Here is a 52,572-nt window from a genome sequence, read left to right on the forward strand (position 1 = left end):
AACCAAACAGAAGCAAGCTTCCATTCGGTCCGCTCGACTTGCATGTATTAGGCACGCCGCCAGCGTTCGTCCTGAGCCAGGATCAAACTCTCCATCGAAAGTTTTATTCCATACTCATTATCAACTACTCGTCAAATCGACGAGGACGCTTCGTTTTGTTCAGTTTTCAAAGAACATTTACTTCCACATCGCTCAAGGCGACTTTTTCAATATATCATGTTTTGATTATTTTCGTCAATATATTTTTTTGTTTTTTTGTGTGGTTCGAAGTGACGATTTTTAATTTATCATACTTACAAACAGAAATCAACTATTTTTTACGGCCAATTAATGGCTAACTCCAAAAGTTGTGTAATCTCAAATGACATGACATAAAAGGGTGCACCATTACTTTTGGGCACCCTCTATTTTTTAAAGTTATTTATTACGCATTTGCGGGAATAGTAGTACGTCGCGAATCGATGGAGAGTTTGTTAACAACATAACAAGCCGGTCAATACCGATCCCTAAACCACCGGTTGGCGGCATACCGTATTCTAATGCTTCAATGAAATCTTCATCCATCTCATGTGCTTCGTCATTTCCTTGCTCACGTTCTTTTAATTGCGCCTCAAAACGCTCTCTTTGGTCAATTGGATCGTTCAATTCCGTAAAGGCATTCGCATGCTCACGCCCAACGATAAACAATTCAAAGCGGTCTGTAAAGCGCGGATCTTCCGGATTTTTCTTTGCCAACGGTGAAATTTCAACTGGATGACCGTAAATAAATGTCGGCTGGATAAGTTTGTCTTCGACTTTTTGTTCGAAAAATTCGTTCACAATATGGCCAAATGTCATATGCGGCGCAACTTCTACCCCGTGTTCTTTCGCCAATGCACGAGCTTCTTCGTCACTCATTTGTTCCCAGAAGTCGACCCCTACATACTCGTTAATCGCATCAACCATATGAAGCCGTTTCCACCGCGGCATCAAGTCCACTTCGTGCTCTCCGTATTGGATTTTCGTTGTCCCTAACACCTCTTGAGCAATATGAGCGATCATATTTTCTGTGAGATTCATAATATCTTGATAATCTGCGTATGCCTCATATAGCTCAAGCATCGTGAATTCTGGATTATGGCGCGTAGAAATTCCTTCATTACGGAATACACGGCCAATTTCATATACTTTCTCCAATCCGCCGACAATAAGACGTTTTAAGTGTAATTCGATCGCAATGCGCATGTATAGTGGAATATCTAATGCATTATGATGTGTAATAAACGGGCGTGCTGCCGCTCCTCCAGCAATGGAATGCATCATCGGCGTTTCTACTTCCAAATATCCGTGATTGTCTAAATAACGGCGCATCGATTGGATAATTAAGCTTCGTGTAATAAATGTATTTTTGCTTTCCGGATTCATAATTAAATCTAAATAGCGTTGACGATAACGTTGTTCAACATCTTTTAATCCGTGATATTTTTCTGGAAGAGGACGCAACGCCTTTGTTAAAAGCTCATAGGAAGAGACTTTAACGGACAATTCGCCTACTTTCGTTTTAAAGACCGTACCATGGACACCGATAATATCTCCTAAATCGGAAGTATCAAACAGCTCGTATTGTTCTTCACCGACATCGTCTTTCCGAACATAAATTTGAATTTGCCCTGTTAAATCTTGAATATGGGCAAACCCTGCTTTCCCTTTGCCGCGCTTTGTCATGATGCGGCCAGCAATCGCTACTTGAATTTGCTTTTCTTCCAATTCTTCTTTTGATAACTCTCCATACAAATTAAAGAGCTCTTGCGCTTTATGTGTGCGCTCAAAGCGCTTCCCAAATGGGTCGATGCCTTTTTGTCTTAGTTTGTCTAGTTTTTCTCTGCGAACGCGTAACTGGTCATTTAATTCTTCGTGACTCATAAAATCCACTCCGTTTTCAAATTTTATTAAAAATACTGCCAGCAAAGGCTGGCAGTGAAATAACCATTACATTTACTTCTTTAAAATTACACAGCCTGCGCGTTTTGTTTTGCTTCTACTTCTTCTACAAAGTTCATTAAAAGTGAAACAAGCTCTTCGCGAGTATTGCATTCGTTGATCGCATTGCGCACTTTTGCGTTTCCGCGGATGCCTTTTAAATACCAAGCAGCGTGCTTTCGCATTTCTTTGACCGCAATATGCTCATTTTTCAAAGCAATTAAACGGTCAAGATGCAAAATACAGACATCAATTTTTTCCCGAACAGAAGGCTCCGGAATCAATTCGCCTGTTTCTAAATAGCGAACCGTCCGGTAAATCATCCACGGATTGCCGAGAGCGGCACGGCCAATCATCACACCGTCTACCCCTGTTTCCTCGAGCATTCTCTTTGCATCTTGAGGCGTTTGGACATCTCCATTTCCGATGACCGGGATCTTAACGGCTTCTTTGACTTGTTTAATAACGTTCCAGTCCGCTTTTCCTTCATACATTTGCGCTCTTGTTCTCCCATGGACGGCAACTGCCTTGCCACCCGCACGTTCGACTGCTTGAGCATTTTCGACAGCATAAATATGATGCTCATCCCATCCGATCCGCATTTTTACTGTTACAGGCTTTTCTACTGCATCAACAACCGCGCTAACGACATCGTAAATTTTGTTTGGGTCCAGCAGCCATTTTGCGCCGGCATCACATTTTGTGATTTTCGGAACAGGGCAGCCCATATTAATATCGATAATATCTGCGTTCGTATTTTTATCGACAAATCGCGCCGCTTCAACGAGCGTTCCCTTCTCGCCACCAAAAATTTGCAAGCTTAACGGTTTCTCGCGTTCATCGATATAAAGCATATCTAACGTTTTCTCGTTGTTAAATAAAATTCCCTTGTCACTGACCATTTCTGCGCAAACAAGGCCAGCCCCGAACTCTTTAACAGTCAAGCGAAACGCCGAGTTACATACTCCAGCCATCGGGGCAAGAACAACGCGATTTTTGATTTCAACATTACCAATTTTAAACATCCCCTAACCTCCTTTCTTCACCCGGCGGACAAAGTTCGTCCACTGTTACGTTTAAACACTTTGCTGCCATTTGCAAAAACTGTTCCGTTGGCAACCGATTGCCGCGCTCAATTTCCCCTAAAATGGATACCGATACACCCAAATCTTTCGCAAATCGCTCTTGTGTGTATCCTTTTAATTTTCGAAAAGCGCGAATACGTCTCCCCCACTTTTCTGTTTCCATAGGCGTACCCCTTCTTTGTCCGGTAGTTCATCTATTATTAACGCTATACTGCGTTTCATAGTTGGAATGCGTATATCCGCATTAAGTTCAAACAACGGAACTAATACAAACGCTCTCTCTGTCATTCGTGGATGCGGAATGGTCAGTCGTTCTGTTTCAATATTTTCATGATTATATAATAAAATGTCAAGGTCTAACGTGCGCGGTCCCCATCGTATTCCCCTTTTTCTTCCAAGTTGATGCTCAATTTTTTGCGTCACTTCTAGCAAAGCAAAAGGAGAAAGGGAGGTCCTGATGTGAACGACCATGTTTAAAAATTTATTTTGCTGAACGTAACCGACAGGGGCTGTTTCGTAAATTGAAGACGTTCCGACGACCAAAATTTCCTCATGCTCCGCTAATTTTTTAACTGCCTCGCGCAAATATTGCAGGCGATCGCCGATGTTAGAGCCGAGCGCCATATATACATGATTATCCATTTAACGACCCCTTACTATCTCTACTGCTACAGATTGATAATGCCCTTTGATCGGCGGATTTGGTTTGCTCACTTTCACTGTACATTGCACAACCATTGAGAAAGAAGATAAAATACGATGAGCGATTTGTTCAGCAATCGCTTCAATCAGTGCAAATCGTTTTTCTTCCACAATTTCTCGACAAATTTCGTATAACACGGCATAATTGATTGTATCGTCTAAACAATCGCTTTCTCCTGCTTTTTTCAAGTCTGTTTCAACGATCAAATCCACACAGAAACGTTGCCCAAGTATATGCTCTTCCGGAAGCACTCCGTGATATCCGTAAAACTCCATCCCGTTCACATAAATTTTATCGATGGTCACCGCCCCCTTTACCGAGCATCGCATCCATCATCTTTGCCATTCTGGCCATCGGTAGCACATCATGGACACGAACGATATGAGTCCCTTTTGCAATGCCAAGACAAACGGTCGCTCCTGTTCCTTCCACCCGTTCGTTGACAGGTAAATCGAGAACGTGACCAATAAACGATTTTCGAGATGTCCCTAATAATAGTGGATAGCCTAATTTCACAAACTCGTCTAAATGCCGCATCACCTTTAAATTATGCTCAGCAGTTTTCGCAAAACCGATCCCGGGATCTAAAATAATCTTTTCATCTTTGACCCCTGCTTTTTTCACGATCTCCACACTTTCTAGCAAATCCGAGATCATATCGCGAATTAAATCTTCATAATGAAGGTGATGGCGGTTGTGCATTAAAATAATCGGAACGTTGTAACGAGCCGCTACTTTCGCCATTTTCGAATCCGCTTTTGCTCCCCATACATCGTTGATAATATGGGCACCTGCTTCAATGGCTTGTTTCGCTACTTCCGCCTTATACGTGTCAATGGAAATAGGGACATTCACTTCCGCTGACACTGCTTTTACAACTGGGATCACTCGCCGCAATTCTTCTTCTAGCGATACTTTTTCACCACCCGGCCGCGTCGACTCTCCCCCAATATCAATCACATCCGCTCCTTCTGCTACCAATCTTTTCGCGTGCTCAATGGCACGTTCGACCGCTTGAAATTGCCCACCGTCTGAAAAAGAATCGGGAGTGACATTTAAAATCCCCATAATGATCGTTTTTTGTTCTATATCGAGTGTATAAGGTCCACATTGAATTGCCGTTACCATAGCGTGATATCGGTCCTTTCTATAAGTTCAAGCTCATGCCTTGTCCATAAACTAGACGTGAAACGTTGATAATGTTTCTGTAAAAGTTGTGTCACCAGTCCTCGTTGTCCCGGATAGAGGCGATCGTGGATCTGAGAAACCGGCACAATTTCTTGAATCGAATTTGTTAAAAACACTTCCTCTGCTTTTTCTAATTCATCTAAAGAGTATAACCCTTCCTCATAACGAACTTGCAATACAGAAAGAATGGCAAGCACAAATTGGCGCGTAATCCCATTTAACGCTCCTGTTTCCAAAGCAGGCGTATACACAATGCCGTTTTTTACCCAGAAAATGTTGGATACAATTCCCTCTACAATGACTCCTTTTTCATTTAGGAAAATTCCTTCGATCCGGGGATCACTGCCGATCTCGCGTTTTCCGAGTATATTGTTTAAATAATGATGGGATTTCAGCCGTTTTTCTCCTTCCGGGCTATTTCGTTTCGTCTTTAAAATTGTACAAACCTTTTCCCCTGAGGAAAGCAGAGGAAGAGGCTTCATATATACAATGACCGTTGGAGCAGTATACGGATCTGTTTGCAATCCAATATCGCCAATCCCAGCTGACACATTCAAACGCACATACGCATCTTTCAATTGATTAACTTTTAGCAACTGATCAACAATAGCCATCACTTCATGGCGGTGAAGCGTTAAGCCAATGTTCATGTCCTTCAAACTGTCGTTGAGCCGTTCAAGGTGATCGTCTAATAAAAACGGATGGCCGTTATAGGTGCGAAACGTTTCAAATGCGCCGAGCCCGTACATATAACCGTGATCAAACGGGGAAATGCGCGCCTCTTCTTTTCGAACAATCTCACCGTTTATATATACATACATCGATTATCGAACCCTTTTATACGTTTGAATAAAATTTTTCAATAGTTCCATTCCATGGGCTGTCATAATCGATTCCGGATGAAACTGCACGCCTTCCACCGGAAGCGTTTTATGACGGATGGCCATAATTTCATCGTCTTCTGTCCATGCAGAAATTTCCAAACAATTAGGCAACGTTTCTTTTTTTACAATTAATGAATGATAACGGGTAGCTGTAAATGGAGTAGGGATGCCGGAAAAAATCGTTTTTCCGTCGTGGAAAATTTGCGATGTTTTTCCGTGCATTAACTTTTGCGCGCGAACGACTTCGCCCCCAAACACTTGCGCAATGGATTGATGACCTAGGCAAACGCCAAAAATCGGAATTTTCCCCGCAAAATATTCGATCGCTGACAAGCTGATTCCCGCTTCATTCGGACTGCACGGCCCCGGTGAAATCATCAAAAAATCTGGGCGGAGCGCTTCTATTTCTTCAATCGTTACTTCGTCGTTTCGCTTAACGATCAGCTCTTCGCCTAACTCCCCTAAATATTGCACTAAGTTGTACGTAAACGAATCGTAGTTATCAATCATTAAGATCATCTCTCTCACCTCATCATCAATGGTTACTCTGCTTCACTCATATCTTTTGCTTTCCACAGGGCGATCGCTTTTTTTAAACACTCTTTATATTCGTATTCCGGGCGTGAGTCGATCACAATTCCTGCTCCGGCTTGCACATGCGCCAATCCGTCTTTGGCGATCATCGTCCGAATGGCAATATTCAACTCCATATCTCCGTTAAAGCCAATCCAACCGATCGATCCTGTATAAATGCTGCGTCTTACAGGTTCCAATTCCTCGATAATCTCCATTGTACGCACTTTTGGCGCGCCGGTAATCGTCCCGCCAGGAAACACCGCTTGAATGACATCAAAAGCGTCCTTCCCGTTTTCCAGCTCACCTGATACGTGTGACACAATGTGCATCACATGAGAATACGCTTCAATGGTCATCCACTCATCTACTTTTACTGTACCATATTTGCATACTCTTCCTAAATCATTTCGTTCTAAATCGACAAGCATAAGATGTTCGGCCCGCTCTTTTTCATTCGCGAGCAACTCATTGGCAATTTTTCGATCTTCTTCCGCCGTTTTTCCGCGCGAACGCGTCCCGGCAATCGGCCTTGTGCTCACGTACGGTCCTCGTTTCTTCACGAGCAATTCTGGCGAACCACTCACTACTTGAAAGTCCGGGAAGTGAAGGTATGCCATATACGGAGAAGGGTTTAATAGACGCAGCTTTTCATAAATGTGAAAAGGGTGTGTACGTAACGGTTTTGACTGCCTTACCGATAAGTTTACTTGAAATACGTCGCCTTGGGCGATGTATTGCCGAACCTTTTCGACCGCCTCCATAAACTCTGTTTCCGTCATCGAAACGGATTCATGCTCCGTCGTCGGAATAAACGGCATTGGTTCAATTTCTTCGTTCTTCCTTAACCATAGCGATTCATAGAAAGAGAGGCGTTTTTCTGCTTCTTCCTGTTCCCCTTCCGCATAATGAATCATCAAATGCAATGTCTCTTCTTCATGATCATAAACGAAGACATCATCAAAAATAAAAAAATATAAATCAGGAAGTTCAAGGTCATCTTTTGCCTTTGAAGGTAACCGTTCAATGTAACGGGCACAATCATAGCTAATATAGCCGATCGCCCCGCCTTGAAAATCTGGACCGTCGTAGCAAGACTCCGATCGCCATTGTGCAAACCATTGCTTCATTAAACGCAACGGATTTCCTTGCAACCGGGTTTCTTCGCCTTTATAGCGAATCGACAGCTCCTGTCCCTTCCCTTTCACGATTCCGGCCGGGCGCATTCCGATGATGCTATAACGTCCCGCACGGCCGCTTTCTAACAAAACGTGGTACGGCTCGTTTTGGATGAGCGATTTATATTGTTTAAACCAATCTCGCTGATGATAAGAAACTTTCCGTCCTAATATTTTCCGCAGTCCCATAAGCGGCGGTTACACTCCTTCCTTTGTTGCCACATACAAACACACACTTGTTTTTGCATCTATCGAAAAAGTTTGTGTCCAAACTTAGTTATACATCACCTATTGTACTATAAAAAAATTTCGACAGGGAATACTCCCTGCCGAAATGTTGCTTTCCTTATTCTTCGAATTGATACAAAGCCGTGCTTAAATAGCGTTCGCCGTTACTTGGAATAATCGCCAATACTTTTTTTCCTTTTCCAAGCTGCTTCGCTACTTTTAATGCTGCGTGAATAGCCGCACCAGATGAAATCCCGCCTAAAATTCCTTCTTCCCGCGCAGCGCGACGGGCCGCTGCAAACGCTTCTTCCGTTTTGACGGTAATGACTTCATCGTAAATTTCCGTGTTTAAAATGTCCGGTACAAACCCTGCACCAATTCCTTGAATTTTATGCGGGCCTGGTTTTCCGCCTGATAACACTGGCGAATCAGCTGGTTCGACGGCATAAATTTTAATATTTGGATATGCTTCGCGAAGCACTTCTCCAGCTCCGGTAATTGTTCCACCTGTGCCGATTCCAGCGACAAACGCATCTAATTGATCACCCATTTGCTCGACAATTTCTTTTCCCGTCGTTAAACGGTGAATTTCTGGGTTTGCTTCGTTTTTAAATTGTTGCGGCATAAAGTATCCATGCTCGCTTGCAAGTTCTTCCGCTTTGCCAATTGCCCCGCGCATCCCTTCGCTTCCCGGAGTTAAGACTAATTCTGCACCATAAGCGCGCAATAAATTACGGCGCTCTAAACTCATTGTATCCGGCATAACAAGAATGGCTTTATACCCTTTAGCTGCGGCTACCATCGCCAACCCGATTCCTGTATTGCCGCTCGTTGGCTCAATAATCGTATCGCCCGGTTTCAATTTTCCTTCCTTTTCAGCCGCTTCAATCATCGCAAGTGCAATGCGATCTTTGACGCTGCTTCCTGGATTCATAAATTCTAATTTCACATATACATCTGCGCTGTCTTCATCAACAATGCGATTTAATTTAACTGCTGGAGTATCCCCAATTAATTCAGTAATGGAATTTACTGCACGTGCCATTTTATCCACCCCTAATCCCGAGTAATTTTATCGAATTTGTTTAAAATTTATCAGCTATTTTATCAATTGTCAATTATTTAATTTTTTAATTTTTTTTGACGGTCACTCCGCAAGCCGCTTAAGTTTTTCTAAATCTTCTCTCGTAAAGTGGTACGTTTCGTTGCAAAAATGACACGATGCTTCTGCATATCCTTCTTTCTCAATGATGTCTTGAATTTCTTTCGGCCCTAAACTAATGATCGCATCCGCAATCCGCTCACGCGAACAGCGACATACAAAAGCAACCGGAAGCGTTTCAAGAATTTTGACATTTCCTTTTCCGAGTAACTCTTCTAAAATTTCTTCAGGCATTAACCCTTTTTCAATCATTTTTGAAACCGGAGGAATGGACTTCAGCCGTTGTTCGATTTCATCAATCGTTTTTTCTTCTGTATCAGGCATAAGCTGAAGAATAAATCCTCCAGCGGCGAGAATCGTGCCGTCACGATTAACTAAAACTCCTACTCCGACAGATGAAGGAATTTGCTCAGATGAAACAAAATAGTACGTAAAATCTTCCCCGAGTTCTCCGGATACGAGCGGGACTTGCCCTGTAAAAAAGTCGCGCAGCCCTAAATCTTTCACCACCGTTAGCATGCCGTTTGTCCCGACAGCTCGCGCGACATCTAATTTGCCATGCTGGTTTAATTCAAAATGTACTTGAGGATTCGTCACATATCCTCTTACTTCACCTTTGGCATTACTGTCAACAAGAATGGCACCAATCGGGCCGCCCCCTTCAATTTTAATTGTCAGTTTGCTGTCGCCTTTTAGCATCGCACCCATCATGACACCGGCTGTCATCGCTCGGCCAAGGGCAGCCGATGCAGTCGGCCATGTTTGGTGGCGGCGCTGCGCTTCGCCGACCGTCTCTGTTGTTCGTACAGCATATGCCCTTACTTGACCGTCATACGCTAACGCTTTTACTAAGTAGTCAGACATATTCGCTCACCTTTTCCTATTTTTTGTCTACATTTTTCATATAAAGAAGATGTAATCCTTTTAACGTTAAAAATGGATCGACAATATCAATGACGTTTGATTCGTGTGCAATGAGAGAAGCTAATCCTCCTGTTGCAATCACTTTAGGCGGAATCGTGCTTTTTTCTTTCATTCGCGATACGATTCCTTCGACTTGTCCGACATATCCGTACAATATGCCTGCCTGCATCGCACTTACCGTATTTTTCCCGATAATATCATCCGGACGAGCAATTTCAATGCGCGGCAATTTAGCTGCCCGTGAATATAGCGCTTCGGTCGAAATCGTAATTCCCGGCGCAATCGCTCCCCCCATATATTGTTTATGTTCGTTAATGTAACAATACGTCGTTGCTGTGCCAAAATCGACAATAATAAGCGGGCTTCCGTACAAATGAATGCCTGCAACAGCATTGACAATGCGGTCCGCCCCTACTTCTTTCGGATTATCATATTTAATATTCAGTCCGGTCTTAATCCCAGGTCCGACAATCAATGGCTTAATGTGAAAGTATTTAACGCACATCCGTTCAAGCGCAAACATAATCGGCGGCACAACCGAGGAGATAATGATGCCGTCGATATCGGAAAAGTCAAGGCCAACATGATTGAGAAGCGCTTTAATCGTCATGCCGTATTCATCTTCCGTTTTCCCGCGGCTCGTTTCAATGCGCCAATGATGCTTTAATTCATCGCCTTCATATACCCCTAAAACCGTATTCGTATTGCCGACATCTAACACAAAAATCATCGCTTCATCCCCACTTCTCACAAATTCTTGCTTTTCTCATCATACCATAAGAGTTGCTTTCAACGGTAAAAAAAGATGCCCCTGTAAAAGAGACATCTTATTCTTCTTTCTTTGTGTGGATATTTACTTTTACGTCATCCTGCTTCTCATGATTTCCGTTGCGATTTGGCAAAGTTCCATGTTCGAATAAATGTTTAATTTGCTCTGCATCCAACGTTTCTACTTCTAGCAACGTTTGAGCAATCAGTTCTAATTTGTCGCGATTTTCCGTTAAAATGCGTTTTGCCTTTTCATAACATTCTTTAATGATTCGTTGAATTTCTAAGTCGATCTCGTAAGCGATTTGGTCGCTGTAGTTTTGTTCATTATGCAAATCACGCCCTAAAAACACTTGACCGTGAGACTGGCCAAACTGCATCGGGCCAAGCTTATCGCTCATTCCAAATTCCGTTACCATTCGACGTGCGATGTTCGTTGCACGCTGGAAGTCGTTATGCGCCCCTGTGCTGACTTCATTAAATACGATTTCTTCGGCAACACGACCGCCTAACAAACCAGCAATTTTGTCTAACAGCTCCGGTTTTGTCATAAAATAGCGGTCTTCTTTCGGCAACATCACCGCATAACCGCCCGCTTGACCGCGCGGAACGATCGTCACTTTATGAACCATTTCCGCATCCGCCAGCATCATGCCGATCACCGTATGGCCGGCCTCATGGTACGCGACAATGCGGCGCTCTTTTTCCGAGATGACGCGACTCTTTTTCGCTGGTCCAGCGATGACACGGTCTGTCGCCTCATCAATGTCGCTCATATCAATTTTCTTTTTGTTTTGCCGTGCTGCGACAAGAGCCGCCTCGTTAAGCAAGTTTTCTAAATCTGCTCCAGAGAATCCTGGCGTACGCATCGCAATCGCTTTTAAATCGACCGACTCATCCAACGGTTTATTGCGAGCATGTACCCGAAGTACCGCCTCACGTCCCTTCACGTCTGGACGGTCCACCGTAATTTGACGGTCAAAGCGGCCCGGGCGCAACAATGCAGGGTCTAAAATATCCGGGCGGTTCGTTGCGGCGATAATAATGATGCCTTCATTGCCGCTAAATCCGTCCATTTCCACAAGCAATTGGTTAAGCGTTTGCTCGCGCTCGTCATGACCGCCGCCAAGTCCGGCGCCGCGCTGACGGCCGACAGCGTCAATTTCGTCGATAAAAATGATACAAGGCGCATTCTTTTTCGCTGTTTCAAACAAATCGCGGACGCGCGACGCACCGACACCAACGAACATTTCAACGAAATCCGAACCGCTGATGGAGAAAAACGGTACTCCCGCTTCCCCTGCTACCGCACGTGCTAATAATGTTTTCCCTGTACCAGGAGGTCCGACGAGAAGAACTCCTTTTGGAATGCGGGCACCAAGTTCCACAAATTTTCTTGGGTCTTTTAAAAATTCCACGATTTCAACAAGTTCTTGTTTTTCTTCATCCGCTCCTGCAACGTCGCGAAAGCGAACTTTTTTCTTATCTTCGTTGTAAAGTCTTGCGCGGCTTTTTCCGAAATTCATCACCCGGCTACCGCCGCCTTGCGCTTGATTAAGCAAGAAGAAAAACAAAATGAAAATAATGACAAACGGAATGATGGAAGTGAAGAATGTTACCCAACCGCTCGTTTCGTCTGCCGGCATCACTTCCACTTTCGTCCGTTTCGCGGCCGCATCAATCCGGTTTAAAATCGGATCGCTGTTCATCACATACGTCGAAAAATATTGCCCTTCGGCATATGTTTTCAACTGTCCTCTAATTTCATATACACCGCGTTCCGGTTTCATCGAAAACGATTTGACATCACCGTTTTCAAGGTGAGCGATAAAAGCATCATATGTCATCGGCTCAGTCCGTTGGTTGCTTCCGTTAAAGAAGCTAACAACTCCAATGACAACAAGAAAAATCAATAAATAAAAGATCGTATTACGGAAGATCCGATTCATTTCTTGCCTCCTCCCATATGAAACACACTATAGTCAATAGTATCATAGAAAATCATTCCAATACAACCAATTCACCGCACGGACTGATCGCTTATTTGCTATATATTTCTGGCTTCAACACGCCGATATAAGGAAGGTTTCGATATTTTTCACAATAGTCTAATCCATACCCTACAACAAACTCATCCGGAACAACAAACCCTACATAATTCGCTTCGATATTTGCTTTGCGCCCGGAAGGTTTATCTAAAAGCGTCACAATTTTAATCGACTTTGCTTTTCGGTAGCGAAACAAATCCACTAAATAGCTTAACGTTAAGCCGCTGTCGATAATGTCTTCAACAATTAAAATGTCGCGACCTTCGACAGAAGTGTTTAAATCTTTTAAAATTTTCACTTCTCCTGATGATACGGTCGCATTTCCGTAACTAGATACATCCATAAAATCCATTTCCAAATATGTATCAATATGTTTCAACAGATCGGCCATAAAAAGCATCGCCCCTTTTAATACGCCGACAGCTAGTGGAAAGCGACCTTCATACTCTTCTGTAAGAAGTTTTCCTAATTCTTTTACTTTTTCTTGTATTTGTTCTTGCGTCACTAAAATTTTTTGAATATCTTCATTCATCCCCATTTTCTTTTCCTCCTAGATGTTCATTGCTCTTTATAGTGTAATACAAGATAGCGTGTTTTTGTAACATCAGTTGCTTCAAAAACAGATTTTTTTAGCTTCGGAAGCCATAAAATCCTTCCTTTCCCATCCTCAACCACCGGCCAGCTTTCTCGATCGTACATCGGGATTTTCTTTTCAATAAAAATTTCCTTGATTTTTTTTGTCCCGTTCGTCCCTTTTAATGTCATTCGATCGCCGGCACGTCTCGTTCGCACACGTAATGGAAACGCAATTGCTTCAGGATCAAGGATCAAAACATCATTTCCTTTCGCTTCTTTCGGATAGTGTTCCCGAAATTCGCTAATGATTGCATAGCCGTTTGGAAGATACAACGTTGACGGGATATGCAAATCAAATATATAAGCATCCGTTTTTTTCTCTTGAAATGTAAAATGGCAAACATCGTAAGAACGAATGATTTTTAAGCCCTTTGGAAAATCTAACCTACCTGAAGGGTGGTTATGGTTTAAAAAAGTTAATACATTGCTTATATGTATTGAGGACAAAGAAGAAGGAATCCCGCCATAGAGATAGTTCAATATTAGTTGAATCCCTCTTCTTTGTAAAGGCTTTGGCATCGTTTGAAACGGCTGAATTTGCAATATAATTTCATCAAATCGCTTTTCCACCACCTTATTCATCGCCTCATTCGTTAATTTCTCTAAAAATATCTCATCTTCGAGCAAGGTTTCGCTATAATGCTGAAATCGCTCATGAACGCGCGGATTTTCCTTTTTTAAAAAAGGAAGCAATACGTGGCGAAATCGATTTCTTGTATAATCATCTTTTTCATTGCTTGCATCATAGCGCGGCTCGAGGCCGTGTTCGTTGCAATAAACCTCAATATCATTACGGCTGACGCATAAAAACGGCCGAATGATATATCCAAAATGAAACGGCCGTTTAACCGGAATACCCGCATATCCTTTTCCGCTACTTCCACGAACAAGCCTCATTAAAACCGTTTCAATTTGATCATCCCCGTGATGCGCTAACGCGACATAAGAAGCAAAATATTTTTCCATTACTTCCCGAAAAAAGCGATAACGGCATTCGCGGGCCGCTTCTTGAGCTCCCATCTTCGTTTGGCGTTGAAAAGAAGCGACGTCGATTTGTTTGGCTTCACATATAATACTGAGTTCATCGCAAAAATGTTTCACAAAATTCATATCTTCTTCCGACTGTTTGCCACGAAGCATATGATCGACATGGGCAGCAACCAGTTTTATATTCCATTCATGTTGAATCGTATAAAAAAAATGCAACAAGGCAAGAGAATCCGGTCCGCCTGATACGCCAACAATGACGGTCGAATTCGGCGTAAGCAGCTGATGTTTTTCGATAAATGATCGAACGGTCGAAAGCATACGGCAAAAACCTCTTTACGATCGATTTTCTACACTATTAATCGTATCATTAATAAAGCATTTTCTCAAAAAAGAAGGTTTGTTATTTTAAAGAACTTGTCCATATAAATACAATACATACACAAATAATAGTGTAACAACAATTAATGTCGTTTCTATGATTCCGCTTCTTTTTTTCGTCTTCCGATGATTTTGTTTTTTCGTTGGTGAATGGTTTTCTTTTTGCAGCAGGTCATCATAATGAATCGCGGCAACTAAGTCTCGCTTCATTTCCATCGCTTGCTTATACTTACCGTCAATCGCCTTTATCAATACGTTGCGATATTTTCGCAATGTAGCATCTGCCTGAATTATCATCAATAACTGCTGGCGGGCATTTTCTTTCCGTTCAAATTTTACCTGATAGTAAGCGTGGATCATCATCATCGCAACCGCAAATAAATCGTAAGCAGGATCTGCTTTCCGCGAGCCTAATCCCCAGTATCCCCGATCGTAAAATTCGGTAAACTCTTTAATGGCCCGCCCTTGCAACGTCGTTCCTCCGACATCAAGAAGACGAACCGTTGGCGGCATTCCGGCCACTAATAAATTTTCTGGTTTTAAATCTCCGAACACCCATCCCTCTTGATGAAGTTTATCTAATGCCGATAATAGTTGGAGCATTAAAATAACAATCCATTCTTTCCCTCTCTTTTTAACGAATGTAAAAAATTCCTCTCCTTCTATATATTCCATGATATAAAAAGGGATAAGCCGATTCGTATAAGGATCGAACCAATCATCCACATCTAGCAAAGAAGGTCCAAGGGCAACTCCCTGGACCTTGGAAAAGCGTTTTAATACATTTACCTCTGATGCAATGGATGTACTATTGTCGCTTAACTTAATGGCTACAAGCCCTTTCATGCTTTCGGCTAAGTAAACGACGCCATTTGCTCCGTTGCCGAGCGTTTTCACAATTTTATAAGCATGTTTATGCCATTTCCCGACGATCACCGTTCCGATCGGAAGCTTACATAGATGATTCTTCAAAGTATGATTCATCACTGGCAATCAAGCTCCTTAACGAACGTTTTTTATTAAAATAGCTAACCGCTTCGCGCAACGCAGGTCCTGTTGGCGTAAGCCCTCCCGATGTAAGTTTAGGAAACACGGACGACAGCTGCTCTAGCTTCGGTGTCCAATCAAGCACTTTTTCTACATCTCCGCGTTTCCCCGGAAATACAAAAACAGAAAATTGATTGTCGCCAATTCGGGCATTTAAGCTTAGCGATAAGTCAAAAAGCGCTTCTTTGACGGTCGGAAGCTTTGTTTTCATGCTTCCACTCGTGTCGATTAATATTAAAACCTCCAATTCGACTGTTTCTCCCAATTCGTCGACAATTTCCATCACTTCGCCGCGTTTTTCCGGCGGCAAATCTTCCAATGATACGTTGGAGCCTAAAATTTGTTTTAACTCTTTATTAACAACGCCCTGCAATGTTTGCGTCATCGCTTTGCGCGTCACCATTTGCACCGTTTGTGATAGCTGCTTTGCGTAAACCACTTGGCTTATACCGCCTCCCGCCATTGCGATGCCTTCAACTTCACGCAATCCGTTTTCATCCATCATATCTTGGTCGAGTACGCCGATGACATTAATCGTAATTCCCTGTTCTTTAGCTAGAGCAGCCATGGCGATTGGATCTTCGCCGTGATTTGAACAACCGTCTGTAATTAATAAAATTTGCCGTAACGTTCCTTTTCGCACCTTCCATTCTCCTCCTCAACTGATGTATTACCATCATCGCCGGAATGAAAGGATTTTATACTTTTTATTGTGCCTTTTTTGCATACATATACGCAGGGATGGTAGCCCATTTTGGCGTGTTATGCTTAATTTGCGCTACAACGACAGTCATATCGTCTTCAATTTTTCCAGAACTTGCACGAATCACCTCTTCCATAATTAAATCAGCGACTTCTTGTGGGTTATTCGTTTGTAGTTCTTTAATTTTTCGTTTCATCCATACTTCATGATTTTCTACATGAGAAGGTCCTTCAAACACACCGTCGCTCATCATAATGAGCAAATCTCCGGCCTTTAATTGCTCGTTCACCATTTCGAATTCGATTTCTTTAATAATCCCTATTGGCAAATTGCCCGATTCAATTTTCATCACGTTATTTCCACGTTTAATAAAACTAGGACTCGAACCGATTTTCAAAAATTTTGTAAAAGCGTTTTGCAAGTCGATCATCGCTAAATCTAATGTTGAAAAAATTTCATCAGTTGTTCGCAAAGAAAGGATTGAATTAATCGACTTAATCGCTACCGTTTCATCGATGCCTGTTTGTAAAATTTTTTGCAATAGACGCAACGTTTCATTGCTTTCGTTATGCGCTCTTTCTCCGTTTCCCATGCCATCGCTAATGGCGATCGCATATTTTCCTGTTCCGAGTTCAATCATCGAATAACTATCCCCTGATACAAATCCTCCTCCTTTTGCCGCAAAAGCTACACCGGTTTCAACGACGAACGCTTTCATTGAACCGAACGCCACGCAGCAATATCCATTTGGATATACTGCACATTCCTCCCTTTTGACAACGATCGTTTCGCCTAAAATATCGGAAAGCATCGGGGCAATTAACTTTTCGCACTCCCCGCGCCCTTCGCAATACGGAATGCTCATTTCAATATCAATATTACCTTTTTCTAAACTATAAATATCGACATGGCCAATTTCGATCCCGAAGTCTTGTAAAGCACGGAAAATTTGCTCTTCTTGCAAATAATGATTTTCTCGTTCACGCTGAATTTCTTTCGCAAAGTCTTCCATCACTTGCGAAACACCCATCAATTGTTCGGCAACAAGCTTTCGGCTTTCATGAATTTGTTTTCGCAATTTTTTATTAGCTTGATAATTGGCGACATCTTTTTCCATGATGGAGATGACTTTCTTCCCCTTGACGCAATACCGATTCCATTCGCGCAACAATTGATGGTTTTGCAAAAGCTTCCCTGCATCGACCTCTACCATCATCTGTTTCATATACTCGTAAGTTGTATCAAACTGATGCGACCAGCACTGTTCTTTTTTAAAGCAAGTCTGGCACGTTTTTTCCGTAATATCGCTGAGGAAGTAGTCGATCTCTTTTTCATCGCATTTATAGTTAGAAGAAAATCGATCATTTGAAAAACTGTTGGCTAATGCCTGAAAAACGCGGGAAAATTGGGACACTCGCTGAGCGGTCACATCGCGAATTTTTCGCACATATTGTTGTTGCTCGTTCGTATATTCAACCGTTCCTGGAATATATTTTGCCACTGTTTCTGTCCATGAACGAGGGGTCAGCAAAAACAATGCTGCTGCTAAACAAGACTCGATCATTGTTGGGATTGCATCTGTTTTTCCATTTCCATATAGCCCGATTAGTAAAGTAGCGATTAACAACCCGAAAGCGGCTCCTATTTTCTTTCCTTCTTTTAATAGTCCTCCTAAAAGACCTGCAAACGCTAATAAGCTCATTTGATACAAATTATCGACGTTCGCTAAGCTTAAAATTAACCCTGTCACTACCCCTACTGTCGAACCGACAGTCGTTCCAGCTACAAAAGCAAATACTAACACGAGATAGCGCGACAAAATATGTTCCACTGATAATTGAGATATTTCCCAGCCGATCGTGCCTGTTAACATCGAAGCAAGCAAAATCACAAGTGACACCATTTCTTCGGCCCGCAATGATTGCTTATGTTTTTGCACAGTTAAAAGAGGAATGCTTTGCAGAAAAATGAGGGTGAGAACAAAGCCAAGCCCCGCTTCAATCAAGGTCATTACGCTTTCATACATCGTCGGTGTCCCAGAGAAAAAATATACAATCGCTAATTTTGTGGAAAGCGATAGACAAAATACAACAAAAGGAGCCACTTTTAGCAAATCATCAAAAAATTTTTTTACAAACTGATTTAGCAGCAAGAAGCTAAACATTGCTGCAAAAACGAACAACGCTGTTTCAAACGATATCGTCAGCGATCCTGCGACTAAAGCAATAAAAGCCAATCCGGCCTTATCACGACGCATTGCATAAACAGATACGAAAAACGGCAATGCAAATGGGAGCAGTTTCGATAAAATGAGAGCTCGTCCAAGCAAAAAGCCGATCGCTAATAACATAAATCCCTTATGAATAAACAAATGTGCGAACCTTACTTTTACATGCCTCATCCAGCGCGAGAAAACAGCTTGCGTTTCATTTAATCGCACCTCCGAAATTTGACTCACGATGCGTCTTTCAATTCTTTCCATTTCCGATCCACTCCTTTACTTTTCTATTAACCCTATTATATAGTTCGAATTATCAGAAATTTGTCAAAACAGGAAAGCGATATAAAAAAGTGTTCGACGGATTTCACACTAATCTGTCATAGCCATACAAAATTAAGTTCACTTCGTAAAAGGGAAACAAGGAGAGTAAATCATTGCATAAAATGAAAAAGGGATGTTTCCAGTTAGGAAACATCCTTTTTTAGTGACCCGTACGGGATTCGAACCCGTGTTACCGCCGTGAAAGGGCGGTGTCTTAACCACTTGACCAACGGGCCTTATTAATTATATAGCGGCGGAGGGAATCGAACCCCCGACCTCACGGGTATGAACCGTACGCTCTAGCCAGCTGAGCTACGCCGCCACGCAACGACAATTAGTATATTAATAGTGATTCGCCTTTTTGTCAATATTTTTTGCTCAGACTTTTTGGTTTTTGGTCGATCGATCGCTCCATATCAATCCACAAAATATTCCGAACAGAAAAAGCATCCAACCAATGGATGCTTTTATGCCTTAACTCTTCTCTTACTTATCGTTCAGCAGCAAGTTATCCGCGTCTCGCGCCACGACCTCCCCGTTTCGATTCAGTATGACGTTTAAGAGATGCTAAACGGTCTTCGCTTTCTTTTAAAAAGCGGCTAATTTTTTGTTCAAAGCTTTCTTTTATGGCACGATCGTTTACTTTCGCACGCGGACGCTGTGAAGGCTGTGATTCTTTTGCTTTTTTAATGGATAAGCCAATTTTTCCATCTTTTTCAACATTAATGACCCGCACGTCGACAACATCTCCGACTTTAAGATGATCATGAATGTCTTTGACATAGTTATCGGCTACTTCGCTAATATGCACTAAACCTGTCACGCCTTCTGGCAGCTCCACAAATGCTCCGAATTTTGTAATTCCCGTTACTTTGCCTTGTAACTTGCTGCCTACTTCAATCGACATAAAAAAAGTGCTCCTCCTTAAAAAAATAAAAATCGTTTTCTTTATTATAACGAATGTAAAAAACGAGTGTCAATAAGCCCGACGCCTATGTCGCTAGCAAGTCGGCGATTATTTTTCCGGAACAGTAAAAATAATCTCTCCTTGTTTCGACAAAAAATATTTTTTCCGTGCTAATTCAGCGATATAGTCATCATCGTGCAATTTTTTTATCTCCTCCTCCAATCGTTTTTGCTGTTTTTCTAATGATTCTAACCGCTGTTCCAGTTTCCTTTGATCGCGCATTTTCGCTTCGATGTTCACGGATTGAGAGTGGAGAACGTATAGAAATGCAGCTGATAGCGCCATCAGCAGAACGCTTAAAAAAGTAAAGCGAACCATGACGATGCGCCGTCTTTTCCCAGCTTTCTTTTCTTTTTGTTCAAGCGCCGAAACATACGAAGATTGAAGCTTCGTTACGTTATTTTTATGCAAAGCACTCATTGTGCATACCTCCACTCTTACTTTCGAAATTTCGAACTCCATCTTATGATCATATTCTTCCCTTTTCGTATAACTCCTGCCAGTTGATGAAAAATTTTTGCAAAGGGTTTTCGCCATTTTAGCGGAACGATCATCCAAATCCATTTCCCTAACGTGCAAATAGGCTTCAACAATAAGACGACGCAGCGATAGAGCGTTTTAAGAATCAATACTACAATTTTACATAAAAGTAACAACGTTAGTAGCAGCAAACGAAAAAGCCAGCGAATCGGCTGAATGATCACATAATAACATGTCCTGACAATAAAGCGGTATAACGCCGTAAAAAAGCGAATAGTCAACTCTAGTAGCTTTAAGTACGTGCTGCGAAATAAGCTTTGATAAGCAGCATAGCCACATAAAATTGCTAAAAAAATGTAAAATCGTAACTCTCCCTCGTTAATGAGCAGCAGCACATAAAAAATTATCAAACTTTGGAGAAGCCAAAACAAAATATCGTTGACAAACACAATAAGACGAGCCCGCTTCGACCGTTGTAAAAAGCGGCCGTACGTGTCTAGCGCGGCACCGACCCAACTCCCCATTCCAATCATCGCAAGCATCGTTTGAAGCTGAGTCGTTAAACTCATTTGAACAACTTGCTAAAGAATCCTTTAGCTTTCTCCTGATGATGGTCATCTAAATAGGCAAGGTCAAAAATTTTTCCCTTAATGGAAACGATTCCTTTATCAACATCTAAGTTTTTCATTTGCAAATTTTGCCCGCGGATCGATAAAAACCCCATCACCGTTTCGAGTAAAAATTCTTCGCTATCAAAACTTTCTACTTGCTTGACTCCTGTAATATCTAAAAGACGTCTTCCCCGCATAATGACATCATGCTCTTGGGCCGATCCTTTATTGTTTACGTCATAATGTTGACTCATTATCCCATCCCTCGCATTCATCTCACGGTTTGTACTATATATATGAATGCGAGGGGCATTTTAGAACAAGCTATAGCGATTCGTTTTCGGATACTTCAACGCGCTCTTCTTTTATGATTTCATAAAGTTGGGACGCGTCTTCTTTTTTCGTTGTTTCTTTTAAATCTGTAATTTTGACAGTAACTTTTTTCTGTCCAAACTGAATCGCCACTTCATCGCCTACTTTCACCGTAGAGCTTGCTTTTGCTGTCACGCCATTGATGGCAATACGTCCTTGGTCTGCTACTTCTTTCGCTAACGTCCGGCGTTTAATCAAGCGCGACACTTTTAAAAATTTATCAAGCCGCATAAACAAATACCCCCTACAATCCTTTTTCTTTTGCCTCTTCCCACCATTGATCGAGCTGCTTGAGCGATAGCGACTCCATGCGCAAGCCGTTCTTTTTCACTTGTTCTTCGATGTAAGAAAAACGGCGGTAAAATTTCATATTGGTAGCATGTAGCGCTTCCTCAGGATTGATTTTGTAATAACGTGCGATGTTAACAAGAGCAAACAATACATCACCGAACTCTTCCATCCTTTTTTCAAACTCATGGTCATTTTTCGAAACTTCGCGCTTAAATTCTTTTATTTCCTCTTCTACTTTATCCCACATCTGCTTTACTTCATCCCAGTCAAAACCGACTTTAGCAGCTTTCTCTTGAAATTCATATGCCTTTAATAAATTCGGTAAACTTTTCGTTACTTCATCAAGCAGCGACGAAGCGCGGTCTTGTTTTTCTTTTTCTTTGATGCGTTGCCAATTTTGTACTACTTCGTCTGCATTTTGTACCGTCACATCTCCGAATACGTGCGGATGACGGCGAATCATTTTTTCCGTAATTCCCTTGATGACATCATGGATGGAAAACATTCCTTCATCCTCGCCAATTTGTGCATGCAGCATCACTTGTAACAGCACATCGCCAAGCTCTTCAATCATGCCGTCATCATTTTGTTCATCAATTGCGTCAAAAAGTTCATACGTTTCTTCAAGCAAATATTTTTTCAATGATTCGTGCGTTTGTTTGCGATCCCATGGACAGCCGTTTGGTCCCCGCAATGTCGCAATCACGCGGCGCAATGTTTCAAAACGATGATACAGCATGGCCTCGTCCTTCACAGGCGGCACATAGACGCTTGTTAAGTTATTGAGTGTCGTGACGCGGTCAAGTTCGTACAAAGGAATTTCCACCACTTTTTCTTCTGCACTTCCTGCAGCCGTCACGACATACACCGGATAATCGTCAGGCAGCTGCTCCATCAATGCCAGCTTTACTTCCGAAGCAATAAACGAATCGTACACTTGGCAAAAAACAACATGATGCGTTAATTGCCATTCATCTTCACGGAACGATGTTGCATCAATGAGTTGAAACCCTTCGATAGGGTCAATTCGCAAAGCCGTAAACAACGCATCTAAAAAACTTTGCCCGCCTTCAATGACCACTCGGCATTGCTTTTTCTGCTCGGCTTCTAATAAAAGCTGTACCGTTTTTTCCGCTACGAGAGGATGACCCGGAACTGCATAAAAGACGTTACCCGTTTGTACATATTCCAACAGCACACGGACGATGGCTTCATACACTTCTTCAAACGTTTCATGCTTTTCATAAAGGTCATCAAATGAAGTAAATGAAACCCCTTCTTCCGTTAACGCATTGACAACGGGATGTTCCTTTGTACGCAAAAAAAGAGGCGAAGCCGTTTTTAATCGACGATAAACACCTAGCGGCAATTGGTTAATATCTCCCGCACCTAAGCCGAGAATAAAAATCGTATTCATTGTTCATCACCTATTTTAGAAAGAAGTATACGCAATTTTTCTCCAAATGGAAACAAAGTAACTTCTTGTTGAGAAAAAAGTTTTCCTTTTAACACCATTATAATATAAACACTTCCACCAAGCAGCACTCCAACTAAAGCTTGTCCAGCCGCTCCAAAACGGCTGTCCCCCCACGGCTCTGTCACCCACATGTATAGCTTTAGCGTCACAACCATCATCAATGCCGCTCTAATGAGAGAATATACATATTTTTTTCTCATAAACCGAACGCCCGTCTTTTTTTGCAGCATGAAATACAAAAATAACGACATCACCATATACGAGAGCAAAGTAGCAACCGCTGCTCCAGTAGTCTCAAACATGCGAACAAGCCATAGATTACACAACCATTTACAAACAACGGCGATCGCTACCCCGGTAACTGTTATCCACTCATATCCGATTCCTTGTAAGAGCGCTGAAGTCGTAAGAGCAATCGTTGTAAAAAAAATCGACAGCGCTAAAATCGTTAACTGTAAAGAGCCCGCATCGTTTTCGAATAACATGACATTCGTCGGGCGAATCAAAGACGCTAAACCGAACGAAGCGCCAACGCCAACAACGATTCCAACACGAAGCGATAAATCGGTTTTTTCCAAAATAAACGCTTTATCTCCTCGCTTTTTCGCTCCTGCAATAAGCGGCACGAGCGTTAATGAAAACGAAGTGGCAACAACCGTTCCTAGTTGAATGAGCGGCTGTCCACGGTCGTACATCCCTTTTAACGTTTTGGCCATTTGTTGCTCGATTCCGCTTTTCATTAACAACGACAATAACGACATCGCATCGACAAGCTGCGTAAGCGTAAGAACCATATTGGCAATACAAATCGTCAATCCTTGAACAAACAGATAACGGACAATTTTTTTGGTACTGATCATGGCTTTTGTATACGGTTCTTTTTTCTTTCTTCTCAACCAATAAGCGATTAAAACGAAAAGAGCAGCAAAACCTCCTGTCAGTGAACCAAAAATCGCTCCTGCTCCAGCTTCATAAAGCGTACGTCCGCTTTTAATAAGGATATAGGAAGAGCCTATAATCGTAACGACCCTTACAAACTGTTCCGCGACTTGCGAAACAGCGGTCGGCACCATGTTGTTTTGCCCTTGAAAATAGCCGCGCAATGTTGAAAGAAACGGAAGCAACAAAAAAGAAAACGAAATGATCTGAATAAGCGGGGTCAGCTTTTCATCCCCCATCCATTCGGCAATATAGGCTCCTCCTATATATAACGCACTAAAGCAAAGAAGGCCGATCCCAATTAAAAACCATAACGAAACTTGCAAAATATATGTAATTCCTTGTTCATCTTTTTCTTCGATTCGTTCCGCCACCAATTTAGAAATGACGACTGGATAGCCGTATGTCGCTAAAGCAACGACAATACCGTAAATCGGATATACTTGCTGATAAATATAAAAACCGACATCGCCGACAATGTTTTGATACGGTATGCGATAAAAAGCGCTCAGCACTTTCGTAATGAAAGCAGCGATGGCTAATATGGCTGTCCCGCGCCATATTTTCAACGTTCGCGACTCACCATTAAGAGTCATCGTGTTTCACCTTCCATATTATCAAAACTAACCTTTGCCATTATACCGCAAAAGAAAAAGGCAGCATAGAAGCTACCTTTTAAAAAAAACATATAGACAATTTCATCATAACTTGTTCAACCATATCCAATTGGAAAACATCGCCCCTTAGTCAAAACACGCGGGCGGCCTTTAAGCAAAATAGACCGCTGACGCTTTTCTCTTACTGGCTAGCTCTCTTCTGCTAAACCAGCCTTCGTCGAAGCGGCAAGCGCTTCTCGTCGGAAGAACATTTGGCTTCGAGAGCTGTTCTCGCCGCTGACGCTTTTCTTATTGCTCCATTTGTCGCGCTAAAAAGCTGGCAGCCGTTTCTACTGCTTTATGCTCTACTTCACCAATCGTTTTCTCTTTTGATAAAATGACAACCGCTCCAATTGGATCGCCATTTGCCACAATCGGTCCAATCGTATACGATTTCAATCGTTCTGTATGTCCATCAACCATTTCCACTTCGCTTTCTTCTATGCGAAGCACCGGTTGACGCTCTTCCATCACTTTTTCCACTAAGGAGCTGACGCTTTTATTGAGAAATTCTTTTTTCGAAACACCTGCAACAGCAATAAACGTATCGCGGTCGCAAATTAATACTGGATGCCCTAAACTATCGAACAAAGCTTCGGCATACTCTTTCGCAAAATCACTAAGCTCACTAATTGGCGAATATTTTTTTAAAATGACTTCACCGTCACGATCAACAAATATTTCGAGCGGATCGCCTTCTCGGATGCGCAACGTTCTCCGAATTTCTTTTGGAATGACAACCCTTCCTAAATCATCAATTCGACGAACAATACCAGTTGCTTTCATCTATTGATGCCTCACTTTCATCTAATAATTGAAGAATACACCGATGAATTCTCGTTGAAGAATCCACCATTGTTGAGATTAGTATCCTTCACAATGCAACTTCTATACGTGATGAAAGTGATTTTTTCAATTTTAGATAAAATTCCCCAACATTCATCATCGACATTTTTTTTTAAACATAAACGTCATATGGTTATGCTGTTACAGATTTTTCATTTTTTTTATGCGTCAGTTCTTTTAGCGTTTCATATAAAATGACGAGCCATTCTTGCGGCTTCATTCCTTTTACATAGAGCACGATTTTTAATTTAGCTCCTTCCATACCGAAACCAAATACGCGGCCGTAGCGGTCGCCGATTTGCGATAAACGTTGAATTTGTACTTCCTTCGAAGCTTGTTCGGTAAACAATAAATCGATTTGTTGCTTATGCTGCTTAATCGATTCCACTCCGTTTTGTTTCGCATATACTTTCATCTCGGCAATTTGGAACAGATAATCGACTTCATCCGGATATTCACCGAAACGATCGAGCATTTCCTCGCGAAGTTCTTCGAGTTCTTCCAATGTGCTAATTGCTTTGAAGCGTTTGTACATATCAATTTTTTGCAGACCGTCGGAAATATACGTATCCGGAATGTACGCATCAACTTCAATATCGATTTCCACTTCCATCGGCTTTTCTTCTTGATGAATACCTCTTCGTTTTTCAATCGCTTCTTTTAACATTTGCGAATACAAATCAAAACCAACGGAGTCGATAAATCCGTGCTGTTCCGCTCCTAATATATTACCTGCCCCACGAATCGATAAGTCGCGCATCGCGATTTTAAATCCAGAGCCAAGCTCTGTAAACTCTTTAATCGCTTGCAATCGTTTTTCTGCAACTTCATTTAATACTTTATCCTTTCGATACGTAAAATACGCATAAGCGACGCGATTTGATCGCCCGACACGCCCTCTTAATTGGTATAGCTGGGAAAGGCCCATGCGATCGGCATCGTACACAATCAACGTATTCACATTCGGAATATCGACGCCTGTCTCGATGAGCGTCGTTGTCACGAGCACATCGTATTGTCCTTCTAAAAACGCCAGCATGACAGACTCCAATTCGTTCTCTGTCATTCTTCCGTGGGCATATGTGACGCGCGCATCGGGCACAAGCATCGAGATTTCTTCCGCTTTTACATCGATATCTTCAATGCGGTTATAAATAACAAACACTTGTCCATCTCGCGCAAGTTCCCGCTCAATCGCCTCGCGAACCAATTCTGGCGTATATTCCATGACATACGTTTGCACAGGAAAACGATTTTCCGGCGGTGTCTCAATGATCGATAAATCGCGCACGCCAATCATCGACATATGCAACGTTCTTGGAATCGGTGTTGCCGTTAATGTTAACACATCGATGTTCGCTTTAAGCTGCTTAATTTTTTCTTTATGGCTCACACCAAACCGCTGTTCTTCGTCGATAATCAGCAAACCTAAGTCTTTAAACGTGACGTCTTTCGATAATAATCGGTGCGTGCCGATTACCATGTCGATGGTGCCAGCTTTCAACCCTTTAATCGTTTCCGCCTGCTGTTTTTTCGTGCGGAAACGGTTGAGCAAACCAACATGAATCGGATATCCTTGAAAACGTTCACGGACGGTTTCATAATGTTGTTGCGCCAAGATCGTCGTCGGCACTAAAAACGCGACTTGCTTTCCATCCATAATTGCTTTAAAAGCGGCACGAAGCGCTACTTCCGTTTTTCCGTATCCGACATCGCCGCACAAAAGACGGTCCATCGGTTTTTCGCTTTCCATGTCGCGCTTGATTTCTTCAATGGAACGAAGCTGATCTTCCGTTTCTTGATAAGGAAACGCCGCTTCAAATTCGCGCTGCATTTCCGTATCCGGAGAAAACGCATATCCTTTACTTGCTTCACGCTCCGCATAAAGTTTAATTAAATCTTCGGCAATATCTTGGACGGATGATTCCACTTTTTTCTTGACCTTTTTCCATTCTGTCCCGCCAAGTTTGTAAATTTTCGGCTCTTTTCCTTCCGAACCAACGTATTTTTGCACTTGATCAATTTGATCGACTGGAACGTATAACGTATCGCTTCCTTGATACTGAATATGGATATAGTCTTTATGAATCCCGTTAATTTCTAACGTTTCAATGCCTAAATATTTGCCGATTCCGTGGTTGACGTGTACGACATAATCGCCTACTTGCAATTCTGAATAACTTTTAATCCGTTCCGCGTTCGACAATTTTTGCCTGCGGATCGTTTTTTTCACACGCTTTTTAAATAATTCTTCTTCCGTAACGACCGCTAGTTTCTGCATCGGCAATTCAAAGCCAGTGTTTAAATCTCCTTGAACGAGCTGGCATTTGCCGTGCATGAGCGGCTCCCCTTCAGGCAACGGGGCAACATCGATTTCATAATCTTCTAAAACGGACTGTAGTTTTTTCATTCGTTCCGCGTTCGGGGCTAAAAAAACCACCGCATACTTCGCCTTTTTCCAACGCTCCAATTCCGTATTTAACAAAGGCATTTGTCCGTGGAAATTTTGCATTTGTTTGCAAGAAATACTCACAATATTTTGCGGATGCGTGTGCGGAACATGACGCAAAAACAATGATAAATAAACGCGCGGTTTCTTGCACGTTTGCAACAAGTCTGAAAAAGTGTGGGAAATCGGGATGCCATGAATCATTTTCCCTTCCGACAGTAAGCTTGTATACCATTCCGCCTCTTCTTTATCCAAATTTTCCGACATTTCGTAAAGCCGGCTTACTTCATCCAAAAACAGCAATCCGTTTTCCGGCATATAGTCTAGCAAACTAGCAGGTTCATCATAAAAAAGAGCGGAATATTTATACTGCTGCTCGATTTCTTGCCCTTGTCTTAAGCGCTCTAGTTCAAATGAAATGTGTTCAAGCAATAATTGTTTTGCCTTCTCGTCTTTTAATGTTTTTACACTTTCCGCAAGCCCTTTTTCTATCCGTTCAATGCCTCGTTGCCATGCTTCCCCGTACACAAGCATTTCATCGGCAGGTCCGATCAAAACTCGCTTCACTTCTTCCCGCGAACGCTGGTCATCGATAGTAAACGTTCGAATCGATTCTACTTCCGTATCAAACAGCTCGATTCGATAAGGGAGCTCCGCTGTTAATGGATAAATATCGATAATGCCGCCGCGAATGCTAAATTCTCCTGGAGTCGATACGGCCGGAGTACGCTTATATCCCATTTGCACAAGGCGGTTTTTATAAACGTCAATATCGAATTCTTTTCCTGTTTCAATCGTCAATAAATTTTCTTTCCATAATGACTTCGGAGGCAATAAGCGGCGTATCCCTGCAACCGGAGCGATGACGATTCCCTTTTTTTGTTTTGTCCAGTAGTTCATCACTTCCAGCCGTTGAGCTTTTAATTCAGGGCTAGCGATCGCCATTTCTGCGGCAATCATTTCATTGACGGGATACAGAAACACTTCTTCTGCGCCTAATAATTGTATAAGATCATCATATATTTTTTGCGCTTGAAACAAATTATGAGCAACGACAAGAAGCGGCCTGCCGGTTTCTTTATAAATGGACGATAAAAATACGGACCGCGCTGAGCCGGATAACCCGGTAACAAGCTGCTCTTTTAGTCCTGCCTCAATTCCTTTTATAATGGATTGGACATCTTGATTTTCTACAAAATAATGATGCAATGCACGCACCTAATTCCCCTCCTCTCATGGCGATAAATACAAAAATGCTTTGGTACGCCCAAAGCTCCCCTATTGTATAAATTTTTCGTATTGATACAATTCTGGATTTCTTTCAAGCGCTTCGTGACAATCTTCGCAAATCGTTTTCACATGAATCTCTCCATTTGGAAGATAAGAAATCATAGCTAAGCGTTCTTTTTCCGTTAAATGATGAAATCCTAACTGTTCGCTATATAACGGAACGCGATCAATCATCCCCACTTTTACTCCGCAATGCCGGCAATAATAATGCAATGCCATGTCCTCAACCTCCTAATGGTCTTTCACATATGCTTATTTTTTACCATTTAGGAGGAATTTATTCATGAATTATACTCGTTCATCACTTGTAAAAATGGAGACGTAACGAATTTTTCACAAGCATCTGTCGCACGCATAATGGCTTGTTGGATATCATGTTCTTCTTCTTTCGTAAATCTTCCTAATACATAATCCGTTACTTTTTGTCCGTTTTGCGGACGCCCAATGCCGAGGCGAATTCGCTTAAATTGATCGGTATCCAAGTGCTGAATGAGCGATTTTATTCCGTTATGGCCGCCGGCGCTTCCTTTCATGCGCAAACGGATTTTTCCAACAGGAAGATCTAAATCATCGTAAATGACAACTACATCATCTATATCAATCTTATAATAATCGATGAGCGGGCGCACACATTCCCCTGATAAATTCATATATGTTAAAGGTTTACATAATATAACTTTTTCTCCGGAAATTATGTGAGATGCAAAAAGTCCATTAAACTTTGCTTGATTGTACGAAAGATTCCATCGTTTTGCAAGTTCGTCGATGACCATAAACCCGACATTATGTCTCGTTTGTTCATATTCTTTTCCTGGGTTTCCTAGGCCGACAAATAGTTTCAACGGTTTGTCTCCTCTCTATTTTCATACTGGAACAGCGTTCAATTCGTTTTAAACGAATCGGCAAAAATCAGGTGTGTTGATTAACCAATAAAAAACAGGTGACATCGCTCTATTCCTAGCTTTTCTGCCGTAGTCGGCTAAGCTCAGCTTGCCGACTGGGCATGCTGTACGCATGCTCTCCTCGAACAATGAACGCTTTGCGGGCAAATGACATTTGCCCGCCGGCATTCTTGTTCGAGGGCAGAGGCAGAAAAGCTTGTGTTCAGCAATATGATTCTGTGTTTTTTAGTAAAATAATGGATAATCAACATTCGTGGGCAAAAATTTAATAAATCGTGTACAAAAGACGTAACCAAATGGCGGTTACGTCTATCTTCATGTCTCTCGGGTTGTTTCTCTGCCTTCTTCAGATTCAGGACGTCCAAGTTGTTGCTGTTCACCGCTATGAATTTCTTCTTCTTGCTTCGGTGGCAAAATCGAGGCGATCACTTCCGTCGGTTCATGGTTGATTTCGTATTTCCCGCCAGTGTTGAGATCACCGACCGTAAACGTGTCACCGACTTGCAGATGGGAAATATCCACTTCAATGGAAGGCGGAATATTGGCCGGCAATGCGCGAATCGACAGCTGATGCAACGACTGTTGCAATACGCCACCATCTTTGACGCCGGCTGCCTCCCCGATTAAATGAACGTTCACATCAATATCCACTTCTGTTGACATATCCACCGCTTGAAAATCGACATGAATAATTTCGCTGCGAATCGGATCTTTTTGAATATCGCGAAGCAGCGCCGAATGACTTTCCCCGTTTACTTTGAGCGTAATCAAACTATTGCGTCCTGCTTCACGAATCGTTTTAATAAAATGAGCGGCATCTACAAAAATCGCCTTATTTTTCACATTTTTCCCATAAAGCACACCCGGAATATTCCCTTGCAATCGAATGTCTCGAAGAGAGGAGTGCTTCTCTTCTGTTCGTTCTTTTGCTTCTAACACAGCCATGAATGATCATCCTCCTGTTTTAGAATCTACGGATTACTTTGTCCTAAAACAAGAAGATTTAAACATCGTCGATTAATCAAATAAAGCACTAATGGATTGTTTTTCATAAACACGAATAATCGCTTCCGCAATCAAAGGAGCCACTGATAACTCTACAATTTTATCAATTTTCTTCTCTTCTGGAAGCGCAATGGAGTTCGTTATAACCAATTCTTTAATTTTAGAATTTTGAATCCGTTCAATCGCTGGCCCTGATAAAACCGGATGTGTACAACATGCATACACCTCAGCTGCTCCGTTTTCCACTAACGCATTAGCCGCCAATGTAATCGTTCCTGCTGTATCGATAATATCATCAATTAGAATAGCAGTTTTTCCTTCTACTTGTCCAACGATGTTCATCACTTCTGCGACGTTTGGCTTCGGACGACGTTTATCAATAATCGCAATTGGAGCTTTTAAACGATCCGCTAGTCTCCGCGTACGTGTCACTCCGCCATGATCCGGAGATACGATCACAATATCTTGAAGGTTTTTGTTTTTAAAATAATCTGCTAAAATTGGCACACCCATTAAATGGTCGATTGGAATATCAAAAAATCCTTGAATTTGCGGTGCATGTAAGTCAAGGGTGATCACACGGGAAGCACCCGCTGTTTCTAAAAGATTAGCTACTAATTTTGCGGTGATCGGTTCGCGAGAGCGCGCTTTGCGATCTTGTCGAGCATAGCCGTAATAAGGCATAACGATATTAATCGTTTTCGCAGAGGCACGCTTCAACGCATCAATCATAATCAAAAGTTCCATTAAATGCTCGTTCACAGGATCGCTTGTCGATTGAATGACAAATACATCCCCACCACGAATGCTCTCTTCAATATTAATTTGAATTTCCCCATCGCTAAATCGAGATACCGAACATTTTCCTAGCTGCACACCAATAACTTGGGCGATTTCTTCCGCTAATTTGATATTAGAATTCAATGCAAACAACTTCAAACTCGAATCAACATACTGAGACATGATAAACCTCCATTAGGATTTTTTCTTAGCGTTAAGGCGATCGACATAATTTTCTTTATTCACTTGACGGGCGCGGGCAATCGATAAAGCATTCCCGGGAACATCATCGGTAATCGTAGAACCTGCTGCTACATAGGCACCTTTTCCAATCGTCACAGGGGCGATTAAATTCGCATTGCAACCGATAAATGCACCATCTTCAATTTTTGTTAAATACTTATGTTTTCCGTCATAATTTACCGTAATCGAACCGCAGCCTAAATTCACGTCTGCTCCTACTTCTGCATCGCCGATGTAGCTTAAATGCGACGCTTTGCTTCCTTTTCCGAACGTTGATTTTTTTATTTCCACAAAGTTTCCGATCCGAACTTCATCATCAATTTTTGAAGATGGCCGAATATGAGCAAATGGTCCGATCGTTACATTATGGCCAATTTCGCTATCGTGGGCAACTGAATGCCGAATCGTTGTACCGTTTCCAATCGAGCAGTTTTTAATTTCCGAATGAGGGCCGATGATGCATTCTTCACCGATTACCGTTTTCCCTTCAATAACGGTGCCAGGATAGATCACGGTGTCACGTCCAATTTCTGCTTCTGGTGATATATACGTATGCTCCGGATCGATAATCGTCACACCATTTATCATATGTTGACGGTTAATTCGTTCGCGCATCATTTTTTCGGCTTGCGAAAGAGCGACGCGATCATTCACTCCGATTGTTTCTTCAAATGAAGGAGCTTGGTAGGCAGAAACGATTTCCCCTTTAGCCTTTAAAATTTCAATTACATCTGTTAAGTAATATTCTTTTTGGGCGTTATCATTTGATACTTTTGTAAGCGCTTCAAACAAAGATTGATTATCGAAGCAATATGTTCCCGTATTAACTTCCTTGATCGCCCGTTCCTCTTCTGTTGCATCTTTATGTTCGACAATTTTTTCTACATGCCCATTATTATTTCGAATGATGCGTCCATATCCGGTAGGGTTTTCTGCGATGGCTGTTAAAATAGTAGCTTTGGCGCAAGTAGCAAGATGGTGTTCTAACAACGCTTTCATCGTTTCAGCAGTGATAAGCGGGGTATCTCCACAAACGACAAGCGTCAATCCTTCTTTATCTTGCAAATAAGGAGCAGCTTGCATTACCGCATGAGCCGTTCCTAACTGTTCCTCTTGGAGAGCAAATTCGCTTTTATCACCAATTTGCGCTTTTACTTGTTCTGCGCCAAATCCAACAACTGTAATCAGCTTTTCAAGACGAAGCTGCGACACTTGATCTACTACATGCTGAACCATTGGCTTGCCGCAAACAGGATGCAACACTTTATATAGTTTCGACTTCATTCGTGTTCCCTGTCCCGCTGCCAATATTACCGCATATCGTTTTACCATAAACAAGGCCTCCAATTACCTTTTTATCCATATTGAATATATCTCAATTAGCTATGTATTTCAAGGAAACATTCTGTTTTACCAAAAAAATCAAAAAAGCCTGTCCGATCGGAACAGGCTTTTTCTATTTAGGAAGCACCGGCTTCTTCAAGTTCTTCTTCAAGTTCACCTAAACGGTGATACTCGGCTAATACGGCCTCTTGAATTTTCCCGCGGGTTGTGGAATTGATTGGATGCGCAATGTCACGAAATTCCCCGTCAGGAGTACGCTTGCTTGGCATAGCGACAAACAAGCCGTTATTGCCGTCGATTACGCGGATATCATGTACGACGAATTCATTGTCCAACGTAATAGAGGCAATCGCTCTCATGCGTCCTTCGGTATTCACGCGGCGTAATCTTACGTCAGTTACTTCCATTCTGCTCACCACCTTTTCCCTATATCAGAACTTGGTTAATTTTATTCCACATTTCTCCCGTATCTCCTTCTTTTTTCTCTAAATTTTTTTATAAAAAATAGCTAAAATGACCTGTTTTTGTCAAAATATCAAAAGAAAGCGGGGAAATAAAGGTGGGGAACGTCTCATCGCATCAGGCGTGTTGATTAACCATTAAAAACCGGTTGACCTCGCTCTATTCCTAGCTTTTCTGCCGTAGTCGGCTAAGCTCAGCTTACCGGACTGGGCATGCTGTACGCATGCCCTCCTCGAACAATGAACGCTTTGCGGGCAAATGACATTTACCCGCCGGCGTTCTTGTTCGAACGAAGAGGCAGAAAAGCTTGTGTTCAGCTATATAATTCTGTGTTTTTAGTAAAATAATGGATAATCAATACTTGTGTCATCCCTTGAATTATTTGACTAACGCAACGACTTCGATTTCAACGAGCGCATCTTTCGGCAATTTAGCAACTGCTACACAAGAGCGCGCTGGTTTATGTTCGCTAAAATATTGTCCGTACACTTCGTTCATTGCCGCAAAATCATCCATACTTTTTAAAAACACAGTCGTTTTAACAACCGTGTCAAGCGATGCGCCTGCCGCTTCAAGAACGGCTTGTAAATTTTTAAATACTTGATGTGTTTGCTCTTTCACATCCCCTTGAACCATTTCTCCTTCCGGCGTTAAAGCAATTTGTCCAGAGCTGTAAAACATGTTGTTGACAATCATCCCTTGAGAATAAGGTCCAATAGCCTGTGGTGCTTTTGTTGTTTCTACTTTTTTCATCACTTGCAATCTCCTTTCATTTGCTCGATAAAGTTCATATAGTTTCCTTCTTTTACGGTAATTTGTTTCTCTTTTATATTAACAGAAGAGAGCTTCACTAAGGAAATATATTCATCGACAAGACGTTCGCTCGGTTCTTCTGATTCAACGAAAACGCCAATGCCAGCTAATTGGGCGTTGAATTCGTTCAGCAAGCTAATCATCCCATTAATCGTTCCACCCGCTTTCATAAAATCGTCAACGATCAAAACGTTCGTCCCTTCTGCTAAACTGCGCTTCGCCAATACCATCGTTTGAATGCGTCTCGAAGAACCTGAAACATAGTTAATGCTCACCATCGATCCTTCTGTTACTTTATTATCATGGCGTACGATGACAACGGGTACGTTTAAGAAATGAGCGACGGCATAAGCTAACGGAATTCCTTTTGTTGCGATCGTCATAACAACATCAATTGTTCGATCTGCAAAAAGGGAGGCGTATAATCGTCCAATTTTGTTCACGATCCGGGGATCGCCGAGAATATCCGTCATATATAAATACCCGCCCGGCAATAATCGATCTGGATTAGCTAACTGTTCACGTAAATAACCGACCGTCGCTTTTGCTTCATCAGCAGAAATTTTAGGAATGTATTGAACACCGCCCGCCGCGCCTGAAATCGTTTTTAACGTTCCGATTCCTTGTTGCTCGAACGTTTGCTTAATAATGGCTAAGTCTTCGCTAATCGAAGACTTGGCCGATTGATAACGTTCCGCAAAAAACGTAAGCGGCACTAACTGGTGCGGATGTTCTAGGAGATAGTGCGTCATATCCACTAAGCGGCTGCTGCGCCTTAATTTCATAAATCCACCTCCCGAAAACCGAATATTTTAAGGTAAATATAACATTAATATACGTGTTTAATCAAGGAAATTCCGTTCCCCTAACAACCGTACTGCGAACACTTGGTCGCAAAACCCGCGCAATCCATTATAAATTCGCTGCAAGCGCGAATCATATTGAACTAAGCCGAAAACCGTCGGTCCGCTCCCGCTCATTAATACCGCATCCGCCCCAAAACGCTTCATTTGCTCTTTAATATGCGCTACTTCGGGATACATCTTCAACGTCACATCTTCCAATACATTCCCAACAAGCGAGCAAATTCTCTCATAATCCCGATCTTTAATGGCTTGTGCCATTCCATCGACATCAGGATGCGTAACCGCATTGAGATTTAAGTTCCGATACACTTCCGCCGTGGAAACTCCGATCGTCGGTTTCGCTAAAATCACCCAACACGGCGGCGGAGCCGGGATATGTTCAATTTTGTCTCCGCGCCCTGTGGCAATGGCTGTTCCTCCATAGACACAAAAAGAAACATCCGATCCAATTTTCGCACCAAGTTCAGCTAACTCATCTAAAGTAAGCCCTAACTTCCAAAGTTTGTTTAAGCCTCGCAACGTGGCAGCGGCATCACTGCTCCCCCCTGCTAATCCGGCGGCTACGGGAATTGTTTTCGCAATGGATATCGCTACTCCTTTACGAATCCCGAACGTTTCCTTCAACAATTTCGCTGCTTGATATGCCAAATTGCGATGATCGTCCGGAACAAACCGGTTATGTGACACAATTTGGATCGTATCACTTACAAGCGAGGCTAACTCGATCCGGTCAGCCAGATCAATCGTCGTCATCACCATTTTGACTTCGTGATACCCATCTGGCCGCTTATGTAATACGTCTAATGACAAATTGATTTTTGCCGGAGCCTTTACCAATAGTCTCAAACTTTCCACCTACTTTAACGACTTCAAAGCTTATACGAACATTTTACCACAAAACACCGCCGATCATTATGCAATATTTCAATATCCATATTATATGAAAAACGGAGAGGATCGAATTTCATTGCTTTCTTAATTTCTTGTCAAACGAAAAACCGAAGCTATAAAGCTTCGGCTGTCGCGGTTCTCCTTTTTCGCTTCCTTGAGTTACTTCGTTTTTTCAGCTAAATGCTGTTCAGCTTTTTGTATCGCCAATTTCACCATATTTCCCGCATCTTTAGCGCGAATGGCGCCCCAGCCTTCTTTTTGAACAACATCGTAAAAGCCTAATTCTTTTGCTAATTCCTCTTTAAAACGTTGCGACATTATTCCTCGGCGTCGACCCAAACGTAAGCAGCTCCTTTCAAACACCGCGACAATTTTATTATTTTAAAACAAAGGCATCTTTATGTTAAAAAACAAAATAAAAAGCAGCAAACAAATGTCTACTGCCTGCCCATTACCATATGATCGTCGTCTAAAAACGTTAATTTGACCGTTTCCGTTAGTACATCGGCATAGCTATAAGATACGCGCTCAAACGCATTTTCCGTTTGATCGAGCGCAATGACAAACACAGATGGATACGTTTCCGCTAAGACCCCACAACGTTCGATCGTTTTTCTTCTCCCGCCATTTGCTTTTAATGTCAAGCGTTTGCCGATATTGGAATCTAATGCCTTTTTAATATCGGATAAAGTTTTTGCCATTCGCTCTCCACCTCACTGTTTATAATTATAACAAATTGTAACGGAAAAATCAAAATAAAGATTATACCAACGCTTTTTTATTTGTGTCAATGTGTATTTTTCTACATTTTTCTCATTTCCATATATAGTGTATACTCCGGCATGAAAAATTATGTATAAAATAGAAAAGATCGCCCGACTATCTTTCGTCGTAGCAACCTTCCTAATCAGTTCCTTGAATTAAACGAAATGGCATTCCTGTGCGCAGCACCCCTTTTGTTTCCACGCCTCCAAGCCCTTTTTCACCTGTTAACGTATTGCGTAGCACATCCCAAACATGGACCGTTTCAATAAAAGGAGTAAAACTAATCCGCGACACAATATAAACTGGGTCAAGAGCATGAATATTTACACGAGCAGGAGAGCTTGCAAAGTTTGCACCAGAGCGAATGAGCGACTCAAAATGCGATTGACAAGCCCCCGCAAAAATGACAAGCTGATCGAGGTGAGGAATTTTTTTTCGCGCCTCTTTCACCGTTTGTACAAAATATTTCGAATGACGATATGCTTTTAAATCCGTTATTTTCCCTTTCGATTTCGAATAAGAATCATGGCCTGTAATAACTAAAATATCAGGACGAATTTGTTCAAGAAGTCCGCCTACTTTTTCCGGCATTTCTTTTTCATCGCAATACACTCCGTAAACAGGAACGCCGATTCGTTCGTATAAATCTAAACATTTTCTCAAATATAATGGGTCACCATCCAAATGAAGGACGCGCCCAGGAATTTGAAAAAAATCTTTGTCTGCTTGATACCCTCCCGTCGCTCGATATTCCGTCTTTTGTTTTAACAAATGGTAATCTTGACGAAACAATTTAAACGATTGCTCGATTAATTCTTTTTCCTTTTCTTCTCGAAGCTGCCGCTCTCTTTCATCCACGATCAGCAAGTCATCAAACGGAGCATCGGCCATTAACCGTACATCCTCCCCGTAAAGAATCGCCTCCTTTTCCCCGTTTTTCTCTTTAATATCGACTACACGAAACAATAAATCACATTCGTATGACTTCCTTGCTACTATATGTCCGACTTTAATCTCCATCATTTGTTCCCTCCAAAATCAACACGATTTATTAAGTACAATATGCATGCGCACAAAAGAAGTGAAGAAAAAAGAAAAAGACCTAAAAACTAGGCCTTTTCGTTAAATACGTCCATTAACCGGTTGCTCAGTGCAGCAAATTCCGCAAGCGTCAACGTCTCCCCTCGCCGCCGCGGGTCAAGCTGAAGCTCCGCTAATACGCGCTCGATCGTTTCTTTTCGTTGCTTGCCATTTGGCAATTGGCTCGTTAAATTATTTAAAATCGTTTTGCGACGCTGGCTAAAACTTGCCCGCACGACTTGAAAGAAAAACGATTCATCGACCACATCAGCGGCTGGTTTTTCCCGCTTCGTCAACCGAATCACAGCCGAATCGACATTCGGTTGCGGCATAAAAACGGTTCGCGGAACGGTCATGACTGTTTCCGCCTCAGTATAATATTGAATCGCAATCGATAAAGAGCCGTAATCTTTCGTACCCGGCTGTGCCGAAATGCGATCCGCCACTTCTTTCTGCAACATCACTACGATGCCGCGAATCGGCAAATGATCTTCCAACAGTTTCATAATAATCGGTGTCGTGACGTAATACGGCAAATTGGCTACAACCATTATATCGCTTACTTCCGGCAATTCCTTATCAATAACACGTTGAATGTCGGCTTTCAACACATCTTGATGAATAATCCGAACGTTCGCATACGGGGAAAGAGTGTCTGCTAAAATAGGCAAAAGACGCTGATCAATTTCAAACGCCACTACCTTTTTGGCACGGCGGGCCAGCTGCTCGGTGAGCGCACCGATGCCGGGACCGATTTCGATGACGCCAGTATCATTGGAAAGCTCGGCAAAATCGACAATTCGCCGCAAAATGTTTGTATCAATTAAAAAATTTTGACCTAAACTTTTTTTAAATGAAAACCCATATTTCTCTAAAATTTCTCTTGTCCGCCCCGGTGTTGCAATATCTTTAGTCATTTCCTTTCTCCTCCTGAAGCACTTGCTGCAACGCATCATGAAAAGCTGCTTTCGAAATGCGAAACATTTGTAACCGCTTATGCAGCTGTTTGCCATTTGTATAACCGATTTTCAACAGTTGACCTAACCGTTGTCGCCGCGCTTTCGCTAAGGCACCACCGATCAAGCCAGCCGCGATCAAATCATCTAACGTAATCTCCTCTTTCCACTCGGTTACTTCTTCGTATACGTGCTCAAGCGCTTGACGAATCGCTTCAACCGAAGCATACTCCACCCCGACGCCTTTTCCTTTTTTGGAAAGGGCCAACTGTTTCGGCAAAAACGCATGTTTGCAACCAGGGACATGTTCGGCGATCGTTTTCCGAATTTTTTCTCCTGGAAAATCAGGGTCCGTCAAAATAATGACGCCTCGCGTTTCTTTCGCAAGCTTAATCCGTTCAATCGTTTCTTCGTTAATCGCCGACCCGTTTGTTTCAATCGTATCGGCTTCTACTGCCCTCTGGACGGCAACTGTATCATCTTTTCCTTCCACCACAATGATTTCTTTAATTTTCAAAGCCACTGTACAGAAAACTCTGTACTTCCTCCCTTCCTCTAATAACAAGCTAATATTTTTTTATCGTTCCCATAAAACAGATGAAACTTTTTTCCCCTTTTTTCGTCTAATAAAGTAGAAAATCACCTTTCATTATAACGAAAAAACAGAGGGCAAAAAATCCCTCTGTGCTTTACCTTATTGTATAATTCTAACTTTCACACGTCTTGCTCCCCAGCGAAAAGCTGCTGATTTTTCCGGGAAGAACACATCGATTTCATAGCCGTTAATTCCGGAACCTGTATCCGCTGCAACCGCATAGCCATAACCTTCTACATACACTTTCGAACCGAGCGGAATAATGCGCGGATCAACCGCGATTACTTTAAGATGCGGGTTAGAACGTAAATTAATACCCGTGCTCGTTCTGCCGGAACATCCGCCGCAATACGCTGTATATGCCGTAGCGGTTACATAAATCTCCCGTGATGCTTGCGAAGAGCCACGTGATGTGATATATCTTTCTTTTGTTCCAACTGCTATAATACGGTCTTTGCTTTGCTTCACCGTTTCTGTTTTGATTAATGTTCGCGATACTTCTTTTCCGTTTTCTAACACAACTTCATATTGCTTCGATACAAGCCCTTTTTCACCAGGACTAATCACCCGTTTTTCTCCTTTAAGCAACCGATCATCCTTGCGAGTGACGACTGCAAAATTTACTGGTTCTTCCACTACATCGGTGACTTTTTGAACTTTAATAACTTTTACGACCATATTTTCTTTTATTTTTTCATGTAGCGATGGTTCTACACGGTCGAGTTCATTCAACATGATGTTGTGCTGCTTTAAAAAGTCAGCGACAGTAGTCGAAGTTGCCCACACTTGTTGTTGTTTACCGCCGACATTCAATTGAATCGGAAATGCTTTTTCCAGAGAAATGTTCATGCCTTTTTGAACGTTGGCATCAAGTGATGGAAGCACTTGGTCATACGGCCCTACGGCGATGTTTTGGGCGGCAAATAGTTCTCTCACGTTTTTAGCAGTCGTCCATACTTCTTTTCGTTTTCCGTTCACCGTCAATGTAACCCGCTTGCTCGCTTTCCAAACAATATGTAGATCATCCGTAACAACGGCATTGATCGAAGGATACACATAATCTTCCGGTCGAGGATAGATATGCTGTTCCTCTAACAATTCTTTCACCGTTTTAGCGTGCGTACGAATTTCTTGTTTTTCTCCGTTTTTTATGAGCGTTACATGCTCTTTCGTTGCCTCATACCCTGCAAATCCTGTTGTAGCCGACAACGCTATTAAACTGCTAGCCGTTACCGTTAAATTCCTCCTGAACGAACTAGAAAACAAACTCCTCATGTTGGTTAACACGGTCTAAAACTCCTCCTTCTTTCGCCTATATTCTCCTCCCTCTCACCTTTACACGTAAGCATACTCTATTATGCAAAAAATAACGTTGAAAGGAAAGGAAGACTTGTCGACACATCTATCCTATGCACCGTTCTAAATTTGTAGAACTTTTTTTTATTCGCTTATATTTAGACAAGTCTCCCGAAAAAACGACACGTTTTATTAGCAATTGATGCCGAATAATTTTTTTGCGTTCTCACATGTTTTCATCGCTACTTCTTCAAATGAGACCCCTTTTAGTTCTGCAATTGCCTCGGCCACATATTTTACATAACTTGGTTCGTTCCGTTTGCCTCGGAAAGGATGGGGAGTTAAATAAGGGCAATCCGTTTCAATCAATAAATGTTCGAGCGGAATTTCTTTCGCAACTTCTTTCGGTTTTTTCGCATTTTTAAACGTCACAGGTCCGCCAAACGAAAGATAAAAATTCATGTCTATACATTGCTTCGCTACTTCGACGCTGCCGGTAAAGCAATGCATAATTCCGCCGACTTCTTTCGCATTTTCTTCTTTTAAAATTTCTAAAATATCCGCTGTTGCTTCACGGTTATGTATAATGATCGGCAGTTTAACCTTTTTTGCTAAAGCAATTTGTTTTCGAAATACTTGTTTTTGCACATCTTTTGGCGATTTATCCCAATAATAATCTAATCCCATTTCTCCGAGCGCCACAACTTTCGGATGTGCTGCTAGCTGTTCAATCATTTGCAAATCTTCATGTGTCATATCAATCGCATCGACAGGATGCCAGCCAACCGCTGCGTAAATAAAGTCATATTGTTCCGTCAGTTCGATTGCCCGCAAAATCGTTGGTCGGTCAAATCCAACGACCACAATATAGGATACTCCCTCATCTTTAGCTCGTCGAATAACCTCTTCTACATCTTCGCTATATTGCGTAGCATTCAAATGTGCGTGTGTATCAAATAACATAATCTATAACCCCTTTTCCGTTGTTAAGTGTACCATATGAAGCGATTACAAATATCACAGTTCATTAACATTTATATTACAAAACGACAACAAAGAGGTGTCGCACGTTTTCCCACGCCCACCTCTTCTGCTTCATGCCTTATTTTATTTTTGTTCCATTCGGAAGGTTTTCATCAACGGTTGCTAATGAAAGCACGCCATTTGTTTCCCCAGCCAAAATCATTCCTTGCGACAATTCGCCGCGCAATTTCACCGGTTTTAAGTTTGTGACGCAAATGACTTTTTTACCGATTAATTGCTCCGGTTTGTAAAACTCCGCAATGCCAGAAACGACTTGACGTTTCTCATAACCGAGATCAAGCTGCAATTTCAGAAGCTTATTTGCATTTTTCACTGGTTCTGCATGTAATACTTGTGCGACTCGTAAATCCACCTTCATAAAATCATCAATCGAAATTTCTGCAGCTGTTTCTTTTGGCTGTTCTGATACCAATTTGTTTCCTTGCATTTGCGCTTTAATATAGGCAACTTCTGCTTCTATGTCTAAACGTGGGAAAAGCGGTTCCCCTTTTTCTACTTTTGTACCCTCTTTAAGAAGACCAAACGTATATAAACTATCCCACATTTTTAACTCCTCTTGCGTAATGCCGAGCTGATAGAAGATTTTTTCCGGTGTACACGTCAAAAATGGCTGCAACAAAATCGCTATGTGACGAAGCGACTCTGCTAAATGTGTCATCACAGACGCTAGCTGCTCTTTATTCGCTTCCTCTTTCGCCAACACCCAAGGCTGAGTTTCATCGATATATTTGTTTGCACGGCTAATGAATTGCCATACTACTGTCAACGCCACAGAAAATTCCATTTTCTCCATCGCTTCTTCGTAATATTTCACCGTCTCTTTCGACATTTCCGCAAGCTCGTTGTCAAAGGCCGTTTTCGCGCCATTATAAACTGGAATGACACCATCAAAATATTTTTGAATCATCGCCACCGTGCGATTTAACAAGTTGCCTAAATCGTTGGCTAAATCGTAATTAATTCGCTCAACAAATCCTTCCGGAGTAAATACCCCATCTGAACCGAACGGAACTTCGCGAAGCAAATAATAGCGAAGCGCATCTAATCCGTAGCGGTCGATCAACGTCACGGGATCAACGACATTCCCTTTTGATTTTGACATTTTCCCGTCTTTCATTAACAACCAGCCGTGCGCAAACACTTTTTTCGGCAGCGGCAAATCTAACGCCATTAGCATAATCGGCCAATAAATTGTATGGAAACGAACAATCTCTTTACCGACTAAATGTACATCAGCAGGCCAATATTTTAAAAACTTTTCGTCGTTCTCCGTCCCATAGCCTAACGCGGTAATATAGTTGGATAAAGCATCAATCCATACATAAATGACGTGTTTCGGGTCTCCCGGGACTTTAATCCCCCAATCAAACGTCGTACGTGATACTGCTAAATCTTCTAATCCCGGCTTAATGAAATTATTAATCATTTCGTTTTTTCGTGATTCCGGTTGGATAAACTCTGGATTTTCTTCATAATATTGAAGCAGGCGGTCAACATATTTGCTCATATTAAAGAAGTAAGATTCTTCTTTTACTTTCTCTACTGAACGCCCGCAATCTGGGCAATTTCCATCGACAAGCTGCCTTTCTGTATAAAACGATTCACACGGTGTACAATACCATCCTTCGTATTCATCCAAATAAATATCTCCCTGTTCCACAAGACGAGCGAAAATTTTCTCAACTACTTCTTTATGACGATCTTCGGTTGTACGAATAAAATCATCATAAGAAATATCAAGCTTTTTCCATAACTCCTGAATCCCCGCTACAATTTCATCGACATAAGTTTGAGGAGTAACTCCTTTTTCTTCCGCTTTTCGTTGAATTTTTTGTCCATGCTCATCCGTTCCTGTTAAATACATGACGTCATAGCCACGAAGGCGCTTATATCGAGCCATTGCATCCCCTGCTACAGTCGTATAAGCATGGCCAATATGTAGCTTTCCACTTGGATAATAAATCGGTGTTGTAATATAAAATGTTTTCTTTTTCATTCTGTACCCTCCTCGTATATAGAAAAACCCCCGCCCAAAGGACGAGAGCGATCGCTACTTACTATATTATTTTATATGATTTTTTTGTTATATAAAAACATCTATTTCTCTTATCTTTCGAAAATATACATAAAAAATCGAATGAATGTCAATAATTTCACATCAGTCACAAAAAGTTGAATTTTGTCGAACACACTCTCTTCTCTCGATCCATACATTGAATCCTATCAATAATAAACAATCTCCGAACAGGAATAAAAAACATTATTGTAAATAATAAAGAACCTCTTATTATTTTTTTAATATATTAAAAAATAAACACATAAGCTTATTTATAACTATTTTTTACAAAGTTAAGCGTTTTCTAGAATAGTAATATACATTTTTTTTAAATTTTACATATAAAAGGATTGACGTATAATGGAAACGCTGATATCATTAGGATGTAGGAAATTTGTCGAATATTGACGAATAAAAACCTAAAAACATAGAAAACTATTCATAGAGAGGAGACTGTTCAATGAAATCTACAGGTATTGTTCGCAAAGTGGATGAATTAGGTCGTGTGGTGATTCCGATTGAATTACGTCGTACATTAGATATCGCAGAAAAAGATGCGTTAGAAATTTACGTGGACGATGAGCGCATCATTTTGAAAAAATATAAACCAAATATGACATGTGTCGTGACAGGCGAAGTTTCTGATGACAACTTTAAACTTGCTGGTGGCAAAATTATTTTAAGCCGCGAAGGTGCTGAAATTCTTCTTAAAGAAATTCAAGAGCATTTACAATTGTCGAAATAAAAAAGACACTAACCAGTGTTGTATGCATAATAAGGAAGGGTAATCCAAATAATAGGATACCCTTCTTTTTTTTTCTGTGAAAATAACGATCCGTGTGTGAATATTTTCATGCTTGGGTAGCGAGCAAAGCTTGTTCATGAACGTTTTATTTTATTGGTGATACTCTCGATAAATTTCCCGTTTTGATACATTTCGATCTTTGGCTACTTGTTTAATCGCTTCTTTTGTGCTGAGTTTTTTTTCACTGATGTAATAATCAACATGTTCCGCAATTGACAGTGGATACCACCATTCGTCCGCCGCTTCTTCGTTTTCTTTCGCTCCTTCCACAACAATGCAAAATTCGCCGCGAATATCGCCATATTTCGCCCAATGGATGACCTCACTCATCGTACCGCGAATAAATTCCTCAAATCGCTTCGTTAATTCGCGGCATAATACGACATTCCGATCCCCTAACACCTCTTGCATGGCAAGCAAGGTATCTTCTAACCGATGCGGCGCTTCATAAAAAATAATCGTGTCGGGAATATGTTTCAATCCTTCAAGCTGCTTTTTCTTTTCTTTTTTTATTCGATCGAGAAATCCAAAAAAGTAAAAATGCTCAGTCGGCAGACCAGAGGCAACAAGGGCCGTTACCGCCGCATTCGCCCCCGGCAGCGGCACAACGGTACATTTTGCTTCAACAGCGGCCAGCACAAGTTCATACCCCGGATCAGAAATCGCGGGCATCCCCGCATCGCTGACGAGGGCGATCTTTTTTCCTTCTTTGAGCCATTCGACAATTTTTTTTCCGCTTGCATATTTATTATGCTCATGATAGCTTATGACCAGTGTTGAAATTCCAAAGTGATTTAACAATTTTTTCGTTTGCCTCGTATCTTCGGCGGCAATCAAATCAACTTCTTTTAACACTCGTAAAGCCCGAAATGTGATGTCTTCTAGATTTCCAATCGGAGTTGGAACAATATATAGAGTGCCGCGACCATTTTGTTCTGCAAAGCTTTTCTGTTGCCAAAACATATTTTTTACTCCTTATTGTAAAGTTCCATACAAAATCTGTTTTACCTCGTCTGTATATTCATTATCATCGCTATAGACAATTAAAGGAGGTAAAATTTTTAAATCCGGATTCCCGTCTTTGATTCCTTCAATTAAAATGGTATTCGCTTCTTTCCCGATTTTTGGATACACAAACCGCAGCCGTTTTGGCTCAAGACGGTATTGCCTCATGAGAGTGACAATATCCAACAGGCGGCTCGGCCGATGAACAAACGCGGCCTTCCCCCCTTGTTTAAGCAACTGACTGCTTACTTTGACCACATCTTCTAATGTGCAATAAATTTCATGACGCGCAATCGCCAAATGCCTATTTTTATTCATCTCCTCTTCACTGATCGTTGGAAAATATGGAGGATTGCACGTTACTACATCATACTTGCTGTAGCCAAGTTGCTGCGGCATATCGTTAATATCTCCATGAATAAGCTCAATTTGCTCTTCTAACTCATTATATTGCACGCTCCGCCTCGCCATATCATAAAGGCGATCTTGAATTTCTACACCGATAATTTTCCCCTTCGTTCTCTTGCTTAATAAGAGCGGAATGACTCCGTTCCCCGTACATAAATCAACGATGTGGCCTTTTTGAATCGGCATGTACGCAAATTTTGCCAACAACACCGCATCTAACGAGAAAGCAAAAACAGATGGACTTTGAATAATGCGCATATCTTCATTTAAAAGATAATCGAGCCTTTCATCATCATATAATTCAATCATCTGTCCAATACCCTCTTTCATCATCTTTCAAGAAAAGAGCCTCTCCGTAGTTGGAAAGGCTCAACTATTACTTTTTATTTAAAAAAGATAAGCAAAACAAGCAATCTTCTTTGCGAACACTTCCATAGTGAACGTTACAAATATGGAACCCTTCTTGGTAAAGCCGCGCTAAGTTATCGTACCCTTCTCCAATATCAATGAACTTCCGTTCGTTCTTTTGCTTATCGTTTTTTTCTTTTCTTTTTACGGTCATAGTTTCCCCAGTAAGCTGCTCTAGCCGCTGGCGTAAATGAGCGTTTTCCATTTGCAAATGGTGATTCTCCTCAAACAGTTCAGCAAGGTGTTCTTTCAGTTCAACAAGTTGACGGTACAAATAGCTAATTTGTTCTTCCATACTTGTTACCGATTGAAAGATCTCTTTCTTATCCACGTAAATCCACCTCAATTAATCTGTGGCTTGAATCGACAAAACTCCTTCTTTCACTAACTCATCAATGGTGTATTCCACCACTCGCTCATGCTCTGATAACTCCACTTGTAAAACTCTTTCTAAAATATTCAAGCCGACCACTCTTCCAACACCATGTGGAGTTTCAATGTATTCCCCTAAATCAGGGAGCTGTTCTTTTGCCGTTTCATATTCATCATTTTCATATTTTAAGCAGCACATTAATCGGCCACAAAGTCCGGAAATTTTCGTTGGGTTTAAAGATAAATTTTGATCTTTTGCCATCTTGATCGAAACAGGATCAAAGTCGCCTAAAAAGGTTGAACAACATAGCATCCTTCCGCACGGCCCAATTCCGCCAAGCATTTTGGCCTCATCCCGCACACCGATTTGCCTTAACTCGATGCGAGTGCGGAAAATCGATGCTAAATCTTTAACAAGTTCCCGGAAATCGACACGTCCATCAGCGGTAAAATAAAAAATGACTTTATTGCGGTCAAACGTATATTCTACATCGACAAGCTTCATTTCAAGCCCGTGCTCTTCTACCTTTTTCAAACAAATTTGATACGCCTCTTGCGCCGCTTTTTTGTTGTCTTCAACAACCATTTTATCTTTCGCATCGGCAATGCGGATGACTTTCTTTAACGGCAGTACAATGTCGTGTTCATCTACTTGCTTATTGCTAATGACGACCTTCCCAAATTCAATTCCGCGAACCGTTTCCACGATCACAAATTCGCCAGTCTGAATCGTCAAATCGCCAGGATCAAAATAATAAATTTTCCCCGCTTTTTTAAAGCGTACACCTACTACATTATACAAACGTTTTCCCCCCTTTTAAATTGAGGATAAGCTGCTCCATTAAAAGCTGTACATTCATATTTGTATTTAAACGCGCTTTCGCTTGTAAAATAGCCGACATATTTTCGATGATTCGCTTTTGTGGACATGTCAGCGCCCATTGTTGCAAATCATCTATTCGATCACGATATATGACATTTTCTAACTCGCCTAACTGCAAATACATGATGTCTTTATATACATACAATAATAATTCCAATCCTATATCGATTTGTTGTTTTTCTTGAAAATGAGGCATCCATTTTTCATGAATGATGAAAAGCGCTTGAAATTCGTTTTTATTTAACGTTTCATATAATTGTAACACTATTTTTCGCGCCTCTGCAAACCAATCATCTCGACTTAATTCGAACGCTTCTTCACGATTATTCGTGACATGTGCCGCAAGAAGAGCAAGATGATGCGGAATTTGTTGCTCTTTTAAATAATTAGCGAGGACAATAGGTGGCAATGGTTGAAACGATAAAACTTGACATCGCGAAATAATTGTTGTCAACATGCGATGATATTGCTCAGTAAGCAAAATTGCTGTCGTCCTTGGACGGGGCTCCTCTAAAAATTTCAATAAGCTGTTCGCTGCATTCGTTGTCATTTTATCGGCATGTTCGATAATATACAACTTTTGATTCGATTCGACACCCGTTTTTGAAAATTCCTCTTGCAATGCCTCAATTTGCCCCTTTTTTATCGACTGTCCATCCGGCTCGATCCAATGAACATCCGGATGGTTTCTTGAGCCAATTCTCCGGCAATTTCGGCATTCATCACAAGGTTTATAGCGAAAACGGTTTAGGCAAAACAAACTTTTCGCGAATAAAAGGCTTACTTCTTTTTTCCCTGTACCTCGTTGTCCTTCAAATAAATAAGCATGCGCTACTCTTCCTTTTTCAATGCTATTAGCCAACATCTTCATGACGATCGGCTGGTATTGCTCAAGCTGGTCCCAAACAACAGCCACATACATCACTCACTTATCTTTTGATCTAATATAGGCAAGAAATCCTCGCTTCTAGAAGTAAAAGCAGGAAGCTCCACTTTTATTGTAACACGTCTTGACAATTTCATCATTTCATGTTTAATGGAAGCTCGTCTTTTCCCTTCCTCCAATTTTTCCTATGATAATCGCAACAGTTTCTGCAAACACTTCATCGATTGACTTGGAAGCATCAATCCGTATTATGCGATGCGAAAAACGTTCCACTAATTGTAAATAGCCTTGTCGTACTTTATTATGAAATGGCAAGCTTTCCTTATCAAGCCGGTTAATTTCTCGCTGCTGGTTGTTATAAATTCGTTCCAATCCTATTTTTGGGTCTATATCAAAATAGATCGTTAATGAAGGAAAGTAACCGTCGATAGCAAACTGATTAATGCTTAGCACTTCATCAATCCCCAATCCTCTCGCAAACCCTTGATAAGCGAGTGAACTGTCAATGAAACGATCACACAATACAATTTTCCCACTTTCAATCGCGGGAATAATTTTTTCCACAAGATGCTGTCTTCGTGCAGCTGCATAAAGCAACGCTTCTGTGCGTCCATCCATTTTTTGATGGGAAGGATTTAAAATAATTGCACGAATTTCTTCCGCAATGTCAATCCCTCCCGGTTCCCTTGTCGCAACAACTTCCCATCCTTTTTCAGTCAAAAAATTTTCTAACATGGAAATAATCGTCGTTTTCCCTGCTCCCTCAGGTCCTTCAAATGAAAAAAAGTATCCTACCATCACTTGTCACCCTTCTAGTCCTATTATTGTTCAAATACTTCTATTCGATGAAAAGCTAAATAATTCCCGCCTTGAAAGTGGGACCCGTGCCGTTTTAACTCAACAATGCGCTCAATATGTTCGTGTCGAATTACTTCTCCTATACATAACAAAGGGATTCCTGGAGGATACGGAATAATTGTTTCGGCTGATATAAGCCCCTCCGCCTCCTCTAGAGAAACTACTTTTTTCGGCAATCGTGTTAACGTGCGATATGAAATCGATGAGGAAACCGTCACAAAAGAAAATGGTTCAAATGAATGAATCAGCCGTTCATCATGACGCAGTCCACTGAATGCTCTCTTTACTTTTGTCACAACCTGTTCTATATTTTTTAATACTGCTAACGGATAGACGAACAAAACATTAAATGGATCAGCCAATTCGGTAAAAATGCCTTCCCGTTCCAAGCGGCGTTGTAGTTCATATCCCGAAATCACACTTCTTGTTTGAATTGTAATTTTCAGTAAATCCGTCTTAATAAGCGGATCCTTTGATTCCACTCCCGTTATCCCTTCAATTTCGTTTAATAACTCTTTAAATAACCGAACTTGCACCTGTATCCGATCAAGATCTTCCTTTGCCAGACCGGCTATATAACTTCTCGCTAAGTCAAGTGAAGCCATAATTGGATAAGACGGGCTGCTTGACTGAAACACTTGCAAAAAATAGCGCAACCTTTGTTTATCTATTAATGAACTGTTCACATGTAAGTAAGAACCCATCGTCATGGCAGGCAACGTCTTATGCGCCGATTGTACGACGACGTCTGCGCCACATGCCACTGCCGTTTTTGGAAAAGGATTTCCCAACACAAAATGTGCGCCGTGCGCCTCATCGACAAGCACCGGTATATGGTAGCGATGGGCGATATTCACGATTTCAGTTAAATCGACTGACATGCCGTAATAATTCGGATTCGTTAAAATGACCGCTGTCGCTTGGGGATAACATTCGATCGCTTCCTTCACTGCATCATAAGGAACATACGAAGCAACCCGGACATCCGGATCCAATTCCGGTGAAAGAAATACTGGCGTAGCCCCGACTAACTGAAGCGCATGAATAATCGACTTATGGCAATTTCGTTGGACGATGACTTCTTTATTTTCTTCGCATGTCGCAAAAACCATCGCTAAGTTGCCAACGGTTGATCCATTTACTAAAAAAAACGTTTCATCTACCTTGTAAAACTCAGCCGCCAGTTTTTGCGCTTCTGCAATCACCGACACTGGTTGATGTAAGTCATCTAATCCGCTTAATTCTGTAGCATCAAGTTGCAATAAGTTCTCGTAATCTGTTTTTGCGTATTCTGGAAATACCATTCCATATTTATGCCCCGGAACATGAAAAGAAAATGGACTCGCTAAATGATGCTTTTTTAAAGCACTATATAACGGTGTTTTTTGTTGTTGATTGCTCACCTAGAATCATTCCTTCTTTTAAACTTTCCTTCATAATATATTAAAATAAAACAGGCCCTATTAACAGAGCCTTAAAACTATGAATATATTTCCCGATTCATGATTTTTTTTAATTGTTGTAGGTAAAAATGATATTTCGGGTCGTTAGTATCCGTGCGAATAATTTCCTTCTCGCAGTCTATACAAAGGAATTTCGTATAAATTCGAATTCCTTGATCTTTTAGTTGTTCACAGACGATGCACGTTTCCCATACAGATTGATTAGACATAGCCAATCTCCACCTCCCGTTTGTTATCATTCCCCCATTTATAAGTTTCTATACTTACAAGATATGTATTTTTAGTTTGTTTGTAGCAGGAGAAAGTGAAAAGAGCGAAAAAAAAAAGACTGACTAAACATCCGTTTAGTCAGTCTTTTTTTTGCCTAGCAACGTCCTACTCTTGCAGGGGCGCTGGCCCCAACTACCATCGGCGCTGGAGAGCTTAACTTCCGTGTTCGGGATGGGAACGGGTGTGTCCTCTCCGCTATCGTCACTAGGCTGTGGAAGGATTGTTCCTTCAAAACTAGATAACAGGCAGGTCATGAAGAAAAGATATAGCGTTTGATCGATGTCTAGCGGCGGCAATATTCGCGGCTGAACAGTCGCCTCCGCTTTGCTTTCTCCGTACGACGTGCAAGCACGTCTTCGTCGAAAGCTCCCGCTTCCATCGGACGTTTTCTTGGCTATGCCAAGAACCGTTCTCCGCTTTTCTTATTGTCTAGTTACGGCTCGCAGCGCCTCGTAGAAAATAACCGTCCTCCGTCGACATGCACGCATGTCTCGTCGGAAGAACATTTTCCTTCCGGCGCTAAGCGCTCGCCTCCACTTTTCTTAGGTTAAGTCCTCGATCGATTAGTATCCGTCAGCTGCACGTGTCGCCACGCTTCCACCTCGGACCTATCGACCTCGTCATCTTCGAGGGATCTTACTCGCTTTCGCGATGGGAAATCTCATCTTGAGGGGGGCTTCACGCTTAGATGCTTTCAGCGCTTATCCCTTCCGCACATAGCTACCCAGCGGTGCCCCTGGCG

At 41.6% G+C, this 52,572-nt stretch carries 53 protein-coding genes, 2 tRNA genes and 3 rRNA genes; 1 reads left to right on the top strand and 57 read right to left on the bottom strand.

From position 1 onward, the window contains the following. From HNQ34_RS14115 to metG, 47 genes are all read right to left on the bottom strand, one after another. A 16S ribosomal RNA gene (locus HNQ34_RS14115) occupies positions 1-98 on the bottom strand; the annotation flags it as partial. 319 nt (positions 99-417) lie between these two features. Then, positions 418-1,902, bottom strand: a complete 1,485-nt coding sequence (gene lysS, locus HNQ34_RS14120) for a lysine--tRNA ligase (protein WP_183255729.1) — start codon at positions 1,900-1,902, stop codon at positions 418-420. 86 nt (positions 1,903-1,988) lie between these two features. Further along, the gene (gene dusB, locus HNQ34_RS14125) at positions 1,989-2,984 is read right to left on the bottom strand and encodes a tRNA dihydrouridine synthase DusB (RefSeq protein WP_183255731.1); all 996 of its coding nucleotides are present in this window, start codon (positions 2,982-2,984) and stop codon (positions 1,989-1,991) included. Beyond that, entirely contained in the window at positions 2,977-3,207 is a 231-nt protein-coding gene (locus HNQ34_RS14130; protein ID WP_183255733.1) for a helix-turn-helix domain-containing protein, read from the bottom strand. The genes dusB and HNQ34_RS14130 overlap by 8 nt, the downstream gene beginning before the upstream one ends. Then, positions 3,159-3,686, bottom strand: coding sequence for a 2-amino-4-hydroxy-6-hydroxymethyldihydropteridine diphosphokinase (gene folK / locus HNQ34_RS14135; RefSeq protein WP_183255735.1), 528 nt, complete (start codon positions 3,684-3,686; stop codon positions 3,159-3,161). The genes HNQ34_RS14130 and folK overlap by 49 nt, the downstream gene beginning before the upstream one ends. Beyond that, positions 3,687-4,076, bottom strand: coding sequence for a dihydroneopterin aldolase (gene folB, locus HNQ34_RS14140; protein ID WP_183255737.1), 390 nt, complete (start codon positions 4,074-4,076; stop codon positions 3,687-3,689). Then, positions 4,039-4,875 (bottom strand): dihydropteroate synthase, encoded by an 837-nt coding sequence (folP, locus tag HNQ34_RS14145; RefSeq protein ID WP_183255738.1) that lies wholly within the window; start codon positions 4,873-4,875, stop codon positions 4,039-4,041. Before folP ends, folB begins: the two co-directional genes overlap by 38 nt. Beyond that, positions 4,869-5,756 carry an aminodeoxychorismate lyase gene (pabC, locus tag HNQ34_RS14150; RefSeq protein ID WP_183255740.1) on the bottom strand — a complete coding sequence of 296 codons (888 nt, stop codon included), beginning with the start codon at positions 5,754-5,756 and terminating at the stop codon, positions 4,869-4,871. Before pabC ends, folP begins: the two co-directional genes overlap by 7 nt. A gap of 3 nt (positions 5,757-5,759) precedes the next feature. Then, positions 5,760-6,338, bottom strand: coding sequence for an aminodeoxychorismate/anthranilate synthase component II (gene pabA, locus HNQ34_RS14155; protein ID WP_183255744.1), 579 nt, complete (start codon positions 6,336-6,338; stop codon positions 5,760-5,762). A 23-nt stretch (positions 6,339-6,361) separates the two neighbouring features. Continuing rightward, complete coding sequence (gene trpE, locus HNQ34_RS14160) at positions 6,362-7,759, bottom strand: anthranilate synthase component I (RefSeq protein ID WP_183255746.1); 1,398 nt, start codon at positions 7,757-7,759, stop codon at positions 6,362-6,364. A gap of 157 nt (positions 7,760-7,916) precedes the next feature. Then, positions 7,917-8,843, bottom strand: coding sequence for a cysteine synthase A (cysK, locus tag HNQ34_RS14165; RefSeq protein WP_183255748.1), 927 nt, complete (start codon positions 8,841-8,843; stop codon positions 7,917-7,919). A gap of 102 nt (positions 8,844-8,945) precedes the next feature. Beyond that, positions 8,946-9,824 carry an Hsp33 family molecular chaperone HslO gene (gene hslO, locus HNQ34_RS14170; RefSeq protein WP_183255750.1) on the bottom strand — a complete coding sequence of 293 codons (879 nt, stop codon included), beginning with the start codon at positions 9,822-9,824 and terminating at the stop codon, positions 8,946-8,948. Between the two features lie 16 nt (positions 9,825-9,840). After that, positions 9,841-10,614 (bottom strand): type III pantothenate kinase, encoded by a 774-nt coding sequence (locus HNQ34_RS14175; RefSeq protein ID WP_183255753.1) that lies wholly within the window; start codon positions 10,612-10,614, stop codon positions 9,841-9,843. A 97-nt stretch (positions 10,615-10,711) separates the two neighbouring features. Beyond that, positions 10,712-12,601 carry an ATP-dependent zinc metalloprotease FtsH gene (gene ftsH / locus HNQ34_RS14180; RefSeq protein ID WP_183255755.1) on the bottom strand — a complete coding sequence of 630 codons (1,890 nt, stop codon included), beginning with the start codon at positions 12,599-12,601 and terminating at the stop codon, positions 10,712-10,714. Between the two features lie 91 nt (positions 12,602-12,692). Further along, positions 12,693-13,238, bottom strand: coding sequence for a hypoxanthine phosphoribosyltransferase (hpt, locus tag HNQ34_RS14185; RefSeq protein ID WP_183255757.1), 546 nt, complete (start codon positions 13,236-13,238; stop codon positions 12,693-12,695). A 20-nt stretch (positions 13,239-13,258) separates the two neighbouring features. Further along, positions 13,259-14,644, bottom strand: coding sequence for a tRNA lysidine(34) synthetase TilS (tilS, locus tag HNQ34_RS14190; protein WP_183255765.1), 1,386 nt, complete (start codon positions 14,642-14,644; stop codon positions 13,259-13,261). 87 nt (positions 14,645-14,731) lie between these two features. Then, positions 14,732-15,688 carry a serine/threonine protein kinase gene (locus HNQ34_RS14195; protein ID WP_183255833.1) on the bottom strand — a complete coding sequence of 319 codons (957 nt, stop codon included), beginning with the start codon at positions 15,686-15,688 and terminating at the stop codon, positions 14,732-14,734. After that, positions 15,657-16,394, bottom strand: coding sequence for a VWA domain-containing protein (locus HNQ34_RS14200; RefSeq protein ID WP_183255767.1), 738 nt, complete (start codon positions 16,392-16,394; stop codon positions 15,657-15,659). Before HNQ34_RS14200 ends, HNQ34_RS14195 begins: the two co-directional genes overlap by 32 nt. A gap of 64 nt (positions 16,395-16,458) precedes the next feature. Then, on the bottom strand, positions 16,459-18,936 hold the full coding sequence (gene spoIIE, locus HNQ34_RS14205) for a stage II sporulation protein E (protein ID WP_183255770.1): 2,478 nt from the start codon (positions 18,934-18,936) through the stop codon (positions 16,459-16,461). Positions 18,937-19,160: 224 nt separating this feature from the next. Beyond that, positions 19,161-19,232, bottom strand: a tRNA-Glu gene (locus tag HNQ34_RS14210). Between the two features lie 12 nt (positions 19,233-19,244). Then, positions 19,245-19,318 (bottom strand) — tRNA-Met (locus HNQ34_RS14215). Between the two features lie 186 nt (positions 19,319-19,504). Beyond that, positions 19,505-19,903 (bottom strand): S1 domain-containing RNA-binding protein, encoded by a 399-nt coding sequence (locus tag HNQ34_RS14220; RefSeq protein WP_183255772.1) that lies wholly within the window; start codon positions 19,901-19,903, stop codon positions 19,505-19,507. Between the two features lie 108 nt (positions 19,904-20,011). Further along, entirely contained in the window at positions 20,012-20,383 is a 372-nt protein-coding gene (locus HNQ34_RS14225) for an FtsB family cell division protein (protein WP_183255774.1), read from the bottom strand. Positions 20,384-20,400: 17 nt separating this feature from the next. Then, a complete protein-coding gene (yabQ, locus tag HNQ34_RS14230; protein WP_183255776.1) occupies positions 20,401-21,012 on the bottom strand; it encodes a spore cortex biosynthesis protein YabQ in 612 nt (203 codons plus the stop codon). Continuing rightward, positions 21,009-21,308, bottom strand: coding sequence for a sporulation protein YabP (gene yabP, locus HNQ34_RS14235; protein ID WP_183255778.1), 300 nt, complete (start codon positions 21,306-21,308; stop codon positions 21,009-21,011). The genes yabQ and yabP overlap by 4 nt, the downstream gene beginning before the upstream one ends. Positions 21,309-21,378: 70 nt before the next feature. Next, positions 21,379-21,657, bottom strand: coding sequence for an RNA-binding S4 domain-containing protein (locus HNQ34_RS14240; RefSeq protein WP_183255780.1), 279 nt, complete (start codon positions 21,655-21,657; stop codon positions 21,379-21,381). A gap of 13 nt (positions 21,658-21,670) precedes the next feature. Beyond that, entirely contained in the window at positions 21,671-23,134 is a 1,464-nt protein-coding gene (gene yabN / locus HNQ34_RS14245; RefSeq protein WP_183255782.1) for a bifunctional methyltransferase/pyrophosphohydrolase YabN, read from the bottom strand. Further along, positions 23,131-24,729, bottom strand: a complete 1,599-nt coding sequence (locus HNQ34_RS14250; protein ID WP_183255784.1) for a putative polysaccharide biosynthesis protein — start codon at positions 24,727-24,729, stop codon at positions 23,131-23,133. Before HNQ34_RS14250 ends, yabN begins: the two co-directional genes overlap by 4 nt. A gap of 309 nt (positions 24,730-25,038) precedes the next feature. Continuing rightward, positions 25,039-25,575 carry a stage V sporulation protein T gene (spoVT, locus tag HNQ34_RS14255; RefSeq protein WP_183255786.1) on the bottom strand — a complete coding sequence of 179 codons (537 nt, stop codon included), beginning with the start codon at positions 25,573-25,575 and terminating at the stop codon, positions 25,039-25,041. A gap of 193 nt (positions 25,576-25,768) precedes the next feature. Beyond that, the gene (gene mfd / locus HNQ34_RS14260; protein WP_183255788.1) at positions 25,769-29,302 is read right to left on the bottom strand and encodes a transcription-repair coupling factor; all 3,534 of its coding nucleotides are present in this window, start codon (positions 29,300-29,302) and stop codon (positions 25,769-25,771) included. Between the two features lie 60 nt (positions 29,303-29,362). Further along, positions 29,363-29,593 carry an anti-sigma-F factor Fin family protein gene (locus HNQ34_RS14265; RefSeq protein ID WP_183255790.1) on the bottom strand — a complete coding sequence of 77 codons (231 nt, stop codon included), beginning with the start codon at positions 29,591-29,593 and terminating at the stop codon, positions 29,363-29,365. 62 nt (positions 29,594-29,655) lie between these two features. Next, the gene (pth, locus tag HNQ34_RS14270; RefSeq protein ID WP_183255792.1) at positions 29,656-30,216 is read right to left on the bottom strand and encodes an aminoacyl-tRNA hydrolase; all 561 of its coding nucleotides are present in this window, start codon (positions 30,214-30,216) and stop codon (positions 29,656-29,658) included. Positions 30,217-30,591: 375 nt separating this feature from the next. Beyond that, on the bottom strand, positions 30,592-31,221 hold the full coding sequence (locus HNQ34_RS14275; RefSeq protein WP_183255794.1) for a 50S ribosomal protein L25/general stress protein Ctc: 630 nt from the start codon (positions 31,219-31,221) through the stop codon (positions 30,592-30,594). 72 nt (positions 31,222-31,293) lie between these two features. Beyond that, positions 31,294-32,244, bottom strand: a complete 951-nt coding sequence (locus HNQ34_RS14280) for a ribose-phosphate diphosphokinase (RefSeq protein WP_221277445.1) — start codon at positions 32,242-32,244, stop codon at positions 31,294-31,296. 12 nt (positions 32,245-32,256) lie between these two features. Continuing rightward, positions 32,257-33,636: a bifunctional UDP-N-acetylglucosamine diphosphorylase/glucosamine-1-phosphate N-acetyltransferase GlmU gene (glmU, locus tag HNQ34_RS14285; RefSeq protein WP_183255797.1), complete on the bottom strand. Its 1,380-nt coding sequence runs from the start codon at positions 33,634-33,636 to the stop codon at positions 32,257-32,259. A 128-nt stretch (positions 33,637-33,764) separates the two neighbouring features. Beyond that, positions 33,765-34,055: a septation regulator SpoVG gene (gene spoVG / locus HNQ34_RS14290; protein ID WP_044742029.1), complete on the bottom strand. Its 291-nt coding sequence runs from the start codon at positions 34,053-34,055 to the stop codon at positions 33,765-33,767. A 433-nt stretch (positions 34,056-34,488) separates the two neighbouring features. Continuing rightward, complete coding sequence (locus HNQ34_RS14295; RefSeq protein WP_183255799.1) at positions 34,489-34,863, bottom strand: RidA family protein; 375 nt, start codon at positions 34,861-34,863, stop codon at positions 34,489-34,491. Then, positions 34,863-35,708, bottom strand: coding sequence for a pur operon repressor (purR, locus tag HNQ34_RS14300; RefSeq protein ID WP_183255801.1), 846 nt, complete (start codon positions 35,706-35,708; stop codon positions 34,863-34,865). Before purR ends, HNQ34_RS14295 begins: the two co-directional genes overlap by 1 nt. A gap of 57 nt (positions 35,709-35,765) precedes the next feature. Then, the gene (ispE, locus tag HNQ34_RS14305) at positions 35,766-36,635 is read right to left on the bottom strand and encodes a 4-(cytidine 5'-diphospho)-2-C-methyl-D-erythritol kinase (protein WP_183255804.1); all 870 of its coding nucleotides are present in this window, start codon (positions 36,633-36,635) and stop codon (positions 35,766-35,768) included. A gap of 204 nt (positions 36,636-36,839) precedes the next feature. After that, positions 36,840-37,019: a small, acid-soluble spore protein, alpha/beta type gene (locus tag HNQ34_RS14310; RefSeq protein ID WP_183255806.1), complete on the bottom strand. Its 180-nt coding sequence runs from the start codon at positions 37,017-37,019 to the stop codon at positions 36,840-36,842. Between the two features lie 98 nt (positions 37,020-37,117). Further along, positions 37,118-37,381, bottom strand: coding sequence for a biofilm formation stimulator Veg (veg, locus tag HNQ34_RS14315; protein WP_183255808.1), 264 nt, complete (start codon positions 37,379-37,381; stop codon positions 37,118-37,120). A gap of 202 nt (positions 37,382-37,583) precedes the next feature. Next, a complete protein-coding gene (gene yabG, locus HNQ34_RS14320) occupies positions 37,584-38,468 on the bottom strand; it encodes a sporulation peptidase YabG (RefSeq protein WP_281376039.1) in 885 nt (294 codons plus the stop codon). An 86-nt stretch (positions 38,469-38,554) separates the two neighbouring features. Beyond that, complete coding sequence (gene rsmA / locus HNQ34_RS14325; protein ID WP_183255810.1) at positions 38,555-39,442, bottom strand: 16S rRNA (adenine(1518)-N(6)/adenine(1519)-N(6))-dimethyltransferase RsmA; 888 nt, start codon at positions 39,440-39,442, stop codon at positions 38,555-38,557. Continuing rightward, entirely contained in the window at positions 39,435-39,998 is a 564-nt protein-coding gene (rnmV, locus tag HNQ34_RS14330) for a ribonuclease M5 (protein WP_183255840.1), read from the bottom strand. The genes rsmA and rnmV overlap by 8 nt, the downstream gene beginning before the upstream one ends. 177 nt (positions 39,999-40,175) lie before the next feature. After that, positions 40,176-41,363, bottom strand: coding sequence for a ubiquitin-like domain-containing protein (locus HNQ34_RS14335; protein WP_409978379.1), 1,188 nt, complete (start codon positions 41,361-41,363; stop codon positions 40,176-40,178). Positions 41,364-41,564: 201 nt separating this feature from the next. Continuing rightward, positions 41,565-42,335 (bottom strand): TatD family hydrolase, encoded by a 771-nt coding sequence (locus tag HNQ34_RS14340; protein ID WP_183255812.1) that lies wholly within the window; start codon positions 42,333-42,335, stop codon positions 41,565-41,567. Between the two features lie 139 nt (positions 42,336-42,474). After that, entirely contained in the window at positions 42,475-44,412 is a 1,938-nt protein-coding gene (gene metG, locus HNQ34_RS14345; RefSeq protein ID WP_183255814.1) for a methionine--tRNA ligase, read from the bottom strand. A 520-nt stretch (positions 44,413-44,932) separates the two neighbouring features. On the opposite strand from metG, the gene HNQ34_RS14350 reads away from it, so the two are divergent. Continuing rightward, positions 44,933-45,217, top strand: coding sequence for an AbrB/MazE/SpoVT family DNA-binding domain-containing protein (locus HNQ34_RS14350; RefSeq protein WP_183255816.1), 285 nt, complete (start codon positions 44,933-44,935; stop codon positions 45,215-45,217). A gap of 150 nt (positions 45,218-45,367) precedes the next feature. On the opposite strand, the gene rsmI is transcribed toward HNQ34_RS14350, so the two are convergent. The 10 genes from rsmI to HNQ34_RS14400 all read right to left on the bottom strand — a co-directional run. Then, complete coding sequence (gene rsmI, locus HNQ34_RS14355; RefSeq protein WP_183255818.1) at positions 45,368-46,240, bottom strand: 16S rRNA (cytidine(1402)-2'-O)-methyltransferase; 873 nt, start codon at positions 46,238-46,240, stop codon at positions 45,368-45,370. Between the two features lie 12 nt (positions 46,241-46,252). Continuing rightward, positions 46,253-46,999 (bottom strand): tRNA1(Val) (adenine(37)-N6)-methyltransferase, encoded by a 747-nt coding sequence (locus HNQ34_RS14360; protein WP_183255820.1) that lies wholly within the window; start codon positions 46,997-46,999, stop codon positions 46,253-46,255. Positions 47,000-47,066: 67 nt separating this feature from the next. Beyond that, positions 47,067-47,429 (bottom strand): DNA replication initiation control protein YabA, encoded by a 363-nt coding sequence (gene yabA, locus HNQ34_RS14365; RefSeq protein WP_183255822.1) that lies wholly within the window; start codon positions 47,427-47,429, stop codon positions 47,067-47,069. 15 nt (positions 47,430-47,444) lie between these two features. Then, entirely contained in the window at positions 47,445-48,272 is an 828-nt protein-coding gene (locus HNQ34_RS14370) for a PSP1 domain-containing protein (protein ID WP_183255824.1), read from the bottom strand. Continuing rightward, positions 48,265-49,269, bottom strand: a complete 1,005-nt coding sequence (holB, locus tag HNQ34_RS14375) for a DNA polymerase III subunit delta' (RefSeq protein WP_183255826.1) — start codon at positions 49,267-49,269, stop codon at positions 48,265-48,267. The genes HNQ34_RS14370 and holB overlap by 8 nt, the downstream gene beginning before the upstream one ends. Before the next feature lie 117 nt (positions 49,270-49,386). After that, complete coding sequence (gene tmk / locus HNQ34_RS14380) at positions 49,387-50,037, bottom strand: dTMP kinase (protein WP_183255828.1); 651 nt, start codon at positions 50,035-50,037, stop codon at positions 49,387-49,389. A 23-nt stretch (positions 50,038-50,060) separates the two neighbouring features. Further along, a complete protein-coding gene (locus tag HNQ34_RS14385; RefSeq protein ID WP_183255830.1) occupies positions 50,061-51,500 on the bottom strand; it encodes an aminotransferase class I/II-fold pyridoxal phosphate-dependent enzyme in 1,440 nt (479 codons plus the stop codon). Between the two features lie 77 nt (positions 51,501-51,577). After that, a complete protein-coding gene (locus HNQ34_RS14390) occupies positions 51,578-51,799 on the bottom strand; it encodes a sigma factor G inhibitor Gin (RefSeq protein WP_312856136.1) in 222 nt (73 codons plus the stop codon). Positions 51,800-51,922: 123 nt separating this feature from the next. After that, positions 51,923-52,039 (bottom strand): 5S ribosomal RNA (gene rrf / locus HNQ34_RS14395). A 334-nt stretch (positions 52,040-52,373) separates the two neighbouring features. Then, positions 52,374-52,572, bottom strand: a 23S ribosomal RNA gene (locus tag HNQ34_RS14400); the annotation flags it as partial.

Origin of the sequence: Anoxybacteroides tepidamans (assembly GCF_014201465.1) — a bacterium.
GTDB lineage: Bacteria > Bacillota > Bacilli > Bacillales > Anoxybacillaceae > Anoxybacteroides > Anoxybacteroides tepidamans.

Excerpts from the sequence above, each read along its gene's own strand:
- lysS (WP_183255729.1), bottom strand. The coding sequence starts at position 1,902 with ATGAGTCACGAAGAATTAAATGACCAGTTACGCGTTCGCAGAGAAAAA.
- dusB (WP_183255731.1), bottom strand. The coding sequence starts at position 2,984 with ATGTTTAAAATTGGTAATGTTGAAATCAAAAATCGCGTTGTTCTTGCC.
- HNQ34_RS14130 (WP_183255733.1), bottom strand. The coding sequence starts at position 3,207 with ATGGAAACAGAAAAGTGGGGGAGACGTATTCGCGCTTTTCGAAAATTA.
- folK (WP_183255735.1), bottom strand. The coding sequence starts at position 3,686 with ATGGATAATCATGTATATATGGCGCTCGGCTCTAACATCGGCGATCGC.
- folB (WP_183255737.1), bottom strand. The coding sequence starts at position 4,076 with ATGCGATGCTCGGTAAAGGGGGCGGTGACCATCGATAAAATTTATGTG.
- folP (WP_183255738.1), bottom strand. The coding sequence starts at position 4,875 with ATGGTAACGGCAATTCAATGTGGACCTTATACACTCGATATAGAACAA.
- pabC (WP_183255740.1), bottom strand. The coding sequence starts at position 5,756 with ATGTATGTATATATAAACGGTGAGATTGTTCGAAAAGAAGAGGCGCGC.
- pabA (WP_183255744.1), bottom strand. The coding sequence starts at position 6,338 with ATGATCTTAATGATTGATAACTACGATTCGTTTACGTACAACTTAGTG.
- trpE (WP_183255746.1), bottom strand. The coding sequence starts at position 7,759 with ATGGGACTGCGGAAAATATTAGGACGGAAAGTTTCTTATCATCAGCGA.
- cysK (WP_183255748.1), bottom strand. The coding sequence starts at position 8,843 with ATGGCACGTGCAGTAAATTCCATTACTGAATTAATTGGGGATACTCCA.
- hslO (WP_183255750.1), bottom strand. The coding sequence starts at position 9,824 with ATGTCTGACTACTTAGTAAAAGCGTTAGCGTATGACGGTCAAGTAAGG.
- HNQ34_RS14175 (WP_183255753.1), bottom strand. The coding sequence starts at position 10,614 with ATGATTTTTGTGTTAGATGTCGGCAATACGAATACGGTTTTAGGGGTA.
- ftsH (WP_183255755.1), bottom strand. The coding sequence starts at position 12,601 with ATGAATCGGATCTTCCGTAATACGATCTTTTATTTATTGATTTTTCTT.
- hpt (WP_183255757.1), bottom strand. The coding sequence starts at position 13,238 with ATGGGGATGAATGAAGATATTCAAAAAATTTTAGTGACGCAAGAACAA.
- tilS (WP_183255765.1), bottom strand. The coding sequence starts at position 14,644 with ATGCTTTCGACCGTTCGATCATTTATCGAAAAACATCAGCTGCTTACG.
- HNQ34_RS14195 (WP_183255833.1), bottom strand. The coding sequence starts at position 15,688 with ATGAATCATACTTTGAAGAATCATCTATGTAAGCTTCCGATCGGAACG.
- spoIIE (WP_183255770.1), bottom strand. The coding sequence starts at position 18,936 with ATGGAAAGAATTGAAAGACGCATCGTGAGTCAAATTTCGGAGGTGCGA.
- HNQ34_RS14220 (WP_183255772.1), bottom strand. The coding sequence starts at position 19,903 with ATGTCGATTGAAGTAGGCAGCAAGTTACAAGGCAAAGTAACGGGAATT.
- HNQ34_RS14225 (WP_183255774.1), bottom strand. The coding sequence starts at position 20,383 with ATGAGTGCTTTGCATAAAAATAACGTAACGAAGCTTCAATCTTCGTAT.
- yabQ (WP_183255776.1), bottom strand. The coding sequence starts at position 21,012 with ATGAGTTTAACGACTCAGCTTCAAACGATGCTTGCGATGATTGGAATG.
- yabP (WP_183255778.1), bottom strand. The coding sequence starts at position 21,308 with ATGAGTCAACATTATGACGTAAACAATAAAGGATCGGCCCAAGAGCAT.
- HNQ34_RS14240 (WP_183255780.1), bottom strand. The coding sequence starts at position 21,657 with ATGCGGCTTGATAAATTTTTAAAAGTGTCGCGCTTGATTAAACGCCGG.
- yabN (WP_183255782.1), bottom strand. The coding sequence starts at position 23,134 with ATGAATACGATTTTTATTCTCGGCTTAGGTGCGGGAGATATTAACCAA.
- HNQ34_RS14250 (WP_183255784.1), bottom strand. The coding sequence starts at position 24,729 with ATGACTCTTAATGGTGAGTCGCGAACGTTGAAAATATGGCGCGGGACA.
- spoVT (WP_183255786.1), bottom strand. The coding sequence starts at position 25,575 with ATGAAAGCAACTGGTATTGTTCGTCGAATTGATGATTTAGGAAGGGTT.
- HNQ34_RS14265 (WP_183255790.1), bottom strand. The coding sequence starts at position 29,593 with ATGGCATTGCATTATTATTGCCGGCATTGCGGAGTAAAAGTGGGGATG.
- HNQ34_RS14275 (WP_183255794.1), bottom strand. The coding sequence starts at position 31,221 with ATGGCTGTGTTAGAAGCAAAAGAACGAACAGAAGAGAAGCACTCCTCT.
- HNQ34_RS14280 (WP_221277445.1), bottom strand. The coding sequence starts at position 32,244 with ATGTCTCAGTATGTTGATTCGAGTTTGAAGTTGTTTGCATTGAATTCT.
- glmU (WP_183255797.1), bottom strand. The coding sequence starts at position 33,636 with ATGGTAAAACGATATGCGGTAATATTGGCAGCGGGACAGGGAACACGA.
- spoVG (WP_044742029.1), bottom strand. The coding sequence starts at position 34,055 with ATGGAAGTAACTGACGTAAGATTACGCCGCGTGAATACCGAAGGACGC.
- HNQ34_RS14295 (WP_183255799.1), bottom strand. The coding sequence starts at position 34,863 with ATGAAAAAAGTAGAAACAACAAAAGCACCACAGGCTATTGGACCTTAT.
- purR (WP_183255801.1), bottom strand. The coding sequence starts at position 35,708 with ATGAAATTAAGGCGCAGCAGCCGCTTAGTGGATATGACGCACTATCTC.
- veg (WP_183255808.1), bottom strand. The coding sequence starts at position 37,381 with ATGGCAAAAACTTTATCCGATATTAAAAAGGCATTAGATTCCAATATC.
- yabG (WP_281376039.1), bottom strand. The coding sequence starts at position 38,468 with ATGATGGAGATTAAAGTCGGACATATAGTAGCAAGGAAGTCATACGAA.
- rsmA (WP_183255810.1), bottom strand. The coding sequence starts at position 39,442 with ATGACTAAAGATATTGCAACACCGGGGCGGACAAGAGAAATTTTAGAG.
- HNQ34_RS14340 (WP_183255812.1), bottom strand. The coding sequence starts at position 42,335 with ATGTTATTTGATACACACGCACATTTGAATGCTACGCAATATAGCGAA.
- metG (WP_183255814.1), bottom strand. The coding sequence starts at position 44,412 with ATGAAAAAGAAAACATTTTATATTACAACACCGATTTATTATCCAAGT.
- HNQ34_RS14350 (WP_183255816.1), top strand. The coding sequence starts at position 44,933 with ATGAAATCTACAGGTATTGTTCGCAAAGTGGATGAATTAGGTCGTGTG.
- rsmI (WP_183255818.1), bottom strand. The coding sequence starts at position 46,240 with ATGTTTTGGCAACAGAAAAGCTTTGCAGAACAAAATGGTCGCGGCACT.
- HNQ34_RS14360 (WP_183255820.1), bottom strand. The coding sequence starts at position 46,999 with ATGATTGAATTATATGATGATGAAAGGCTCGATTATCTTTTAAATGAA.
- tmk (WP_183255828.1), bottom strand. The coding sequence starts at position 50,037 with ATGGTAGGATACTTTTTTTCATTTGAAGGACCTGAGGGAGCAGGGAAA.
- HNQ34_RS14390 (WP_312856136.1), bottom strand. The coding sequence starts at position 51,799 with ATGATAACAAACGGGAGGTGGAGATTGGCTATGTCTAATCAATCTGTA.